This window comes from Desulfoluna sp. CYM3A, assembly GCF_056829965.1.
Genome location: NZ_CP186556.1, coordinates 2455793 through 2511978, shown reverse-complemented (window position 1 = coordinate 2511978; position 56186 = coordinate 2455793). Strand labels below are relative to the sequence as shown.

General features: G+C 58.0%; 56 protein-coding genes, 2 tRNA genes and 1 pseudogene (1 of these 59 cut by a window edge). 40 read left to right on the top strand and 19 right to left on the bottom strand.

Annotated features, from left to right (window positions below):
* The first annotated feature begins 34 nt into the window (after positions 1-34).
* The 11 genes and pseudogenes from ACOYW1_RS12855 to ACOYW1_RS12805 all read left to right on the top strand — a co-directional run bounded on the left by ACOYW1_RS12855 (position 35) and on the right by ACOYW1_RS12805 (position 8968).
* Positions 35-343, top strand: coding sequence for a molybdopterin dinucleotide binding domain-containing protein (locus ACOYW1_RS12855; protein ID WP_482423101.1), 309 nt, complete (start codon positions 35-37; stop codon positions 341-343).
* 171 nt (positions 344-514) lie between these two features.
* Positions 515-976: an NADH-quinone oxidoreductase subunit NuoE family protein gene (locus ACOYW1_RS12850; RefSeq protein ID WP_482423100.1), complete on the top strand. Its 462-nt coding sequence runs from the start codon at positions 515-517 to the stop codon at positions 974-976.
* Positions 977-1128: 152 nt separating this feature from the next.
* A pseudogene (locus tag ACOYW1_RS12845) lies at positions 1129-4311 on the top strand (FAD-dependent oxidoreductase).
* A 1-nt stretch (position 4312) separates the two neighbouring features.
* Positions 4313-4966 carry a methylenetetrahydrofolate reductase C-terminal domain-containing protein gene (locus ACOYW1_RS12840; RefSeq protein ID WP_482423099.1) on the top strand — a complete coding sequence of 218 codons (654 nt, stop codon included), beginning with the start codon at positions 4313-4315 and terminating at the stop codon, positions 4964-4966.
* Between the two features lie 394 nt (positions 4967-5360).
* Positions 5361-5729 (top strand): methylenetetrahydrofolate reductase, encoded by a 369-nt coding sequence (locus ACOYW1_RS12835; RefSeq protein ID WP_482423098.1) that lies wholly within the window; start codon positions 5361-5363, stop codon positions 5727-5729.
* A complete protein-coding gene (locus ACOYW1_RS12830) occupies positions 5722-6084 on the top strand; it encodes a methylenetetrahydrofolate reductase (protein WP_482423097.1) in 363 nt (120 codons plus the stop codon). The genes ACOYW1_RS12835 and ACOYW1_RS12830 overlap by 8 nt, the downstream gene beginning before the upstream one ends.
* 4 nt (positions 6085-6088) lie before the next feature.
* On the top strand, positions 6089-6253 hold the full coding sequence (locus ACOYW1_RS12825) for a hypothetical protein (protein WP_482423096.1): 165 nt from the start codon (positions 6089-6091) through the stop codon (positions 6251-6253).
* 122 nt (positions 6254-6375) lie between these two features.
* Positions 6376-6657 carry a PilZ domain-containing protein gene (locus ACOYW1_RS12820; protein ID WP_482423095.1) on the top strand — a complete coding sequence of 94 codons (282 nt, stop codon included), beginning with the start codon at positions 6376-6378 and terminating at the stop codon, positions 6655-6657.
* 237 nt (positions 6658-6894) lie between these two features.
* Positions 6895-7056 carry a TetR/AcrR family transcriptional regulator gene (locus tag ACOYW1_RS12815; protein ID WP_482423094.1) on the top strand — a complete coding sequence of 54 codons (162 nt, stop codon included), beginning with the start codon at positions 6895-6897 and terminating at the stop codon, positions 7054-7056.
* Positions 7057-7115: 59 nt separating this feature from the next.
* Positions 7116-7463 (top strand): TetR family transcriptional regulator C-terminal domain-containing protein, encoded by a 348-nt coding sequence (locus tag ACOYW1_RS12810; RefSeq protein WP_482423713.1) that lies wholly within the window; start codon positions 7116-7118, stop codon positions 7461-7463.
* A gap of 509 nt (positions 7464-7972) precedes the next feature.
* A complete protein-coding gene (locus ACOYW1_RS12805; RefSeq protein ID WP_482423093.1) occupies positions 7973-8968 on the top strand; it encodes a YhdH/YhfP family quinone oxidoreductase in 996 nt (331 codons plus the stop codon).
* 109 nt (positions 8969-9077) lie between these two features.
* On the opposite strand, the gene ACOYW1_RS12800 is transcribed toward ACOYW1_RS12805, so the two are convergent.
* Positions 9078-9473, bottom strand: coding sequence for a QcrA and Rieske domain-containing protein (locus tag ACOYW1_RS12800; RefSeq protein WP_482423092.1), 396 nt, complete (start codon positions 9471-9473; stop codon positions 9078-9080).
* Between the two features lie 750 nt (positions 9474-10223).
* Between ACOYW1_RS12800 and ACOYW1_RS12795 the strand changes: the two genes are divergently transcribed.
* The 3 genes from ACOYW1_RS12795 to ACOYW1_RS12785 all read left to right on the top strand — a co-directional run bounded on the left by ACOYW1_RS12795 (position 10224) and on the right by ACOYW1_RS12785 (position 12643).
* Positions 10224-10586 (top strand): hypothetical protein, encoded by a 363-nt coding sequence (locus tag ACOYW1_RS12795; protein WP_482423091.1) that lies wholly within the window; start codon positions 10224-10226, stop codon positions 10584-10586.
* A gap of 118 nt (positions 10587-10704) precedes the next feature.
* Positions 10705-11694, top strand: a complete 990-nt coding sequence (locus ACOYW1_RS12790) for an ATP-binding protein (RefSeq protein ID WP_482423090.1) — start codon at positions 10705-10707, stop codon at positions 11692-11694.
* Between the two features lie 388 nt (positions 11695-12082).
* Positions 12083-12643, top strand: coding sequence for an outer membrane beta-barrel protein (locus ACOYW1_RS12785; protein ID WP_482416161.1), 561 nt, complete (start codon positions 12083-12085; stop codon positions 12641-12643).
* A gap of 157 nt (positions 12644-12800) precedes the next feature.
* Here the strand turns inward: ACOYW1_RS12785 and ACOYW1_RS12780 are convergent, their stop codons facing one another.
* From ACOYW1_RS12780 to ACOYW1_RS12765, 4 genes are all read right to left on the bottom strand, one after another.
* Positions 12801-13460, bottom strand: a complete 660-nt coding sequence (locus tag ACOYW1_RS12780) for a LutC/YkgG family protein (RefSeq protein WP_482423089.1) — start codon at positions 13458-13460, stop codon at positions 12801-12803.
* Complete coding sequence (locus ACOYW1_RS12775) at positions 13453-14883, bottom strand: LutB/LldF family L-lactate oxidation iron-sulfur protein (protein WP_482416163.1); 1431 nt, start codon at positions 14881-14883, stop codon at positions 13453-13455. The genes ACOYW1_RS12780 and ACOYW1_RS12775 overlap by 8 nt, the downstream gene beginning before the upstream one ends.
* Entirely contained in the window at positions 14876-15628 is a 753-nt protein-coding gene (locus tag ACOYW1_RS12770) for a (Fe-S)-binding protein (protein ID WP_482423088.1), read from the bottom strand. The genes ACOYW1_RS12775 and ACOYW1_RS12770 overlap by 8 nt, the downstream gene beginning before the upstream one ends.
* Before the next feature lie 297 nt (positions 15629-15925).
* Positions 15926-16126 carry a cold-shock protein gene (locus tag ACOYW1_RS12765; RefSeq protein ID WP_180144650.1) on the bottom strand — a complete coding sequence of 67 codons (201 nt, stop codon included), beginning with the start codon at positions 16124-16126 and terminating at the stop codon, positions 15926-15928.
* A 505-nt stretch (positions 16127-16631) separates the two neighbouring features.
* On the opposite strand from ACOYW1_RS12765, the gene ACOYW1_RS12760 reads away from it, so the two are divergent.
* The 3 genes from ACOYW1_RS12760 (at position 16632) to ACOYW1_RS12750 (ending at position 18883) form a co-directional block, all read left to right on the top strand.
* On the top strand, positions 16632-17042 hold the full coding sequence (locus ACOYW1_RS12760) for a DUF2721 domain-containing protein (RefSeq protein WP_482416165.1): 411 nt from the start codon (positions 16632-16634) through the stop codon (positions 17040-17042).
* A 98-nt stretch (positions 17043-17140) separates the two neighbouring features.
* On the top strand, positions 17141-17332 hold the full coding sequence (locus ACOYW1_RS12755) for a hypothetical protein (protein WP_482416166.1): 192 nt from the start codon (positions 17141-17143) through the stop codon (positions 17330-17332).
* 120 nt (positions 17333-17452) lie between these two features.
* Positions 17453-18883 (top strand): MATE family efflux transporter, encoded by a 1431-nt coding sequence (locus ACOYW1_RS12750; protein WP_482423087.1) that lies wholly within the window; start codon positions 17453-17455, stop codon positions 18881-18883.
* Positions 18884-18898: 15 nt separating this feature from the next.
* Here ACOYW1_RS12750 and ACOYW1_RS12745 read toward each other — a convergent pair whose 3' ends face one another.
* The 4 genes from ACOYW1_RS12745 to ACOYW1_RS12730 all read right to left on the bottom strand — a co-directional run bounded on the left by ACOYW1_RS12745 (position 18899) and on the right by ACOYW1_RS12730 (position 23028).
* Positions 18899-20428: a response regulator gene (locus tag ACOYW1_RS12745; RefSeq protein WP_482423086.1), complete on the bottom strand. Its 1530-nt coding sequence runs from the start codon at positions 20426-20428 to the stop codon at positions 18899-18901.
* Complete coding sequence (locus tag ACOYW1_RS12740) at positions 20425-22359, bottom strand: HAMP domain-containing protein (protein ID WP_482423085.1); 1935 nt, start codon at positions 22357-22359, stop codon at positions 20425-20427. Before ACOYW1_RS12740 ends, ACOYW1_RS12745 begins: the two co-directional genes overlap by 4 nt.
* Positions 22360-22618: 259 nt before the next feature.
* Positions 22619-22705 (bottom strand) — tRNA-Leu (locus ACOYW1_RS12735).
* A gap of 236 nt (positions 22706-22941) precedes the next feature.
* Positions 22942-23028: transfer RNA gene (locus ACOYW1_RS12730), tRNA-Leu, on the bottom strand.
* A gap of 167 nt (positions 23029-23195) precedes the next feature.
* On the opposite strand from ACOYW1_RS12730, the gene ACOYW1_RS12725 reads away from it, so the two are divergent.
* A complete protein-coding gene (locus tag ACOYW1_RS12725; protein WP_482423084.1) occupies positions 23196-24137 on the top strand; it encodes a bifunctional riboflavin kinase/FAD synthetase in 942 nt (313 codons plus the stop codon).
* Positions 24138-24222: 85 nt separating this feature from the next.
* On the opposite strand, the gene ACOYW1_RS12720 is transcribed toward ACOYW1_RS12725, so the two are convergent.
* Positions 24223-24657 carry a 3'-5' exonuclease gene (locus tag ACOYW1_RS12720; RefSeq protein WP_482423083.1) on the bottom strand — a complete coding sequence of 145 codons (435 nt, stop codon included), beginning with the start codon at positions 24655-24657 and terminating at the stop codon, positions 24223-24225.
* Positions 24588-27575, bottom strand: a complete 2988-nt coding sequence (locus tag ACOYW1_RS12715) for a UvrD-helicase domain-containing protein (RefSeq protein ID WP_482423082.1) — start codon at positions 27573-27575, stop codon at positions 24588-24590. The genes ACOYW1_RS12720 and ACOYW1_RS12715 overlap by 70 nt, the downstream gene beginning before the upstream one ends.
* Positions 27576-27984: 409 nt before the next feature.
* On the opposite strand from ACOYW1_RS12715, the gene ACOYW1_RS12710 reads away from it, so the two are divergent.
* From ACOYW1_RS12710 to ACOYW1_RS12675, 8 genes are all read left to right on the top strand, one after another.
* Positions 27985-28188 (top strand): hypothetical protein, encoded by a 204-nt coding sequence (locus ACOYW1_RS12710; protein ID WP_482423081.1) that lies wholly within the window; start codon positions 27985-27987, stop codon positions 28186-28188.
* A 424-nt stretch (positions 28189-28612) separates the two neighbouring features.
* Positions 28613-29179, top strand: a complete 567-nt coding sequence (locus ACOYW1_RS12705; RefSeq protein WP_482423080.1) for a hypothetical protein — start codon at positions 28613-28615, stop codon at positions 29177-29179.
* The gene (locus ACOYW1_RS12700; RefSeq protein WP_482423079.1) at positions 29146-29331 is read left to right on the top strand and encodes a hypothetical protein; all 186 of its coding nucleotides are present in this window, start codon (positions 29146-29148) and stop codon (positions 29329-29331) included. The genes ACOYW1_RS12705 and ACOYW1_RS12700 overlap by 34 nt, the downstream gene beginning before the upstream one ends.
* 53 nt (positions 29332-29384) lie before the next feature.
* Positions 29385-30461, top strand: coding sequence for a conjugal transfer protein TraF (gene traF, locus ACOYW1_RS12695; RefSeq protein WP_482423078.1), 1077 nt, complete (start codon positions 29385-29387; stop codon positions 30459-30461).
* Positions 30462-30970: 509 nt separating this feature from the next.
* Positions 30971-31738: a hypothetical protein gene (locus tag ACOYW1_RS12690; protein ID WP_482423077.1), complete on the top strand. Its 768-nt coding sequence runs from the start codon at positions 30971-30973 to the stop codon at positions 31736-31738.
* Positions 31739-31770: 32 nt separating this feature from the next.
* A complete protein-coding gene (locus ACOYW1_RS12685; protein WP_482423076.1) occupies positions 31771-32283 on the top strand; it encodes a hypothetical protein in 513 nt (170 codons plus the stop codon).
* Positions 32201-32875, top strand: coding sequence for a hypothetical protein (locus tag ACOYW1_RS12680; RefSeq protein ID WP_482423075.1), 675 nt, complete (start codon positions 32201-32203; stop codon positions 32873-32875). The genes ACOYW1_RS12685 and ACOYW1_RS12680 overlap by 83 nt, the downstream gene beginning before the upstream one ends.
* Positions 32876-33179: 304 nt before the next feature.
* Positions 33180-35348, top strand: coding sequence for an acetate--CoA ligase family protein (locus ACOYW1_RS12675; RefSeq protein ID WP_482423074.1), 2169 nt, complete (start codon positions 33180-33182; stop codon positions 35346-35348).
* Positions 35349-35408: 60 nt separating this feature from the next.
* Here the strand turns inward: ACOYW1_RS12675 and ACOYW1_RS12670 are convergent, their stop codons facing one another.
* Positions 35409-36206 carry a pterin-binding domain-containing protein gene (locus tag ACOYW1_RS12670; protein ID WP_482423073.1) on the bottom strand — a complete coding sequence of 266 codons (798 nt, stop codon included), beginning with the start codon at positions 36204-36206 and terminating at the stop codon, positions 35409-35411.
* 468 nt (positions 36207-36674) lie between these two features.
* On the opposite strand from ACOYW1_RS12670, the gene ACOYW1_RS12665 reads away from it, so the two are divergent.
* A complete protein-coding gene (locus ACOYW1_RS12665) occupies positions 36675-37133 on the top strand; it encodes a hypothetical protein (RefSeq protein WP_482416177.1) in 459 nt (152 codons plus the stop codon).
* Positions 37134-37231: 98 nt separating this feature from the next.
* On the opposite strand, the gene ACOYW1_RS12660 is transcribed toward ACOYW1_RS12665, so the two are convergent.
* The 6 genes from ACOYW1_RS12660 to ACOYW1_RS12635 form a co-directional block, all read right to left on the bottom strand.
* On the bottom strand, positions 37232-37939 hold the full coding sequence (locus tag ACOYW1_RS12660) for an ABC transporter ATP-binding protein (RefSeq protein WP_482423072.1): 708 nt from the start codon (positions 37937-37939) through the stop codon (positions 37232-37234).
* Positions 37932-38729: an ABC transporter ATP-binding protein gene (locus ACOYW1_RS12655; RefSeq protein WP_482423071.1), complete on the bottom strand. Its 798-nt coding sequence runs from the start codon at positions 38727-38729 to the stop codon at positions 37932-37934. Before ACOYW1_RS12655 ends, ACOYW1_RS12660 begins: the two co-directional genes overlap by 8 nt.
* A 1-nt stretch (position 38730) precedes the next feature.
* The gene (locus tag ACOYW1_RS12650) at positions 38731-39984 is read right to left on the bottom strand and encodes an ABC transporter permease subunit (RefSeq protein ID WP_482416180.1); all 1254 of its coding nucleotides are present in this window, start codon (positions 39982-39984) and stop codon (positions 38731-38733) included.
* A gap of 65 nt (positions 39985-40049) precedes the next feature.
* Positions 40050-40958, bottom strand: coding sequence for a branched-chain amino acid ABC transporter permease (locus tag ACOYW1_RS12645; protein ID WP_482423070.1), 909 nt, complete (start codon positions 40956-40958; stop codon positions 40050-40052).
* A 104-nt stretch (positions 40959-41062) separates the two neighbouring features.
* On the bottom strand, positions 41063-41620 hold the full coding sequence (locus ACOYW1_RS12640) for a branched-chain amino acid ABC transporter substrate-binding protein (RefSeq protein ID WP_482423069.1): 558 nt from the start codon (positions 41618-41620) through the stop codon (positions 41063-41065).
* Positions 41583-42122 (bottom strand): branched-chain amino acid ABC transporter substrate-binding protein, encoded by a 540-nt coding sequence (locus ACOYW1_RS12635; protein WP_482423068.1) that lies wholly within the window; start codon positions 42120-42122, stop codon positions 41583-41585. Before ACOYW1_RS12635 ends, ACOYW1_RS12640 begins: the two co-directional genes overlap by 38 nt.
* Positions 42123-42746: 624 nt before the next feature.
* Between ACOYW1_RS12635 and ACOYW1_RS12630 the strand changes: the two genes are divergently transcribed.
* Entirely contained in the window at positions 42747-43418 is a 672-nt protein-coding gene (locus tag ACOYW1_RS12630; RefSeq protein WP_482416183.1) for a CBS and ACT domain-containing protein, read from the top strand.
* Between the two features lie 102 nt (positions 43419-43520).
* Positions 43521-43853, top strand: coding sequence for a hypothetical protein (locus ACOYW1_RS12625; RefSeq protein ID WP_482416184.1), 333 nt, complete (start codon positions 43521-43523; stop codon positions 43851-43853).
* Between the two features lie 124 nt (positions 43854-43977).
* Here ACOYW1_RS12625 and guaD read toward each other — a convergent pair whose 3' ends face one another.
* Entirely contained in the window at positions 43978-45297 is a 1320-nt protein-coding gene (gene guaD, locus ACOYW1_RS12620; protein WP_482423067.1) for a guanine deaminase, read from the bottom strand.
* A gap of 365 nt (positions 45298-45662) precedes the next feature.
* On the opposite strand from guaD, the gene ACOYW1_RS12615 reads away from it, so the two are divergent.
* The 11 genes from ACOYW1_RS12615 to dnaE form a co-directional block, all read left to right on the top strand.
* On the top strand, positions 45663-46724 hold the full coding sequence (locus ACOYW1_RS12615) for a BMP family ABC transporter substrate-binding protein (RefSeq protein ID WP_482423066.1): 1062 nt from the start codon (positions 45663-45665) through the stop codon (positions 46722-46724).
* A 124-nt stretch (positions 46725-46848) separates the two neighbouring features.
* Positions 46849-47913 carry an ABC transporter permease gene (locus tag ACOYW1_RS12610; RefSeq protein WP_482423065.1) on the top strand — a complete coding sequence of 355 codons (1065 nt, stop codon included), beginning with the start codon at positions 46849-46851 and terminating at the stop codon, positions 47911-47913.
* Entirely contained in the window at positions 47910-48830 is a 921-nt protein-coding gene (locus ACOYW1_RS12605) for an ABC transporter permease (RefSeq protein ID WP_482423064.1), read from the top strand. The genes ACOYW1_RS12610 and ACOYW1_RS12605 overlap by 4 nt, the downstream gene beginning before the upstream one ends.
* A gap of 83 nt (positions 48831-48913) precedes the next feature.
* Positions 48914-49405, top strand: coding sequence for a xanthine phosphoribosyltransferase (gpt, locus tag ACOYW1_RS12600; protein ID WP_482416189.1), 492 nt, complete (start codon positions 48914-48916; stop codon positions 49403-49405).
* Entirely contained in the window at positions 49402-50892 is a 1491-nt protein-coding gene (locus tag ACOYW1_RS12595; protein ID WP_482423063.1) for an ABC transporter ATP-binding protein, read from the top strand. The genes gpt and ACOYW1_RS12595 overlap by 4 nt, the downstream gene beginning before the upstream one ends.
* Before the next feature lie 205 nt (positions 50893-51097).
* Positions 51098-51247, top strand: coding sequence for a hypothetical protein (locus ACOYW1_RS12590; RefSeq protein ID WP_482423062.1), 150 nt, complete (start codon positions 51098-51100; stop codon positions 51245-51247).
* Complete coding sequence (locus ACOYW1_RS12585) at positions 51225-51482, top strand: GGDEF domain-containing protein (RefSeq protein WP_482423061.1); 258 nt, start codon at positions 51225-51227, stop codon at positions 51480-51482. The genes ACOYW1_RS12590 and ACOYW1_RS12585 overlap by 23 nt, the downstream gene beginning before the upstream one ends.
* A 206-nt stretch (positions 51483-51688) precedes the next feature.
* Complete coding sequence (locus ACOYW1_RS12580; protein ID WP_482423060.1) at positions 51689-52534, top strand: polysaccharide deacetylase family protein; 846 nt, start codon at positions 51689-51691, stop codon at positions 52532-52534.
* The gene (locus ACOYW1_RS12575) at positions 52501-52716 is read left to right on the top strand and encodes a hypothetical protein (RefSeq protein ID WP_482423059.1); all 216 of its coding nucleotides are present in this window, start codon (positions 52501-52503) and stop codon (positions 52714-52716) included. The genes ACOYW1_RS12580 and ACOYW1_RS12575 overlap by 34 nt, the downstream gene beginning before the upstream one ends.
* 745 nt (positions 52717-53461) lie before the next feature.
* Positions 53462-54925, top strand: a complete 1464-nt coding sequence (guaB, locus tag ACOYW1_RS12570) for an IMP dehydrogenase (protein WP_482416193.1) — start codon at positions 53462-53464, stop codon at positions 54923-54925.
* A gap of 239 nt (positions 54926-55164) precedes the next feature.
* Positions 55165-56186, top strand: the 5' portion of a protein-coding gene (gene dnaE, locus ACOYW1_RS12565; RefSeq protein WP_482423058.1) for a DNA polymerase III subunit alpha. The gene runs 2530 nt beyond the window's last position; only the first 1022 of its 3552 coding nucleotides appear in the window; its start codon is at positions 55165-55167; its stop codon lies beyond the right edge, outside the window.

Genomic DNA, 56186 nt, shown 5'->3' with positions numbered 1-56186 from the left:
TGCGGAAGGGACGGACGATCCGGCTTATCCCTTCATGATGGTTGCAGGATCCCGAAGGCTTCACGCAGGCAGCGGAACACGGACATCTCACTCGGAACGGATCAGGACGGCAGGAGAGGGCGGGGCCATGGAAATTTCCGAAGCGGATGCCGGGATGCTCGGCCTTCGGGAGGGAGACCCGGTGCGGATTGAATCCCGCCATGGGGCCATAGAAAGACGCGTTGTTATCGCGTCGGACATGGCCAAGGGCGCGGTGCTTATCCCCAGGGGCTTTTGGGGCAACGACGTCATGAATCTTTTTCCCCTTTCGCAAGCGGGAAGGGGGGGATGTCGTGCAGGGTAAAGATAGAACGGGTGAATAGGGGATAGTGAATGGTGAGTGGTAAGTAGTGAGTAGGGAGTGGTGAATAGGTCAGGGGGAGTATGGACGTGGGGGACGTTGAAGAGCATTTAGCGATTTGATCAAGAAAAGGGGGCGCGGAGGCGCCGATGGAACGAGGTAGATAGACTGGAAATGCTTTCGGCGATTATCGAGAAGCACCGGGGGGAAAGGTGGGGGCTTATCCCGCTTCTGCAGGAGGTGCAGGAAGCGCTGGGCTACATTCCGCCGGAGGCCATTGCCCCCATCGCCTCGGCGTTGAAGCTCTATCCCAGTGAGGTGCAGGGGGTGATCGAATTTTATGCCGGTCTGAGCCTGAAACCCAAGGGCAAGCATGTCTTCAAGGTCTGTCGCGGCACCGCGTGCCACGTCAAGGGGAGCCGGAGCATTCTTGCCATCATGAAAAAGGAACTCGGCCTCGATGAAGGGGAGACAAGCCCTGATTACAAATATTCCCTTGAAACCGTCGCCTGTCTCGGGGCCTGTTTTCTCGCCCCGACCATGATGGTGAACAAGGAGTACATGGGCAGGCTGTCCCCCAGGAAGATCGAATCTGTTTTAGCGCACTTTACCGAAAGCAAGGAAGAGGAATCGTGATTGTTCGGTAAAAAATAGTTGGTTACGATACCGGTGGAGAAGCCACCGATCGAGAATCGACACAGTTAGGCTGGGATAACCTGCCGTGCTGTTGAACCACGGGCGCAGCCCGTCAGCACATGTGAAGGGCCCGAGGAACGAGGGCTCAGAGCATGTGCGAGCCTGGGGTGCAGGGGCTTAGCCCCTGCCCGCCGGAGGCAACATGGAGTGGACGTCATATGAAAAAACTCCTTTCCATAGGGCAGCTTGAATGGCTCAGGAACACCCTCCGTGTGGGCAGTGGTGATGAGAAAACCACCGTGTTGGTCTGCATGACAGGGTGCAGGGCGTACGGGGCAAAGGAGGTGCTCACATCCATCGGTAGGGAGGTGGAGAGGCAGGGCCTTTCGAGGCGTGTGGAGGTCCGCTCCACAGGCTGTCACGGGTTTTGCGCAAAAGCGCCTGTGGTTGCCATCGAGCCCATGGGGATCCAGTATCAGGAGGTCGCACCTGAAGACGCCTCAGATATCGTGTCGGAGACGATCAAGGCAAACAGGCTGGTGGACAAGCTGGCCTACAGGGACATCACCACGAACCAGCCGATATTCTACAAAGACAGGATTCCTTTTTACAAAAAGCAGGTGCGGCGGGTCCTTGCAAACTGCGGGAAGATCGATCCGACAAAGGTGGAGCACTATATCGCATCCGGCGGGTATCGTGCCCTGGCCAAGGTGCTGGGCACCATGTCCCCCGATGAGGTCATCGACGAGGTGACGGCAGCCAGGCTTAAGGGGCGTGGCGGGGCCGGTTACTCCACGGGCCTGAAGTGGGCGTATACCAGAAAAGCCACAGGCTCGCCCAAGTACGTCATCTGCAACGCGGACGAGGGCGACCCCGGGGCTTTCATGGACAGGGCCATGCTTGAGGGGGATCCGCACTCCGTCATCGAGGGTCTCATGATCGGTGCCTATGCCATGGGGGCCGAGCACGGGGTGATCTATGTACGGGAAGAGTACCCCATTGCCGTGGAGCACCTCTCCATTGCCATCCGTCAGTTGGAGGCCTTGGGGCTTCTCGGAGAAAACATTCTCGGAACAGGTTTTTGTTTTCACCTCTCACTGAAGAAGGGGGCCGGAGCCTTTGTGTGCGGGGAAGAGACCGCCCTCATGGCCTCCATCGAGGGAAGGCGGGGCATGCCCAACCCCAGGCCTCCGTTCCCGGCCCAGGAGGGGCTGGACAGGAAACCGTCCAACATCAACAACGTGGAGACCCTGGCCAACGTCCCCTTGATCATCAACAACGGGGCGGCCTGGTACACCGAGGTGGGGACGGAAGAAAGCGGGGGCACCAAAATTTTCTCCCTGGCCGGGAAGGTCAACAACACCGGGCTGGTGGAGGTCCCCTTTGGTACCAGCATCCATGACATCGTCTTCGGTATCGGCGGCGGGATTCCCAAGGGGAGAGCATTCAAGGCGGTCCAGATGGGCGGCCCGGCAGGGGGATGCATCCCGGCGCAGCTTATTAACACGCCCATTGATTACGAGACGATTTCACGGCTTCAGCGCGCATGCATGGGGTCCGGCGGCATGGTGGTGATGGACGAGAACAACTGCATGGTGGAAATCGCGCGATTCTTCCTCGGGTTTACCCAGTCCGAGTCGTGCGGAAAGTGTGCTCCCTGCCGCCTGGGGACCACCCAGCTCCTCAACATTCTGACGCGGATTACCCAGAAAAAGGGACAGCTCCGGGACCTTGACACCATAAGGGAGATCGGCGCCACCGTAACGGAAACTTCTCTGTGCGGCCTGGGGCAGGCCTGCGCAAAACCGGCCCTCTCAACCCTGAAGTACTTTGAGGCGGAGTACAGGGACCACATCCTGGAGCACCGCTGCGCCGGGGCCACCTGCGACGAGATCGTGATCTCCCCGTGCCAACACGCCTGCCCGGCAGGCATCGACGTGCCGAACTACGTGGCCGCCATTGCCAAGGGAGAGTACCAAAAGGCCGTTGATATCATTCGGGAACGGAACCCCTTCCCGGCGGTGTGCGGCAGGGTGTGTATCCACCCCTGCGAGTACAAATGCAGGCGGGGAGAGCTTGACGAACCCGTGGCGATCCGTTCCCTCAAGCGGTTTGCTTCGGATTGGTATTTCAAGAACATCGGGCTTCCGGCAAGCCCCTTTCCCCTCACTCAGGCGCAAAAAGTCGCCGTGGTGGGGGCTGGCCCGTCCGGCCTCTCCTGCGCCTACTTTCTCCGAAAGGCCGGATACGGGGTCACGGTCTTTGAAGCCCAGCCAAAGGCCGGGGGGATGCTCAGCATCGCGTTGCCGGAGTTCAGGCTGCCGCCTGAAGTCATCGACGCAGAGGTCCGGTACATCGAAGCCTGCGGTGTGGAGATCCGGTACAACACTCCGGTGGACTCACGGCACACGGTGGATGATTTGATGGGCGAAGGGTACGACGCCGTGTTCATCGCCGCCGGAGCACAGACCAGCAAGCGCATGGGAATCCCGGGCGAGAAGAAAGATCTGACAGGGCTCCATTACGGCCTCGGGTATTTGTGTGATGTGCGGCAGGGAAAGGTGAGGGGCTTTGACGGCAAGACCGTGGTCATCGGCGGCGGGAATGTTGATCAAGATGTACGGACCGCCCTGAGGACCGGGGCCGCCGATGTTCACCTCTTCTGCATGGAAGACAGGGACATGATGCCTGCCTGGGAGAAGGAGGTGGCCGAAGCCCTGGAAGAGGGTGTGATGAACCCAGGAGTGGGAGCCCAAACGGATCATACACGACAACGAAAAGGTGACCGGGATCGAGTTTGTCCGTTGCGTTTCGGTCTTTGACCAAGAGGGGCACTTTGAAAAGCGATGAGTCGGCGACGTCAGGTCATCGATGCGGACCGTGTGACGTCCATCGGCCAGGCCCCGGACACCTCCTTTATCTCAGAGGACAGCCAACTTGAAAGGGAACTCTGGGGAAGCCTTGTGGTGGATGAGAACAGCCTCTCCACCAATATCCCCGGGGTGTTTGCCGGGGGGGATTTCACCTCAGGCCCCACCTTTGTGATCCGGGCCGTGGCATCGGGGCGCAGGGCCGCCATCGCCATCGAAAGATACCTTAAAGGGCTCAAAGGGCGCATCGAGATAGCAGATGAAAAAACGGACATGGCGGTGGATGCCGGGCTGGCCCTTGAAAGCGAGAAAGAGGGCGACACACCGAGGGTCTGCACCAAGCATGAGGATCCGTGCGACCGCATCAGGGATTTCCGTGAAGTGGAGATGGGGTTTACGGAAGAGGAGGCCATTCGAGAGGCCGTGAGATGCCTCCGGTGCGACCTTGAAAAGGAGAAGAAATAATATGATCCGGGCCATTACACGACAAAAAACGGAAGAGGAGATTGACCGGCTTCTGGAGGGGTGTGCCAGGGTCTTTATCATCGGCTGCGGCACCTGTACGACCCTTACCCGCACCGGCGGCGAGCCCGAGGTCCGTGCCATGAAAGAGCGGTTGTCCGGCGCAGGCAAACTGATCACCGGCCATACGGTGGTGCCCGTGGCCTGTGACCACCTGACAGGAGAAATCCTTGCCGACCACGGCAACAGCATCTCCCAGGCCGATGCCCTCCTTATCATGTCCTGTGCCTTCGGGGTCCAGACCATCGCAAGGCAGCTCAAGGCCATGGTGATTCCGGCGCTGGATACCCTCTTTGTGGGGAAAGAGACGACCCCCGGAGAATACAACGAAATCTGCACCCAGTGCGGGACCTGCATCATCGGCGAAACCGGAGGGATTTGCCCGGTGACGGCCTGCCATAAGGGGCTGGTAAACGGTCCGTGCGGCGGGACCGATAACGGGAAATGCGAGATCGACAAGGAGAAGGCATGCGCCTGGACCCTTATCTACAACCGGCTGAAAGAGCTTGGAAGGCTTGACCTGATGCGAAAGCTGCAACAACCCAGAAATTGCCTCGGGGAGCCGTCCCCCGGCAAATCCAGGCTGCCTTTTGAGTAAGGTTGAGGGCTCAGAGAAAAAACAAAAAAAGTCTTCTATCTGTAAAAAAGCATGCCTCCGGCGGCGAGGTGAGCCACCTCGAAAGCTGATTGCCGTTGCGATTTGTCCCTCGTTCCTCGGGCCAAATTGCAACGGCCTTCGCCTGAAGCATATGCTGGTGGTTTGTACGAGCGATGCGACAAGCTTTGAATGGCTATGATTCGTTATCGTAACTCATTGATTATCAAGTTTAACCGGACTGCCTCCGGCAGGCTTTATTGAACTGAGTCGTTTCGGCTGACCAACTTTTTACAGTCTGCCACGGGCGAAGCCCGTAAGCGAATGCGCAATGGGCGAGAAACGAGCCCATGGAACATTTGCGAACCCGTAACATTTCAATGGGGAAAGACGCGATATGGCATCCTTATTTAAGCAAGCACTCGATTCGGGAAAATTTGTCGTTACCTGCGAGGTGGCACCTCCCAAGGGGACAAACCTGGAGGCGATGGCTCACCATGTGGAGCTCTTGAAGGATAAGGTGGATGCCATGAACCTCACCGATCACCAGAGCTCGGTGATGCGCTTTCCGTCCCTGGGGGCAGCCCTGCTCGTCAAGGAGATGGGAGGGGAGCCGATCCTGCAGATGACGTGCCGGGACCGCAACCGCCTTGCGCTCCAGGCCGATCTGTTGTTCGCGCACAGCAGGGGCATCAACAACGTCCTCTGCCTCACCGGTGGCTCGGTAATACTATCTGGCAACCACGGAGGCCAAGGGGGTGTTTGATCTTGATTCGAGCCAGCTTGTCATGGCTGTGAGGATGCTGGAAAACGGGAAAGACTTAGGGGGGAGCGAACTGGAAGGCGGCATCTCCTTTTGCGCCGGTGCCATTGTGACGCCTGAGGCGAATCCCCTTGAGCCGCAATTGATAAAGTTTGAGAAGAAGATTGAGGCAGGGGCGGAATTCATTCAGACCCAGGCGGTGTTCGACATGGAGAAATTTACCTCGTTTATGGGCTACGCAAGGCAGTTTCCGGTGAAAGTGCTGGCAGGGATCATCCTGCTGACATCGGCCCCCATGGCCCGGTTTATGAACGCAAACATTGCTGGGGTTGTGGTTTCCCCCGCCGGAGCTGGTTGATGAAATGGCATCAGCCCCCAAGGGCGGGGCGCTTAAAAAGGGAATAGAGATTGCCGGTCGCATGATCAGGCAGATCCGTGACGAAAAGGTGTGTGACGGTGTCCACATCATGGCGATCGGTAAGGAAGAGCTTGTGCCGGAGATCATGGCTGCGGCAGAGATCCAATGATCACCGGCAGGGCTGGCCCTTTTCCGGCCCGTGACGTTTCCGGGCCCGGGGGCGGGGACATAGGGTGCCGCCCCTCAAAAGGGCATGATTGCTTTACCCTCGTTTGGGGAAAGGGGGAGACCATGAACGAATCAAAGGAGAAACGACACGAAGAACGCAATGAGTTTGATACCCAGGTTGTATTTACCGATGGGTCTGCCGATCACTACCATGATGCCATGATGTGCAACTTCAGCGAAGACGGCATGTGCTTTGAGTCCGACACGCCCATGGAGCCCGGAACCGAAGTGTTCATCAAAACGGTGAATTTTCCTTCCACCAACAAATGCACGGTGGCATGGTGTCACAAAATCGGATCCGGGGACGACGAAAAGTACGATATCGGCCTCAAGTGTGAGGTTTGATCGACATCGGGTGGCCGTGGGATCGTTCGCAGGGAAACAGGCGGTGTTTTTGTTCTGGCTGAAGGGTGAGTGGCGTCGGGCCCGGGAGCCCGGGCCGCTCATCCTGTCTCGGAACATACAAAAACCACAGCATGGGGGATGCTGTGGTTTTTTTGTTTTTGACAAGGTCTCGGAGAATGCGTAGTATTGTCGAGAGACCGACCGGTCTGTCCTATGGATTGTTGAACAGGAAACAGCATGGCACTTAAAGACAAGATTATTACCGAATCCCTGCGTTTGTTTTCCACAAAGGGCTTTATGAACACCTCCATTTCCGATGTCATGGCAGCGGCCGGGGCATCCAAGGGGGGGCTCTACAACCATTTTAAAAGCAAGGACCAGCTTTTTACGCGGCCCTGAGCATCTGGCGGGACAAGAATCTGGACGGCCTGGATGAACTTGACGACCCGTTGGGCAAGGTGGTCCGCCTCTTTGACAACTACCAGTATCGGTACTTGACGTCCGACGACCTTCCGGGCGGCTGCATCTTCGTGACCTTTGCCGTGGAGCTCAATGATCAGCGGGCCGACCTGGCGGCCGAAGTGAACAAGGGGTTTGAAAGGCTAAAGGCCATGGTGAAAGGGCTCCTGGATGAGGCCCAGGGCAAGGGGGAACTGAACGCCTCCGTCGATACCGGTGCCGTCACGGAGATGCTGGTCTCAGGGCTTTTGGGGGCTTGTGTGATGTACACTTCGGACAAGTCCAAGGCCAACCTGGAGGCCACCATCGGGTCATTGATGGGGTACCTTGCAAGCCTCAGGCCTTGAGTTTATACCGGTGGGCAAAGGATGTTTCAGCCTGCCTCCGGCGGGTCGCTTTTTTGAAAAAAGTCTGCAAAAACGTCCCTGATCCAAACAGGCAAAGACATCACCTCTTCGTCGAACGGGAGGTTTGTATGATAACCGCTCAAAGCGGTCTGTTTCTGCGCCTTAAGGCGCCAATATCAGGCTTTTTTGGCCTTTTGCATCGTTCCATTAGTTTGTTTTCATTACCATTGAGACCCTCTTGCCCCCTGGAGCGCCGCACTCCGGTGCGGCATGGGGCACAACGGACCAAAAAGCCGCACAGGAGTGCGGCGCTCCGTTTCAGTGCGTCTCGCTCAGTATGATGAACCGTTCATATTTTTGATAAGTTGTCTACTTCTACTGGTGGAAGTATCAAATTTTTTAAGTGTTTGGCCCCCGGCAGGGCCGCCGGAGGCATAAGCTGAATAGTTACCATTTTTTTTGTTAATCAAAAGGGGAGACCGGTCGGTCTCTGTTGAAAAGGAGAAAACATGATGAGAACATTCAATGCGTTGGTGGTTCGGGAGATGGCAGACGGGTCATGCAAGGGCACCATTGAGGCCAGGAGCATCGACGATCTGCCCGAAGGGGAGGTTGTGGTGCGGGTCTACTACTCCTCGTTAAACTACAAGGATGCCCTGTCCGCCACGGGGAACCGGGGGGTGACAAAGGCTTATCCCCATACCCCGGGCATTGACGCGGCAGGGGAGGTGTACCGGAGTTCGGATGCGCGTTTCAAGACCGGGGACAAGGTGATCGTGACAAGTTATGACCTCGGGATGAATACATCGGGGGGCTTTGGTGAGTACATCCGTGTGCCTGCAGGATGGGTGGTGCCGCTGCCAGAGGGGCTCTCCCTGAAGGAGAGCATGGCCTACGGCACCGCAGGCTTCACCGCGGCCATGTCCGTGGATTCCCTTGTGGCAGGCGGGGTGACCCCGGACAGGGGCGAGGTGCTTGTGACCGGAGCCTCTGGGGGCGTGGGCAGCGTTGCCGTGGCTATCTTGAGAAAGCTGGGCTACCGCATCGCCGGGGTAACGGGTAAAACGGACGAAACCCCGTATCTGAAGTCCCTGGGGGTAGAGACAGTGCTCTCCGTGGCCGAGGCCGAGGGACAATCTGGGCGCCCCATGCTGAAGGCACGATGGGCCGGTTGCATTGACACCGTGGGGGGCGATATCCTGGCATCGGCCGTTAAGGCCACAGCACCCACCGGGGTGGTCACAAGCTGTGGCAACGCTGCCGGGGCGAATCTGGACCTTACGGTGTATCCCTTTATCCTGCGCGGGGTATCCCTGGTGGGTATCGATTCCCAGAATTGCCCCATGGCGCGCCGCCAAAAGATCTGGAAAAAACTGGCCTCGGACTGGAAGCTCGACACCATGGACGAGGTGGCCAGTGAAATCCGGTTGGACCAGCTGAGCGCAAGGATAGACGACATGCTGGCCGGTCGCCACAAAGGGCGGACCGTTGTTGGGCTGGGGTAGGTCGGGGTGCCACCAAACCGATGGAGGGATGCCCGGTACGATAAGAAGCCGGGAGGTGCTGATTGCCTCCCGGCTTATTGCAGACCCCCTGTGGGGACAGAAACCCAGCTTATGAGGCCATGTCAATCACCAGGACATGGTCCCTGGTTTCGACGGCATAATGATGAACCGGGCGTTTGGCGGCCCCTGCCACCGGGGTGCCGGAGCAATCGAAGGTCGAGCCTGAAACACTGCAACACGTCACGGTTCCCGGTTTGCTCCCGGGGTCCAGCCGCCGCCCCATGTGTGTGCATTTGTTCTCCATGGCGTGGTAGGCATCCCCTTCTCCGCGGATTACAAAGATCCTTTTTTCAAGGCCCTTGCCCTCCAGTCGAATGGCCCCTCCGTGTTCCTGCAGTTCGGGAAGCTTTGACAGGTCCAGGGTCAGCAGGGAGCCGGTCCGTGTCCATGCCTCGGGGTCTGCCGGTAAGCGTGTGTCGCAAATGCCCAGTATCTTCTTGATCAAGCCCAATGTGTCCATCCTTTGTTGTGGGTGGGTTTTATGTGTCACAGGGTGGTGTTTGCCTGCGTCCGTAAAGGTCTCGTTTTTTGTTGATAGGATGTTGACGCATCAGTTTAGCCCCTGTGATACCTTACCGTCAATCCATAACAGGTGGTTACAAAGAAGGAAAAGCTGAGGGTTCCGGTGTGTCCTTTGCAAGGCTTTTTTTTCTGTAGAAGAAAATCATGGGGGAGTGCAAACGTGGCATGGAATCAGGGCATGGATGCCGCATGGGCTGATAGAACCAGGGGCGTTTTTGGGGCGATATCTCGTCGGGGTGGCCTGTCCTCTGACGTTATGTCGCCGGTTGCCCGTTTCCCAAAACTTGAGAGAGGCCTCTCCTGATCCTTAATGCTGGCTTTTCCCTTTTTGGCTCATACCTTGCTTTGCTCATTCGTCAACCCCGATCTCTTGGTCGGGCGAGGGGTCTCTCCGGTGGGGAGACGATGGTGACAGAGGCTGCTAAAAGGCTCGGTAAACACATGGCATCTCTCGATGCCAACCTTGATGATGGAAACCGTGACTTGCGGGCTTCAGTGTTGAACCTTTACCTAACCCGGCTCGCCCGAAGGGTGAGAAAATCAAACAGCAAACGCTGATTTACATTTTAAAAAGAGCTGATATTTTTATTGTAGCTGTATGAAATTATGAAAGTTTCTTTTGGAGTAGTTGTTTTCTCATGAAATATCCGGGCTAAAAAATCAGGAGAAGGACATGTTTGAAGCAAGACGATTGAAGATTGCTGTTTTTATGGGGTTTCTTTGTGGCGTTGCCTGCTTTTTCATGGGGAAATACCTTTATGGTCTTCCCTTGGGGGCATCGAATTTGGGCTTTATCCTTCTCAACAGGGCCATGATCGGGTTTGCCGTTGGCATATCGAACATCACCACACTGACCTGGAGTCGACACGGTGCCCTTATGGGGGCGGTTGTGGGAGCGATTTTTGCCTATGCCGATGCCATGCTCGGGTTCTCGTGGGTTGTCATTGTCTCCATTCTTTGTATCAATCCGATCTTCGGTATCATCATTGAGTTCGGAACCACGGTTCTGTTCGGCGCCCCCATCAAAAAAACGTGACAAAGGCCCGGATATCTCTCAGAATTTATTGTCGGATGTTCAATATGTTGCTGTTCGCTGGTATGATGAGCAACCCCCAGAAGGTGGGTGGGGAGAAACCAAATAAGGAGCATAGCACATGACCGAAACAACATCGTATCAACGCTTTGCCGCCAACATGCTTCACCCGGATTCCGTATATATCCCACACATTTTGAAGAGCATGATTACTGACGTGCAGGCCGATCTCCTGGTGGCCCTTCCGGGCACCGTGGCTGACCTTGCGATGAAAACGGATCGCCCGGAAGGGGCGATTGAAAACGACCTGAACGATATGTTTCGCAAAGGGCTTGCCTTTAAGAAAAAGAAGCCCGGCCAGCCAGTAAGCTGGCGTGCCCCCATGCACATTGCCCAGTTCCACGATGCAAGCATTGTCTGGCCCGAAGCAACGCAGGAGTTCCTCGGGTACTGGCAAGCCTATATGGAAACCGAGTGGCCCGTCCTTGCACCTCAGCTCGCAGGGTTTCTGCCCAAGCCGTATACCCGGGTGATCCCCGTCAATGAGGCCCTTTCTCCGGTTGAACACACCATACTGACCTCTGAAAATTTGATGGGGATCGTAGATAACGCCGAACAGCTTGCCGTCACCAAGTGCACCTGTCGCCTGACCATGCAGAAGTGCGATGCCCCCATTGAGGTCTGCCTCCAGATTGGCCGGAGTGCGGCGTATGCCTTGGAGAGGGGATCCGGGCGGGAAATTGATAAAGAGGAGGCCCGTCGGATCATCCGGGAGTGTGCCGAGGCAGGCCTGGTCCACGTGGCAATGAACACCTCTGATGCGGGTCATTTTATCTGCAATTGCTGTGGTTGCTGCTGTCAGTCCTTTTCCATGATGATTTCAGGAGATGTCTCCCTGTGTGACCCCAGCAGGTATCAGGCCCGGGTGGATGAGGCCGGTGGCGGAACCTGCGTGGACCGATGCTACTTCAATGCCATCAATATCCCGGAAGGGGAGCATGCCATGGTTGATCTGGATAAATGCATGGGGTGCGGGCAGTGCGCTGTGGGATGCCCGGAAGGGGCGGTCTGCATGAAAGAGGTCAAGGAGCCGTCATTTATCCCCGGTTAAATGCGGGTTCCCAGAGCATGAAGCGCGTTCATCCTGTCGGTGTGGTGGCGAATTATCTGCGAAATTAAGATAAGTGCTTTAAATGACAGGTTGATGGTGGTAATATTCTGTTCGAGTCAATTCCCGGGATTTCCTGTGGCGCATGGAGTGCCATCGCCACACGGGGTGATCTCGCCTCTCTCCATATCATTCTTACCTTACCGATTACGAACGTGAAACAGAGAGCGTGCAACGCGACGTCGAATCGTTGTGCGATATGTGGGGCCACATGGCTCTGAAAGGGCGGCAAGGTGGGTCTTTGGTTTTCAACCAAGGGAAGGGCCGATGTGCATCGTCATGCGTCACCATATCAGATTGTAAATAGAAAATTTCAAAGGAGAAACGAACGATGAAACAGCGAATCAGTGCAGTTGTGTTTGTGGTTTGTCTTGCTCTCTTTGCTCTGCCTCAGGTTGCTTCGGCCGGAGACGACGGGTTTTTTATCGGTGCCAGTCTTGCGTATGCCGAGGTAGGGGCGGATTTTGATTTTGATGATGCCACAAAGGGGGAGTTCGAGGAGAGTGACCTGGGGTATAAAATTTTTGGAGGGCTCAAGTGGGGGCTTCTCGGTGTTGAAGGGGGCTATGTGAACTTCGGCAACCCCGATGGCGATACCAACGGCAGGAACGGTGATGTCGAGCTGGACGGCTTTGATCTTTTCGGGATGCTGATTTTTGGGTTGGGGCCCGTGGATGTGTTCGGCAAGCTGGGCGGCTTTGTCTGGGATGCAGATTTTTCCGGAAGCGACCTCGTCAACGGCGGTGACGATGGCTTTGATGTGGCCTGCGGGCTGGGTGCGGCCATCAATCTGGGTAGCTTCGGTATCCGGGCCGAAGTGGAGTATTTTGACGTCAGCGGCAGGATGGACGGGGCCACCATGCTCTCAACCGGCCTTGTGTATACCTTTTAAGAAAACCCATGGAGGGGCGGTGAATGGCAGCAGGGTTGCCATGTCACCGTGCGATTTTTTAAAAAGAGGTTATGGGTAAAAAATGGGCCGCAGCATCCGTGGATGCTGCGGCCTTTTGTTTTTGCATAAACCGGGGAATATCGTGCCCTTTGAGGGGCTAATCAATGACAAAGACGATGAGGTCCGTGGGCCCGTGCACACCGAACTGGAGGATCAGCTCGATGTCCGCTGTCTTGGAGGGGCCGGAGATAAGCAGGCTGTTGGTGGGGGCTTTTTTGGACCAGTTCAGTTTTTTGATGGCCTCTGGAAAGGATGTGAAAATCTCCTTGGACCTGACCAGTGCGATATGAACCGGAGGCACCAGGGAGAGAAGGCGTGGTTCCTGGGGTGTGGGCCAGAGGATCAGGGCAGCGGCTTCGGCGATGCCCCCCATGGTGGTGGTGATCCCGGCGTTGATATCGAACAGCTCATCGCGAAATGCCTCCACGTCTTGGGTCCAGGGGATGAGGTCCGTGGGGTGGGCTTTCTCTTTCCAGCTTTTTTCAAGGATATCCCCGCACCACGTCCCCTGGCCGTAGGCCATGGTGGCAATTTCCCGGGTGCGAAGGATTTTTCGCAGGGCAGGAGCCCACTCGTCCCCCTTGACGCGGTAGACTTCCGATCGCACAGCCTCCATCAACTCCACAAAGCGGTTGATGCGTTTGGCCGGGCTCAGGGCAGGGGGGCTCCAGGGCGGGGCCTCCGGGGTGTAGCCGGCTGTTTCGGCGTTTTTGTAGAGGCGCGAGAGGATCCGGGCTCTGGCAGACGATCTACTCATGGCGTATTCCCTCCTGTCGAATCAGCTCTTTGAGGCTCTCTTTGGCAAAGACGGGTTTTGTCCGGACGCGGGACCAGGTTTTCAAGGGGCCAACCTTCGGGAGAATGCGGCCGGTGATGGCCAGGGTTTTCAGCATGGCCCAGTGGAGCAGGGGAATGGTGTGAGCATACCGCCACCCCTTCCAGATTGCCCACTCAAGGGCATTGCGTTTTGAGCCGTGCCCCGGAACCACCCCGGTGCCTTTTTTCAGGTAGCTCTCATCTCGCATGCGTCGCAGCAGCTCGGGGATGGGGATTTTTACGGGGCAGACATCGCTGCAGGCGTTGCAGAGGGAGGAGGCAAAGGCCAGCTCCCCTTTGGCCTTGAGCCCGGCCAGTTGCGGCATGAGGATGGAGCCGATGGGGCCGGGGTAGGTGGCGTCGTAGGCGTGGCCACCGATGCGTGTGTACACAGGGCAGTGGTTGAGGCAGGTACCGCATCGGATGCACTGCAGGGTCCGGCGAAGCTGGGGATCCCCAAGCATCCGGGATCGACCGTTGTCCAGGATCACCAGGTGCACCTCTGTGGGGCCGTCTTTTTCCCCTTTTTGTCGCGGGCCCTTGATCATGTTGAAGTAGGTGGTGATGCGCTGGCCGGTGGCCGACCCGCAGAGCAGGCGGTACAGGGGCGGCACATTTTCAAGTTTCTCCACCACCTTTTCAAGGCCCATGAGGGCCACATGCACGGGGGGCACCGTTGTGCACATGCGCCCGTTGCCCTCGTTTTCCACCAGGCAGAGGGTGCCTGTTTCGGCCACGGCAAAGTTCACCCCGGAAAGCCCTATATCCGCCGTGCGGTAGTGTTCCCGAAGCACCCTTCTGGCCGTTGCCAGGAGGATGTCCGTGTCTTCGGTGTAGGTGGTACCGGGGATGTTGTCGGCAAAGATTTTTCCGATCTGTTTCCTGTTTTTGTGGATGGCCGGCACAATGATGTGGGAGGGGGGCTCGTTGTTCAGCTGGATGATGAATTCCCCCAGGTCGGTCTCAAGGGCTTCTTTGCCGTGTTCTTTCATAAAGGCGTTGAAGTGCATCTCTTCGGAGACCATGGATTTGCCCTTCACCACCTTCCGGGCACCGTGCTTCTCCATGATGGACAAGACGATGCGGTTGGCCTCGTCCGTGGTCTCCGCCCAGTGCACGGTCATGCCGTTTTCCGTGCAGCGGGCCTCCAGTTGTTCCAAGAGATCGGGCAGCCGGGTGAGGGCCCCCGCCTTGAGGAGGTTTCCAGTATCCCGAAGGGCCTCGGTGGCTTCAGGGTCGTCAAAAACGGCCATGCGCTTTTGCCTCAGGCTCTGGGTGGCAAATCGCAGGTTGTCCCGAAGCTGGGTATCGGCAAGGGCACCGGCCGCTTTCTGGGCAAAGGTGGATTTTCTGGTCTTATCCATGGATTCGCTCCAGTATGAATTCTGCAACGTGATACCCGGAGACAGGTTTTTTGACGGTTCCCATGTGGCCGTTGATGTTCATCATGCAGCCGCAGTCTCCGGTAAGGTAGGCGGTGGCGCCTGTGTCCTGAATGTCGCGGACCTTGTCCTTTACCATGGCGGCAGAGATTTCCGGTCGTTTTACGGAAAACGTCCCGCCGAATCCGCAGCACTCGTGTTCATTGGTCAGCTCCACCAGGGTGACGTTGGTCAGTTGCCGGATGAGGGCTTTGCTGTCTTCGGTGCAGGCCATTTCACTTCTGGCGTGGCAGGAGCCGTGCCAGGTGAGGGTCACGGGAGGGCCCTTGTCCGTGTAGGTGACCTTGAGGCTGTGGCGTAAAAAGGAGGTGAGCTCAAAAATGCGTTCGGAAAAGCGCTTGACCTCGAAGTACTCGGGTTCGTTCTCAAAAAGAAGGGGGTAGTGGATGTGCATCATGCCCGCGCAGGATCCCGAGGGAACCACAATGGGCGCGTTGCTTCCGGAGAAGGCCTTTACCTGGGCCAGGGCCACGGCCCGTGCCTCATCCGGAAAGCCTGAATTGTAGGCAGGCTGTCCGCAGCAGGATTGTTTTTTGGGGTAGATGACTTCCACCCCTTCTCGTTGGAGAAGGCGGATGCCCGCCAGGCCTGCCTTTGGGTAGATCATGTCCGACAGGCAGGTTCCAAAGTAAAACACCGTGGAGGGGTTTTGTGGAAATTCGGTCATGGTATCGTCCTGTATCCGGGATGGATGGGGAAAGTTGGAAGGATCCTGTGAGGGTGAGATGATGGGGTGATGCGGTCAGGATCAAAGAAAAATCAATGGCTTATTATGCCGAATTGAGAGGCGGGTGTCAATGAGGTGCCGTGGGGCGGCGTTGCCAGCTGGTGGGTACGTGGCTGACGTGTGAACTAGGGAATCGACCGGGATGGGATGACGTGATGCGTCGGGGCGGACGGGAAAATTGAGCAAAAAAAAAGGGCGCCTCGGCTCGAAAGCCGGGCGCCCCTGGATAAGCTAAATCTATACGACAGTTACGTTAACTGCGGCGGGACCTTTCTGGCCCTGCTCGATGTCAAACGTAACTCGCGCACCTTCTTCAAGGGATTTGAAGCCGGTGCCGTTGATACCTGAGTGATGTACGAAAACATCGGGTCCGTCTTCCTGCTCAATGAAACCAAAACCTTTTGAGTCATTAAACCATTTTACGATTCCATTAGCCATAGTGACTTTTCCTTACTTAACTTTGATGATTTAAAGTTGGTTCGATGTTCAGGTATCGCCAAGCATTACATGGATCTTCCTAAATAACGAAACCCTTCGTCCCTTTTGAGACACTGGCGGACATTTTTATCGATCTCAAAGAAAAGGTCAATGATTTTTTTATGATTTTTCAAAATATTGGGCCCATTAGGGTGGATATCGCGGCCTGTGGTGGCCCTGGTTCGTTTCGCCGGCATGGTTCTTTCCAAGGTAACCCGTTTGATATTAAACCAAATACGTGTTGGATGGTGAAACGTCCGGCAGGCAAGGGTCTCACACCCCGAGGCGTCCGTCAGGGGGGATTCTCCTTGATTCCATTGGAGCAAAGGGGTATGGAGAGCGGATGATCCGGCCGCTTCGGGAGAGGGCTTCTGGGGCAGAACCGGTGAATCGCCCTTCGGGATGCTGTATTAACGCCGTTGTGTTTCGTCGACACAGGCATGCCCCTTCATACAACGGAGTGCCAATGAACCTGACCACGCCAGCTTTGCTGTTTCCCGCCATTTCCCTGTTGTTTCTCGCCTATACCAACAGGTTCCTTGTCCTTGCGCAGTTGATCCGCCAGCTCCATGACCGGGAAGGGGATCAGGTGAGGGAGATGGTGTATCGGCAGATCAACAATCTAAAGAAACGGATTGCCTTGATTCGCTGGATGCAGGGGCTTGGCGTGTTTGCCTTTATTCTCTGCGCCGTGGCCATGTTTTGCCTGTTTGTCAAGATGGATTTAGTGGCGGAGGTGAGCTTCGGCCTCAGCCTGTTGCTTCTTGTTTTATCTCTTGTGGTGTCTCTGTATGAGATAGCCATCAGCACACGGGCCATACAGATCGAACTCGAAGACCTGGCCATGCACCATCCCAAAGACAAGAAGGCAGATTAAAGGTAAGGGCTGCAGGTGACGGATTTTGGCGGTTTACATCTGCTTAACCGTTATGTATTCTTTGGTATACACCAACAATTTACACATAGGGAGGGGTTATGTTTTGTAGCGCATCAAAACTGGATGACAAAAAACTTGACGCCATCAAGGCGCTGGAAAGGGATCTCGGCAAAACCCTGGTGGCATACTCCTGCTCAAACCCCGAGCCAAGCACCCTCAGCGATGCCGAACTCATGAAGATCAAAAGCCTTGAGGAGAAATTGGCTGTCACGCTCGTTGCCTTCGAATAACCCGTCGGCCTTGTCCGTCGGTATCAGATGAAAAGCACCTTCCGGATTCGGAAGGTGTTTTTGTTTTTGTCCCTTTGCATGTTCATGCTGTAACGTTTATTTATCTTGATTGTGATGTTTATGACTTTCCCCGCACGTACCTCAAACTTCCATGGAGCCCCAAGAAGCTGGAAGGCGGAAGCCTTCTCCATTGCAAGGCTCGCCCTCCCCATTATCCTTTCCCAGCTTTCCGTAGCGGCAGCGGGTTTTATCGATACCATGATGGCAGGGCATTACAGCAGCAACGCCCTTGCAGGGGCTGCGGTGGGCGGCAGCCTGTGCTTTCCTTTTATTATCGCCATGAACGGGTTGATGATGGCTGTAACCCCCATCACGGCTCAGCTGACCGGCGCAGGCCGAAAAGGGGAGTCCGGCCGGGTGGTTCGCCAGGCGTTGTGGCTGGCCCTGGCATTTTCCATGCTGCTGTTTGTGGGGATTCGGCACATGGACCCTGTGCTGGACTTGATGAAGATCACGGATGAGGTGGTTCCCATCATCAAGGGGTACCTTGAAGGGATCTCTTTCGGGTTTCCGGCCATTGCCGGGTACTTTGTCCTGAAGTCCTACGCCGAAGGCATCGGAAGGACCAAGCCCCAGATGATCATCTCGTTGCTGACGGTTCCCTTTAACTATGTGGCCAACGATATATTGATATACGGGAAATTCGGGCTGCCTGCCCTGGGCGGAGCGGGGTGCGGATGGGCCAGCGGGCTCACCTTCTGGCTTTTTTTCCTGCTGATGCTCCTTTACACCTTGTCCAGCGAGACCTGCAGGGAGGGTAAGCCCTTTGCCGAGTTCAGCCTGCCGTCTCCGGCCGGTATGGGCGAGCTGCTGGCGTTGGGGCTTCCCATTGCCGGGACCATCTTTATGGAGTGCAGCATTTTTGCCTGCATTACCCTGTTTCTGGGGGTGCTGGGGCCCGTGGTGGTGGGCGGCCATCAGGTCGCCCTGAACTTTTCCGGGCTGGTGTTTTCCATTCCATTGAGCATCGGCATGGCCCTGACCATCCGGGCCGGGCACGCGGTGGGGGCCCGGGACCCTGAGGGAGCCAGGTACTCCTGTTTCACCGGGTGCATGATGGCCATGGTGGTGTCCCTTTTTACCTTGAGCTTCACCCTTGGGTTTGCCCGGGAGATCGTGGCGGTGTACACCCGGGACCCCGAGGTCACGGCCGTGGCCGTGGATCTTCTCTTTCTGGCTGCCCTCTATCAGGTCTCCGACTCCGTGATGACCACGTCCCAGGGGGCGCTTCGGGGGTACAAGGACGCCAAGGTGACCTTTTTCCTGACCTTTACGGCGTACTGGGTCATTACCCTGCCCCTGGGCTACACCCTGTCCATGACCGATGTCCTGGTTCCGGCCATGGGGGCTCGCGGGTTCTGGCTCAGCCTGATTGCGGGGCTGACCGTGTCCGGGTTGTTTCTCGGGGTGAGGCTGGTGCTGGTGAGCGGACGCGCCGTGGCGGCGTGCAGGGCGGCTGATGACGCCGGGGAGGGGCGGTTGGCGGCCTGAGGGAACGTTTCTCTTTCACGACTCCGTCGGCAGCCATTTGCTGAGGATTTCGGCCAGGTCTCTGGGGGAGAACGGCTTTGAGATGAAGTCGTTCATGCCTGCATTGAGGCACTTCTCACGATCCCCGGCCATGGTGTTGGCTGTCAGGGCGATGATGGGGATGGCGCGGTTCAGGGCCGTGGAGCCCGATTCGCGAATCTTTCTGGTGGCATCAAAGCCATCCATCTCAGGCATCTGGCAGTCCATGAGCACCAGGTCGTAGGGAATGGATGAAAGGGCCTGGATCGCCTCTTTGCCGTTGGCCACGGCATCGGCCCGAAGGCCCAGTTTTTTCAGGATTCCCATGCCCACTCTCTGGTTGATGGCGTTGTCCTCCGCCAGGAGAATGCGACCGCTTTCGGTTTTCATCTCCGGGATGATCTGACGGGTCATCACAGGCCTCCATGTGTTGTCCTTGTTGCCTGCCAGGACCGTGACCAGGCTGTCGAACAGGTCGGACTGGCGGACAGGTTTGGTCAGGTAGGCGGAGAAGCCGATCTCTTCGAGTCGCTGCCTGTCGCCCCGTTCTCCCAGGGAGGTCATCATCATCAGGCGTGTTTCGGAAAACCGGGGGTTCGATCGAATCGCCTTTCCAAGCATCTCACCGTCCATTTCAGGCATCTGCATGTCAAGGATGGCCAGCTGGTAGGGAGCCCCCTTGTCAACGGCCTCCTGCAGCCGTTCCAATGCTGTCCGTCCGTCCTCCACCTCCTCCGGTTTCATGCCCCATGTGGTCAACTGAATGCGAATGATGTCCCGGTTGGTCCTGTTGTCGTCCACCACAAGGATTTTTGTGCCCTGGATGTCGGTGGTGGGGAGCTGCTGGGGCTTCTGGTCCGTCTGTTTGATGAACCGCGTGGTAAACCAGAACTCCGTTCCCTTGTCGGGCTCCGAGTGGACCCCGATTTCTCCGCCCATGGCCTCTGTGAGCTGTTTGGAGATGGCAAGGCCCAGGCCGGTGCCTCCGTATTTGCGCGTGGTGGATGCGTCCACCTGGGTGAACTGCTCAAAGAGGGACTCCTGCTTCTCTTCGGGGATGCCGATGCCGGTATCGCGCACCGTAAAGCGGATCATGGCGGTGTTGTCGGTCTGGGAGTCAAGGTCCGCGTGCACCTCGACTTCTCCTTCGTGGGTGAACTTGATGGCGTTGCCCGTCAGGTTGATGAGTACCTGGCGCACGCGCCCGGGATCCCCCCTGAGATAGGAAGGCGTTTCAGGTGAGCTTGCGCAGATGAATTCCAGGCCTTTTTCATGGGCCTTAAGGGCCATCAGTTCTCCGAAATCTCCCAGCAGGGAGTTAAGATCAAAGTCCAGTTGCTCCATTTCCAGCTTGCCGGCCTCTATTTTGGAAAAGTCGAGGATGTCGTTGATCAGGCAGAGGAGGGACTCGCCGCTGGTTCGGACGGTTTCGGCATAACGGCGCTGTTCCTCGGTGAGCCGGGTGTCCAGCAGGAGACCGGTCATGCCGATGACGCCGTTCATAGGGGTTCGGATTTCATGGCTCATGTTGGCCAGGAATTCCGATTTGTATTTGGAGGTGACCTCCAGGTCTTTTGCTTTCTGTTCGAGCTCCTTGCGAACGGCTTCAAGTTCTTTGTTCTTCGTGTTGATGTTCTTCTTTTGTTCCTTGAGTTTTTCTGACTGGGCCCTGAGGGCGTCGTTGCTCCGGCGCAGCTTGTCCTGCCCGGCGGCGAGTTCATTTGCCTGCTCCTGGGTCTGCTCCAGGAGGTTTTGAACGGTGGTGTGGGACAGGAGGGTGTGGACGGACACGGCGATGTGGTCTGAGGCCGAGTAAGAAATTGAGGCGCTCTGGAAAACGCCCCAGGTTTCAGGACCGTCACCCCGATGACTTTTTCGTCGTGCACAAAGGGGGTGATGGCCATGGCGTGGGGCGATATGTCGCCCAGGCCGGTGTGGATTCTCATGCCGTCGTCCGGTATCCGGTCCAGCAGGATTCGCCTTTTTTCAAGGGCGGCCTGTCCCACCAGTCCCTGGCCGGACTGGAATTCACGGATGGTGCCGGTGGCCGGTGCGTAGGCATAGCTTCCGGTGAGCGTCAGGTCGTTGTTATCGTCGGCAATGTAGATGGCTCCGATGTCCATGTTCAGGTAGGTGGCCAGAAAGGTGATGATGCCCCGGCAAAGGTCGGGAAGTCCCTGGATGCCTCGTATTTCCGTGTTTAGGGATACCTGGCCTTTTTGAAACCATTCCGTCAGGCGGTTTGTCTCCCTGTTTTTTCTCAGGGAGTCCATCATGGTGTTGAAGGCGTCGGCCAACTCCCCGATTTCGTTTTTGGACGAAATGTGAATGGTCTGTGAGTAGTCCCCGCCCTCCACCTGCTTGGCAGCTGAGGAGAGATGGGCTACGGGGCCCGCAATACGCCGGACGGTGATCACCGCAAAAAGGATCACGAAAACGGCGGTTGTTCCGATGAGGAAAAGGGTCAGCCGTCGCAGTTCGTAAATGCCGGAGAACGCCTCTGTCTCCTCAATTTCTGCGATAACGCCAAAATCGATTCCCTGGATCAGGAAACTGCGATGGATGCCCAGTACCTGGTTGCCGGTATGGCTGGTGTAGATCGATGCCCCGTGATCGTGGTGCTCCATAAGCGGTGCGGTCTGGTCGGTGAGGATCTTTTCCTTGATAAGGCTTTTTTCCTGGTCCAGCACAGAGTTGGACCGCAAGGTGAGGTCCGAGCCCACCAGAAAGGTCTCGGACCGGTCTCCCAGGCCCGTTTCCCTTTGCATGATGGCGTTGATGGGGTCGATGAAGAACTGAAAGGTGAGGCAGCCGATCCGCTGTCCGTCGAGGTTCAGGACCGGGGCGGTAAAAAAGCCGCACACCCTGTTTCCCGAGGGCTCGAAGTGCTCGTAATCGGAAAAGACGATCTCTCTGGTCTGAACGCATTTTCTGAAGGAGGCCGCAAGTTTGGTGGCTTTGTATGGGCCGGTAAGCAGGTTTGTGCCGAGGTCCGGTTCCTGGGCCACCGTATAGAGGACGTCTCCATCCTGGCTGATAAGAAAAACGTCGTGGTAGCCGAAGGTGTCTTTGACATGGCGGAGGTTTTCGCCAAGGGAGGCGCTGATGGCGCCCCAGGTGTCCGATGTGACGAAATCCGTAAGCTCTTTTCCCGAACGGCGAAAAGCCGAGACCATCTCCTCGAGCAGGGCGATGTTGGCGAGGGTTTCGGCTTCGAAGGAGAGTTCAGCCAGCATGTGCTTGAAATAGGTGCTGATTTCCTGCGTCTTCATTTCAGCGGCGATTTCAAGGGTTTTCTGGGTCGAAGCCTTGAGGCTTCGGTGGGCTTTGTCGTAACCGATAATGCTCACCAGGGTCAGGGGGACCAGGGCAAAGAGCAGGAATCCGCTTGTGAGGGTTCGTCCCAGCCCGGAAAAGAGGGTGAAGGACGTGCCGGTTTTTGGGGCAGAGGGTGTCATGGGTTTTGATTCTGTCCTTGGGGTAACGGAGCGGCCGACGTATGGAAGCCGGCATGGGCGCATTTGGGCGATGCGTTGGGCGCGAGGGCGCCACATCAGACGGCAAGGATAGGATTTATTAAATATACATGACATGACGTGGAACGGCAAACGGCAAATCCGGGGCCGTGGGGCTTTCAGGCTGACGTGGGGTACGTGCAGCGAGTGCCGAAAACAAAAAAGCCCCTGCTTTTTTCAAGCAGAGGCTTTTGAATTCGTTTGGTGCCGAAGGGGAGACTCGAACTCCCACGAGATTGCTCTCACTAGTCCCTGAAACTAGCGCGTCTACCAATTCCACCACTTCGGCGATTTGTGAAAAGCGTTATAGCAGCGCTTTGTCCGCCGATCAAGCCTTTTTGCGCACGTATTGGGACTTTTTTTTGTGGCCGGAACGCGGCAACCCGTGTGGGCGCGCCGGATGCCATGTGAGACTCACGTGTTACCCGTGGCTACCTGCTGCGGTTCCTGTTTAAGGCGAGCCATCTCCCGGGGCACAAAACAAAAAAGCCCCTGCTTTTTCAAGCAGAGGCTTTTAAATTCAGTTGGTGCCGAAGGGGAGACTCGAACTCCCACGGGCTTGCGCCCACTGGTCCCTGAAACCAGCGCGTCTACCAATTCCACCACTTCGGCAATTTGTGAAAGCGTTATAGCAGCGCCTTTCGGCTTGATCAAGCCTTTTTTGCAAAAAAGGCCCAGGAAAAAGGAGATGGGAAAAACATTGATTTTACCAACAAAAAAATTTATAAATTTCTTTTTATACGCAGTCAAGTTGAAAAATGGAGATATGCTGAAATATCATGGAATTATACGAAGGATTCGAGGGAATCGAGCATCCCTTCCAAAATAGTGTGATCACCATCGGTAACTTAGACAGGGTTGGTGGGGGAGGGTTCCAGGCACTTCTTTCATTGGCCGTTGACAGGGCGGCACAGATCGGGGGCCGGAGCGTTGCGGTCACCTTTGAACCCCATCCGAAGCGGGTTCTCTGTAATGGTGATCATCCGCCGCTTATCACGATCCATGAGCAGAAGGCCGAGCTCATCGGTGCCTGCGGTGTGGATGCACTCGTGACCGTGCCTTTTACCAAAGAATTTTCTTCCATTGATGCTCGGCGCTTCGTGACGGATCTCCTGATCGGCAAGCTGGGGATGAAAGCCATCATTGTCGGAAACGACTATTATTTCGGACGCAAACGGGAAGGGGATATAGCCCTGATGAAACGGTTTGGCGAAGAGATGAATTTTGATGTGATTACCCCGGAGTGGGTGAACCTGGGGGAGAAGCGTATCAGCAGCACCCGAATTCGGGAGATCATCAGCCGGGGCGAGGTGCACCGGGCTCCGGAGCTTCTGGGCCGGTTTTACCAGGTCCGGGGGAAAGTGGTCTCCGGTCGGGACCGGGGCGGCAAGCTCCTGGGGTTTCCCACGGCCAATATCAACCTGAACGACGAACTCTGCCCGGCCTCCGGTGTGTATGCCGTCACTGTGGATTGCAGCCTGGGGCAGTTCCAGGGCGTGGCCAACATCGGCTACAGCCCCACCTTCGACGACCATATCTTTACGGTGGAGGTCCATATCCTGGACTTTTCCGGTGACATCTACGGGGAGACCATCAAGGTCAACATGATCCAGAAACTGCGCGACGAGCAGAAATTTTCGGGCATCGACGAGCTCTCCCGTCAGATCGAAGCGGACATCGACAACGCACGGGTGCTTTTCAAGGACCTCGCCGCCGTCTGATCGCGGCCGGACATACTGATTTGACTTGGCTGAAGCCGGGCACCCCAGAAGCGGGTGCCCGGCTTTTTGCGTTTTTGGGGGCTGTTTAGAACAGGGACATCTGCACCGGTCCCTGGGCCTTTTTTTGGGGGAGGGTGCGTTGTTGGCTCTGTTTCAGGTGTTCTTCGATGTCGGCCAGGTAGGGGGAAGGGGCGCACTCCACGGGTTCGCCGAAGCGGAGGCGCCTGGCAGCGTGGGTCAGGAAGAGGCGGTCTTTGGCACGGGTCATGCCCACGTAAAAGAGGCGGCGCTCTTCCTCGGGGTCACCGGGCTCTCCGTACGCAGGTTCAAAGGGAATGTTCCCAGCTTCACATCCTGCGATGAAGACCACAGGAAACTCAAGGCCCTTGGATGCGTGAAGGGTGAGGATGCTCACTTTTTCAGCCTTGACGGCAAGGGTGTCCTGCTCCTTTACCAGGGCGGCCTGGGCGAGAAACCGGGCCGTGGAACCCCGGGATTCAAAGGCCTCGGCCCGGTCCAAGAGGGCTGTGAGGGCGTCAGCCAGCCCCTCGTCTTTTTGGCACTCCGCAGCAACAGCAAAAAAATCGGAAGCAGGCAGCGGATCTGCACGGCGGGTGCCTGGCTTTCGCAGGCCATCCGAAGCTTCAGGATCGCTCCCAGGGCGTCCACCATCGCCTCCCGGTCGCTGCACCAGGTGTCGGTGAGCAGGTAAGGGTTGGCGATGAGATCTGCCATGCTCAGCTGCGTTCCGTCCTTGGAGACAGGGGGGTAGAGGGGGAAGGTCACAGCCTTGTCGGTGAACAGGGGAAGAGCGGTCTCCAGGTCCATGAGGCTTCCGCAGTCCGTGGCAAGCTTCACGGCGGCGATGAAGCGGTGCATGACGGGGTGGTCGAAGGCGCCTCCTTTGGCTGTGACGGCACAGGGAATCCCGGCTGCCGTAAGTTTTGCGGCGATTTCCACTCCGTGGGCATGGGTGCGGGTGAGGATCGCCATGTCTCCGAAGCTCAGGTCTGTGTCGTTACAGGTGGCCCCACCGAAATCCATGGAGTGGAATCCCATGCCCCCGATGAGCTGTTCGACCTGTTTTCCGATGGCAACGGCCTCCTCCTCGCCGCTGCGGCAGGGGAGGATGGTGATGTGCCTGGCGCCGTCGATGTAGACGACTTGTTGTCCCAGGATGCTTCCCGACGCCGCCAGGATGGTTTTGCTGGATCGGTAGTTCTGGGTCAGGGTGATCCGGGTTGCGTCGGGCTGATCCGAGAGGAACCGGTGGAAGTAGTGGGCCGAAGAGCCCCGGAACCCGTAAATGGCCTGGTCCGGGTCACCGATGACGCAGATGGCGTGGCCTTGGGGGGCCAGCAGCTGGGTGAGGCGATACTGGGCATGGTTCAGGTCCTGGTATTCGTCGATGAAGATATGCGCAAACCGCCGGGTGAGCTCGCATCGGAAGTCGGTGTCTTCTTCCAGTGTCCGGACAAGTCGGAAAATCAGGCCTTCGAAATCCATGAGGCCGTTTCGCTTCAGGAGCTGTTCGTAGGCGCTGTAGCAGCGCCGGAAAAGATCTGCATGGATCTCCGTGATTCTGGAGAGGTCGTCGTCCGGTGAGATGAGCTGCTGGCGCGCCCGTTCGATGAGTCGACTCAGGTGGCCGGGACGCATGGCCTTGCGCTCTTCCGCAGACAGAGAGACTAGGAGCGCCTCCTTCAGCAGCCGGTTTCTGGCGGTGTCGTCGGCGATGGCCACGGGTGTTTTTTCCCGTTGGTTCAACAGATCCAGGGCCAGGGCGTGGAAGGTACAGGCCAGGGGGATGCTGTGGCCAATGAGTCCCCGGAGGCGCTCGGCCATCTCCTCGGCGGCGCGGTTGGTGAAGGTGATGGCAAGGACGGAGTCCGGGTCGATGCCGTTTTCAACCAGGCGTGCGATGCGCCGGGTGATGGTGTGGGTTTTGCCTGTCCCCGGCCCTGCCACGATGAGAAGGGGGCCCGGGGGATGGTTGACGGCTTCATCCTGCAAGGCGTTTAGCCCTTTGGCGGGAGGTGCTGAAGGCTCAGGAACGGTGTCGTTTTTTTTTACGGCCGGTGGCGCCGGTTTGGTAGATGGCCCTGCTTCACGGATGCGATCCGCAGGGGGCGCATTGGGGACCTGAAAGAGAAGGGTCTGGCCGGGAAGCTCGGCCTTGTCGTCTTCTGAAAAGACTTTGACCACCCCGTACTCCCCGTCGAATCCTCCTTCGAGCACTACCCGGCGCTGCCGGACACGCATGATGGCCTCGCCGAGGAGGGGGATCCCTGATTCGGAAAGCTCGTCGCGGGAGCGATCCCGCAGGATGGCAAGCTCAGGGCCCAGCTTGGTGATGAGGCCCGAGAGCTGTGTCTGGACCTTTTTGGATTTTGGTCCCACGGAGAAGATCTCCGAGAGAATTTCCTCCAAAGGAATGAGGCTCTCAAACCCAGGGTAGCGGGGGGAGACGGTCTCCGCCTCCTCTTCGGACCGGTCAGCCAGCGCGAGGACCCGGTGCAGCACGCCCAGGGTCAGGGGTTTGCCGCATACCGGGCACAGGTCTCCCAGGGCCACCGACTCCTGGGGATCCAGGCTTACCCCGCATTTGCGGTGGCCGTCCATGTGGTATTTTCCCTCTTCGGGAAAAAACTCCAGGGTCCCCTCAAAGCCGGGGTTTCCTTCGGTCTTCAGGGCATGGAAGATGGCGTCGTAGGAGAGCTCCGTGTCAAAAAGGTTGGCCTCCCGGGCAAGCTTGGCCGGTGAATGGGCATCGGAGTTGGAGATGAGGGTGATGCCGTCCAGCATGGAGACCCGGCGGTTCATGGGTGGGTCTGAGGAGAGGCCGGTTTCACCGGCAAAGATGTGATCGCTCAGGTCTCCGAAACAGGCCGACACCGAGTCAAAGCCGGATTTGGACCCCAGCATGGAGAACCAGGGGGTCCAGATGTGGGCAGGGATGAGGACGCCGGAATCGTCGGTTTCAAGGACGATTTCCAGGAGGTCTCGGGCGTCGAGGCCCAGGATCGGTCTGCCGTCCGAGGTGATGTTTCCGATGGCGTCGAGTTTTTTGTTGAAGGCTTTGGCCGAGTCGATGCTCGGGAAAAAAACGAGGTTGTGGTTTTTTCGGGTGGCCCCGTCTTTTTTGTAGATGCAGCTGATCTCAGCGGAGAGCATGTAGTGGAGCTCCCCGGAAACAGAAGGGGACAGGCCCTCGGCGGATACCTCGGCCAGGTCGGGCCTTAAGGTAAAAAGGCCGCCGCCGGTGGGGACAAGTTTCTCCTCGATGTCGGCCATCCAGGCCGGGTGCGTGAAATCACCGGTGCCGAGAAGGTCGATGCCCTTGAGACGGGCGTGGCGGTATAGGGTTTCAAGGTCAAGGTCCCGTGATGTGGCCCGTGAATACTTAGAATGAATATGAAGATCGGCGATAAACGGCATAATTCTCCCCGCAGGTGGTTCATTTGTTGGGCACATCATAGTGCAGGCGCAGGGCAAAGGTCCACAGGAATATCCGGGTGGGCGCCGGGGGAGCGTTGTCTAAGCATCGATGACGTTTTACATTTCTATGGATGCAGAAGGATATGACTCTATATGCTTCTGTGTCGGTACGTTGTCTGGCAGGCTGTTTTACCACAAGAGTCAAGCTGAGGGAACGATGGGTGATTGTCAAGATATGTCTGCAATTCTTTGGTGTTGCCGTTCCCGGGGAGACGTGGGGAATTCTCCCGGATTTTTAATGGTATTAACTTATATACGGGACGTTCAATATCTCATATGATGCGGGGTGAGTGGTAATTTGCAGTCGGCAGAGGTTTAATCGTTTTAAAAGGTAAGGGGGGAGGAAGAGATGCCCGGTTTGGACCAAAGAGAACGAAAGGCGATGGAGGATCGGATGAATCGTCTGGCTTCCAAGGAAGAAGAATATCGCATATCACGCAAGCTTGCAGAGTATATCGATATGCTTGAGACCTACCTCATTGAGATGGACGAACGGGTGGCATCCCTGGAGACGATGCTTGGGCTGAGAGGCCTTGAGCCTCCGCAATACTGAGCCCCATACCTGACCATAGCTTATCCGGGCCCCGCATGGAAACATGCGGGGCCTTTTTTTTGTGCTGAGCCGCCATTTTCCTTTCCATGATTTGCCCACCTTGTTGTCTGTCCCTAGTTTAAAATCTGGTTTTAAGTCATCCTATATCTAAAGAATGCTCCTTGGTGTGACGAATAGGAAATATATCGTCAGCAAACAGGTCTGTTCCCCGGTGGGTAGCGCCGCTGGGCGGGCTGAACAGCGTCTTCGGGTCGCTGTTGTGTGACGATGCAGCGGGTGTCGCCTGCTTTGGGCCACCCAGGTGTTGAACCGTTTTGAGTCGTTATTGAGGGGAACTATGAATTCTGTGAACATCGGTAAATCGGCGGCACCGTTGCGAGTGGCAATGGTGCTTTTCTGTCTATTGTTTTTTTGTGCCTTCACCGTGGGGTGTGATGATGAGTCGAGCCATGAATCGAAGCTGGAAGAGGCGCGGATGGCCATTGACGACGGCAATTACAGCAAAGCGATCTCTCTGCTGGACGGAATGGTGGGGACCGATGTTCTCCAGGTCCTTGCATCCGCCCATGCAGGGCTCGCAGGCATCGACACCTTTGAGATCCTGAAGCAGGTGGACGACGGGGGCTCGGGGGACGGGAGCATCGATCTCATCGGCAAAATGCTGGGGACCGGAGAGGACGACATCCTCACGGCTGCGGACATATCAACCAAGCTTTCTGAAATCGACCTTGCCAAGTCCATCCTCCTGGACTCCGTGGGAGGTGTGGCGGCCAACCTCGATGACGACGGCAAGGTCAAGCTTGCCATCTACGGATTCACCGACATTGTGCTGGTGATGGGTAAAATGATCTCGTCAAAGGGTGGCGACAAAGATGTGACCCTCACCGAAGAGGCCATCCGGGCCCTGGGGGGGGATTTGTCGAAGCGGACATCACAGGCCTGGCCCTGGGGGACGGTGTGGACCCCATGGTTCTCATCAACGGGGACTTAGATGCCGTTGAAGCAGGGATTACGGCCCTGGGGACCGGCATTGAGAACAACGACCTGGGCGAAGAGTTTGATGCGTTTTTGAAAGAGATCGACACCAGCAGCGACGGTTATGTCAGCGCAACGGAATTTGTGACGTACCTCAACACGATTTAATAAGGGCCCCAGGCACAACGGAGATGATGATGGTTTTAAAGATGTATGGAAAAATGTCTATTTTGGTGGCAGCTGTTATTCTTCTGGCCTCCTCGGGCTGGACCGAACCCTACCGCTCCATGAACATGGGCGCGCGCCCCCTGGGCATGGGCGGTGCTTTTACCGCCGTGGCCGATGATCAAAACGCCATCGACTACAACCCGGCAGGGCTGAGCCGGGCACGGAATTTCGGCATGGGCATCCTCAACCCCCTGGTGGAGGCTTCCGAGGACAGCTATGACCTCTACAATGATTTTGACGACATCGATGAGAACGACACGGCTGAAGTGACCGAGCTGCTGAGGAAATACGTGGGCGAGAACCACCACGTGAAACTGGCTGCCGACCTGTATGCGGGGTTTCGCATGGGCAACGCCGGGGTGATGGTGGCGGGCGTGGGCCGGGGTTATGCGGACATGGCCATTCGAAACCCCACTTACCCGGAACTACACCTTACCTCGGACATCGACTACGGCGGTCAGGTGGGGATTGGCTATGAACTGGCCATGATACCGGGGCTGAGCATCGGCGTGGGGGTGAAGGCCCTGAGCCGGAAAAGCATCGACGAGGTGTACACGGCCGTGGACATTGCAGACGATGATTTTGAAGATACCCTGGAAGACGACCAGAAGGACGGCAACGATGCCTCCTTTGACCTGGGCATGATCTGGAGCAGCGAAATTGAAGGGTTGACCCGTGTGAGCCTTGGCCTTGCGGGAATCAACATCAAGGAGATGGACTTTGGGGAGGCACGGGACCAGAAAACCCAGTACAACGCCGGGGTGGCTTTTACCCAGAGTTTTTTCGGGTGCACCCTGACCGAGGCCTTTGACTATCATGACATCACAGACAACCTCGCCGAAGACGACTCCACGGAGAAGAAACTTCATATGGGGGCTGAGTTGAAGTTTCCCATGCTCCTGGCCTTAAGGGGCGGTCTCTCCCAGGGGTACTACACGGCCGGTGCCACCCTGGATTTCAAGGTGCTGCGTGTTGATGTGGCCACCTACGGAGAAGAGATGGGGGCCTACGCCGGGCAGAAAGAGGACCGACGGTATGTGGCCCAGATCTCCATGGGCTGGAGCTGGTAAGAACGCATACCGAGCAAGGTGGTCCACCATTATAAGAATACGGTAATATACATCCGCGCGTTTTTCGGAGAACAGGAAAGCGCGCGGATGGAACCAAGGGCGTTTCTGCGGTCTCCCTCCCATGGGGTTGTGAGGGGCAGGCGTCATCGTCATGGAGAAAGCCTTGCCTTTACGGCCCTTCTCCCCGATAATGAAAAACACGGACATGCGATACAGCATGCGGCACCTCCCCTGAGAATCAACCGATTCGACCTCCCCTTTATCATGAGCGTCCTGAGTTCCCATCCGGGCCTGTTTCCCCGGCCCGTGGCAGCCCGCGTCCTGAGCAGGGATCCCCAATACCTGCGGACTGGGTTTCATGCCCCTTTACCTTATAAGACTTACATACACAGACATTTCGGCGCATGACCGGCGGTGGGTTCTGGAATTCGCCCCGTGATGCGTTGCAACCCGGCAGGATTTGAGTCACGGGAGGGACGATGCAATCAACCCGTTTCGGTTCATGCGTTGTGGGGTCTCTCGCGGCCGTTCTGGCCTGTGCCCTGTTTTTGGCATTCCTTGGCACGGGCTGTGATGACGGCGACAGCTACGAGGCCCGTCTCGAAGATGCCAGGATTGCCGTTGACGACGGCGACTATGACACGGCCATCGCCATTCTTACCGGTCTGGAGCAGACCGGGGAGGTGCTGGAGACTCTCTCCACGGCCTACGCGGGAAAGGCAGGCGTCGACAGTATAGCCATATACAGCGGTGCGGCTGATGGCGGCGGCACCATCGATCAGTTCGGCAGGATGCTGGGCCAAGGAGACGTGGGGCTTCTGGCCTGTTCCGAGATCGGTGCGAAGCTCTCGATTATGGATCAGGCCATCATCGCGCTCATTGGGTCTGCTGGGGGCACATCCGGTTTGAGCGATTACAGCAAGGCCAAGCTGGGGATCTACGGGCTCACTGATGCGGTGCTGATCCTCGGCCAGATTTTTTGCCGCAACTTCGGGGACCGCTTTACGCCCCCAGATTTCGTGGGGCTCACCGAGGCCTGGATAAAAGAGGCCCGAGGTCTGGTTGCCGGGGACTTTGTCACCTTGCGTATCACGCCGGAGGAGCTCGCGCAGATTAACCGGGATGTCGGTTTTGTCTCACTGGCCGCAGCGGCCCTTGGGCCGGGAAACGTTCTGGGAAGGGAGTTCGAGGCGTTCCTTGGAGAGATCGATACAGGCGGAGACGGGGATGTCTCCTTTATCGAGTTGATCGACTATGTCAACACCCTGGGGGAGTAGAGCCCGAAACCGGCATGCACACGGAGAGACCCATGGGAAACCCTGTGTACACAGTACGATACCTTCTTGTTGCTGTCCTGCTTTTTCTTCCGGCGGCCACCGGAAGGTGCGAGCCGTATCGGTCGGTTCTCATGGGCGTGCGGCCCCTGGGCATGGGCGGGGCCTTTACCGCCGTGGCCGACGACCGGAACGCTTTGGACTACAACCCCGCCGGCCTGAGCAGGCTCCGGGGAGGGAGCCTGGGGATCCTCAACCCCATGGTGGTCGCCTCCGAGGATACCTTTGACCTGTACAGCGATTACGACGACATCGATCAAGACGATGTCATCGAGGTCACCGAATTGTTGCGAAAGTACGTGGGGGAGAACCATCACATCACCCTGGGGGCGGATATTCATGCGGGGTTTCGCCTGGGCAACGTGGGCGTGATGGTGGCAGGGGTTCAGCGAGGCCACGGCGGATTTGACCATTCGCAACCCGGTCTATCCGGAACTCCGAATCGTCTCCGATATCGATTACGGTGGCAAGGCCGGTGCGGGCTATGAGCTTCCCCATGTGCCGGGCCTGAGCCTCGGGGTGGGCGTGACGGCCTTGAACCGCAGCAGCATCATGGAGACCTATACGGCCCTGGATATCGCCGACGGAGATTTTGAGGACACCCTTGACGACGACCAGGTGGACGGGAGTGATGCCTCCTTTGACCTGGGTATGATCTGGCGCAGGGAGATTGAAGGGGTGACCGACGTCAGTCTGGGCGTTGCGGGCATCAACATCCGGGAGATGGATTTCGGGGAGGCCCGGGACCAGGAGTCCCAGTTCAATGCAGGGGTTGCCTTTACCCAGCGGTTTTTCGGGTTTTCCCTCACCGAGGCCTTTGATTACCACGACATCACGGACAACCTCACCGGAGACGGTTCCACGGAGAAGAAGCTTCACATGGGGGCCGAACTCGTGTTCCCCGTGCTGCTGACCCTCCGGGCCGGGCTTTCCCAGGGGTATTACACGGCCGGGGTGACTGTGGATGTTTCCTTTTTGCGGCTTGATGCGGCCACCTACGGAGAGGAGATCGGTGTCACCGGAGGCCAGAAAGAGGACCGTCGGTATGCGGCCCAGCTCTCCGTGGGGTGGAGCTGGTAGTTTTTTTATATGTTGACGGGATGTTGACGAAAAAAGGGAACGGAGCCGCTTCAGGGCAGCTCCGTTTTTGTTTTTTTCGTGAGTTCGGAGTCCCTTGAAGGGGAACTGTTTGACATGATCCTTCAAAATGGGGTTTACTGCAAACGAAGATTTTGCGTTTCCTTGTTTTCTCGCCACCTGCAAGGTGTTTTTTTGTCCTGCGCCGGAAGGGAAAGGGGCCGGAATGCCTAGGTGGCTGTCGTTGCTTTGATGCTCAAAGGTTTCTGCCGATTTGACATCAACCCACAGCCAAGGAGGTCGACCCATGGGACACAGTCTGGACGCCATCTTTTCACCTCAATCCATTGCCGTTCTCGGCACGTCTACCACCAAGGGAAAGGTGGGCCACGACATCTTCAGCAATATCCTGCACGGGGGGTTCCAGGGCACCCTCTACCCGGTGAACCCCAAAGCGAAATCCATCCTGAGCGTTCGCTGCTACGAGTCGATCCTCTCCATCCCCGACCCCATCGACCTGGCCCTGATCATCCTGCCCCCTCCGGCTGCCCTGAAGGCCATTGAGCAGTGCGTGATCAAAAAGGTCAAAGGGGTGGTGATCATCTCGGCGGGCTTTAAGGAAGTGGGGGGAGAAGGCCTGGAGATCGAGGAGAAGATCAAGGTCATCTGCAAGGAGGCGGGGATCCGCATCGTGGGGCCCAACTGCCTGGGGGTGATCAACCCGTCGCCCACCGTGTCTCTGAACGCCAGCTTCTCTGCGCGCATGCCCTCCAAAGGCAACATCTCCTTTATCTCCCAGAGCGGGGCCCTCTGCACGGCGGTCCTTGACTTTGCGGCGGATCGCGGCTTCGGCTTCTCCAAGTTTGTCTCCATCGGAAACAAGGCCGACGTGGATGAGCTGGACCTGCTTCGGTATTACCACGCGGATCCGGAGACCCACGTGATCATGATTTATATGGAGGAACTCGGGCGCAAGGGCAAGGAGTTCATCGACGTGGCCAAGGAGATCACCTCCGGGGACAACCCCACCCCTGTGCTGGTGATCAAGTCGGGTCGCTCGGTGGCCGGTGCAGCCGCCGCGGCGTCCCATACCGGCTCTTTGGCCGGAACGGACGCGGTATACGACGCGCTGTTTGCAGAAGCCGGTATCATCCGCTGCGAGTCGGTGAACGAGCTGTTTGACCTGGCCCAGGGCTTCTCTCCGAGGAAGTACCCCACCGGGCGGAACATCGCCATCGTCACCAACGCGGGGGGGCCGGGGATCATCGCCACGGACATGACGGAAAACGCGGGCATGAACCTTGCCGTGTTCAGCGAAGAGACCGTGGAAGAACTCAAGCGCCACCTGCCCCCCACGGCCAACTTCAACAACCCGGTGGACGTCATCGGGGACGCCGCCCGGGACCGTTACGAAAACGCCTTGACCACGGTGATCAGCGACGAAGGGGTGGACGGCGCCCTCATCATCCTGACCCCCCAGTCCATGACCGATGCCATCGGCACGGCCACGGCCATCTCCGAGATATCCCGTCGGACCTTGAAACCCATCACCTGTGCCTTTATGGGGGTTGTGGACGTCTCCCCCGGGGTGAAGATCCTCCAGAAGGCCGGCGTGCCGGTGTACGATTTCCCCGAAAACGCGGCCAAGGTGCTGGGAAAGCTTTATCTTGCCCATTGCTGGCTGAGCCGGCGGGTCCTTCCCCAGTACAAGCTGGAGGTCGATGAGGAGCGGGCCCGGGCCCTTATCCGGGGGCACCTGGACAACGGAGATACCCTCCTGGGCGAGTACGAGGGGAGCAGCATCCTTCAATGCTACGGACTCAGGACCCTGGACATGGAGATCGCCACCTCGTCGTCGGAGGCCGTGGACATCGCGCGGCGCATCGGGTACCCCGTGGTGATGAAGATTGTCTCGCCCGATATCATCCACAAATCCGACGCCAAAGGGGTCCGGGTGGGGATCCGCGAGCCCGCCGAGGTGGAGGCTGCTTACGCCGATATCCTTGCGTGTGCCGAAGCCTACAAGGAAGACGCCCGCATTCGGGGGGTCCTGGTTCAGCAGATGGCCATGGCAGGGGAAGAGGTGATCATCGGCACCAAGCAGGATGAGCAGTTCGGCCCCATGGTGATGTTTGGTTTCGGCGGGATCTTTGTGGAGCTCTTTAAGGACGTGGTCTTTCGTGTGGCCCCCTTTGGTCGCAACACGGCGCGTCGCATGATCAAGAGCATTCGGGCCTATCCCCTGCTCACCGGGTTCAGGGGCAAGCCCGTTGCCGATATCGAGGAGATCGAAAAATGCCTGGCCCGGGTGGCGCGGATGGTGACCGATCACCCGGAGATCCGGGAGCTGGATATCAACCCCATGCTGGTGCACCCCAAGGGCAAAGGGGCCACCGTGGCCGACATTGTCCTGCGCCTGAAGGATCTCTCCGAGCCTGGCTGCGACGATGGGGGTGACGAGCCCACCGAGCCGTAAAGGGAAAGACTGTTTGACACACATAAAAAACGCCGTGGAGAAAGGCTCCACGGCGTTTTTTTATTTCAGGGCTTCCCAGGAGAAGGGGAGACCGCCGGTGAGGAGGTTGGCGGCGTGGACCGCGCGGACGCTCTCCTTCCGGTTGGTGTTCATGAGGATGTAATCCAGCCCGGCTTCGGCCAGCAGGGGGATGTAGGTGTGCTCCATGGTTTTGCGCTTGTCCTCGGGGACCTTGCCGCTGGTGAGGTTGGAGAGCCCGGCCATGCTTTGGACGGGCCGTCCGGCAAGTTCCTCCAGGGCTCGCAGGGTGCGGATCACCTCCAGGGCCTGGAACGCGCCTTCGTCCCAGAGCAGGGGCACCACCACCGGGTCCACGATGAGCCGGTCCAGGAGGTCTGTGCCTGCCTCGGCAACGGCCGTGAAGAGGTGGGCTGCCACATGGAGCCGTCCGTCGGGTTCTGTGGGGACCGCCCCGGTTTCCGTGAGCAGGTATCCCACAAAACGGGCCTGTTCATACTGAGCCATCAGGGGGAGAAACGCGGCCAGGCGGTGGGGCTGGAGGGAAAACCCGTTGATGTGGATGTCCGAGTGGCCCGTTTCCAGGGCCTGGCGCGCGGGCTCCGCATGGGGAGAATCAATGAACAGGGGCAGAGGCGTGATGCCCCGCACCACATCGATGAGGTAGGGGACCACCGCAGGGTTGCGCCCGGCCAGGGGGCCGATGTTCAGGTCGATGGCGTGGGCCCCGGCGGACAGGAGCCCATGGATGACGGCTTCCATGGCCGAGGTGTCTTTTCGGGCCACAGCATCCTGAAGAATCGGGTTGATAAGTTGAAAGTTGTCGGAAACGATACGCATGGCAGAGGCCCTTTCATGGGTTGGCGTCAGGGGTGCTCGGGGCCTGAATCCGGGCAATGGAGTCAGGTTGCGGCCCATATCGCTTTTTCCGGGGCTTTTTCCTGATTGTTCCCACATGAAAACAGAAACCCTGGGGGTTTCTCCTGGATAAAAAAGGGGCAGGTACGTGGGATTGTCCCGGGAATTTGTATGAAGCAACGTTCCTTCGGGGGGAATGCCCATGAAAATGATAAGGTGTATCTATAGACAAAGCATCACCTCCAAAATATTATGGACCCCACGTCGAAGTAAACACACGTTACGGCAAAGAACGCAGTCTGTTCGGAAAATCCCATCCTCTGATACCCGAAGACTCCTGTCAACAGTGATTTTTGCAACCTCCTCAGCGGATCGGCCGGGTTTGACACTTCAGCGATCTTCGCCTCATCTCACCTGAAATCAGTAATGTACAGATCATGGAGGTCTATTATGTTGGAGCAAAAGGAACGTCGTCTGGATGTCACCATGTGCCATCGATGCCTCATGCGTCAGAAAGCTGAAAAAGCACTTCAGGGTGAGCTGTGTGACAAAAGAGCGCCCCGCGGGTTGGCGTGGCTTTCCGACGGCGTGTATGCGGTGATTCCTGAAAAGGCACCTCAGATTTGTCAGGTGCTCTCCATCAGTCATGAATCCATGAGCTTTTTTTATTTCGGCGAACCGCCCCTGGAGCAGGGGCTTCTCTCAAGCGCGGAAATCGTGGTGACGGGTCGGGGGTTCCTGGCGGACAACCTTCCTTTTAAAGTGATTTCGGATACCCCTTTGGATGAGCGGGGGCCTGGAAAATCAAGCAAGCGTCTGTGCAAGGTGCGGTTCCTGGCCCTCAATGAGGCCTCCAGGGCCCAGATCGATCATGTCATCGCAGTGAAAGAGGTGGTGTCCATCCAGTAGCGGAGGAGAGGTATGGAAGAACAAACCAAAGGGGCGTTTCCACCGGCAAGCACGGTGGAGATGCCCCTTCGTATTTTTTAAAGGTGGGTGACGGCGTATCAGATGCCGAGGTACGCCTTTTTTACCTCTTCATTGGCCAGGAGGTTCTCGGCGGTGTCCGAGAGGGTCACGGCGCCGTTTTCCATGACATAGCCGCGGTGGGCAGATTTCAGGGCCAGGTTGGCGTTCTGTTCCACAAGGAAGATGGTGGTGCCGCTCTCTTTGTTGATACGGGTGATGATGTCAAAGATCTGGCGGATGATCAGGGGAGCCAGGCCCAGGGAAGGCTCGTCCAGCAGCAGGAGGCGCGGCCGGGCCATGAGGGCCCGTGAGATGGCCAGCATCTGCTGTTCGCCCCCCGAAAGGGTGCCGCCTGCCTGGTGGCGCCGCTCCTTGAGGATGGGGAAGAGGTCCATGACGTACTCAAGGTCCTGCCGGACCCCGGTTTTGTCCTCCCGGAGATAAGCGCCCATGTCGAGGTTTTCCAGGATGCTCAGCTGGGGGAAGATGCGTCGCCCTTCGGGCACCTGGCAGAGGCCCATCTTGACGATTTTTTCCGGGCTCATGGCGTGGATGGGGACCCCGTCAAAGGTAATCTCCCCGGATCGGGGGGGCACCACACCGGAGATGGACATGAGGGTGGTGGTCTTGCCGGCCCCGTTGGCACCGATGAGGGTGATGATTTCTCCCTCGTTGATCTCGATGGAGAGGTCCTTCAAGGCCTGGATGTTTCCGTAAAACGTGTTGATGTTGCTGAGCTTAAGCATCGACCACCTCTTCTCCGAGATATGCCTTGATAACGGCGGGGTTGTTCTTGATCTCCATGGGGGTGCCGGTGGCGATCCTGCTTCCGTAGTCCATGACGTAGATGCGTTCGGAGAGGTTCATGACCAGCTTCATGTCGTGCTCGATGAGGAGGATGGTGATCTCCTCTTCATCCCGGATTTTTCGGATCAGGGTGTCGAGCTCCTGGGTCTCCTGGGGGTTCATGCCGGCGGCAGGCTCGTCCAGGAGCAGAAGGACGGGGTCCGTGGCCATGGCCCGGGCAATCTCCAGGCGCCGCTGGGCTCCGTAGGGCAGGTTTTTGGCAAACTCATCGGCCCAATCCGCCAGGTCCACCTTTTCAAGGAGCCCGTAGGCGTCGTCGGTGATCTGTTTTTCTTCCCGGCGGGCCGAAGGTGTCCGGGTCAGGGCACTGAAGATGCCGGACCGGGTTCGGATATGCCGTCCGATCATGACGTTTTCCAGCACCGTCATGTTCTGGAAGAGACGGATGTTCTGGAAGGTCCGGGTCATGCCGAGGGCAGCGATGCGGTTGGGCTTGATGCCGTTGATGCGGGTGGGGTGACGGGTGCCGTCCCCCAGGAATACGTCTCCGCCGGTGGGTGTGTAGATGCCCGTCACGCAGTTGAAGAAGGTTGTTTTTCCTGCTCCGTTGGGGCCGATGAGGGCGACGATTTCGCCTTTTTCGATGGTCAGGTCCACATGGTTCAGGGCGCGGAGGCCTCCGAAGTCCATGGTGAGCTGTTTGACGTCCAGTATTTTTTCGGTGGCCATGCTAGTTCCGTCCTCCCCTGTCGATCTTGTAAATCTTGCGTACGTTGGCGATGATTCCCTGGGGGCGGAAGATCATCATCACCACCATGCTGGCGCCGAAGAGCAGCATGCGGTAGTTGCCCACCTCCCGCAGGTACTCGGGCAGGAGGATGAGGATCAGGGCGCCGATGATGACCCCCAGAATGGACCCCATGCCCCCCAGGACCACGATGGACAGGATGATGGCAGACTCCATGAAGGTGAAGCTCTGGGGGTTGATGAAGCCTGTCTTGGCGGCAAACAGAACCCCGGCCATTCCCGCGAAAAAGGCGCTTAAGGCAAAGGCGGTGAGCTTGGTGCGGGTGATGTTGATGCCCATGGCCTGGGAGGCGATCTCGTCTTCGCGCATGGCCATGAGCGCCCTGCCGATGCGGGAGTTCTGGAGCCTGTAGGTGGCAAAGACCGTCAGGGCGGCTAGGCCCACGGCCAGGTAGTAGACATACATGATGCCCTGCTGGGTGGTGAGTTCCATGCCCAAAAGGCCGGGTTTGGGGATCTGGGCGATGCCGCTGGGGCCGTGGGTGAGGGCGTCCCAGTTTTCCAGGGTGATGCGGGTCATCTCCCCGAAGCCCAGGGTGACGATGGCCAGGTAGTCTCCCCGCAGGCGCAGCACCGGGATGCCCAGGGCGATGCCGAAGACGGTGGCCAGGATCCCGCCCAGGGGAAGGGCGGCCCAGAAGCCGATGCCGAAGTGCATGTTCAAAAGGGCGTAGGTGTAGGCTCCCACCGCGTAAAAGGCCACGTACCCCAGGTGAAGGAGCCCTGCCAGGCCCACGGCGATGTTGAGGCCGAGGCCCAGGATCACGTACATGAGGGCCGTGGTGAGGATGGTGGTCTGGTACTGGTTCACAAAGGGAAAGAGGAGGGCCGCCACCACCAGGAGTCCGTAGAAGGTGCGCTGGATCATGGGGTTGGACTCCCGGATGACTCCGTCCTTCGTGGGGCGGTCCGAGAGGGGGGCCTTTGCCATGCGCTTTGCAAGGCGGTTGCCGGTGAGCAGGGAGAGGGGGCTCTTGCCGGCGGCCTGGCTCTCCTGGAGGTAGCGCCAGATCAGGGAGACCACAAAGCTCCCGATGCCGATCATGAACATGTTGCGCCATCGCCAGGTGATGGCGTTTTCAATGGTGTTTACCTTGATCACCATGATGGGAAAGGTGAGAAAGATAAACCAGAGGGCGACGACAAACGATTTTTTTATTTCAGATAACTTGAACATCCTGGGTCCTGTATCCATGGTTGCGGTTCCGAAGGACGGCCCGACCGGGGGCGAGCCGCACCCGATCAAACCTTCTGGGTGGTGTTGCGCCCGAGGAGACCGGCAGGCCTGAAGATGAGAATCAGGACCAGCAGGGCAAAGGCGAAGACATCTTCATAATCGCTGGAGATGTAGCCGGTGGCCAGGCTCTCGGTCATGCCGAGGACAAGCCCCCCGAGCACGGCTCCGGGAATGCTGCCGATGCCTCCGAGGACGGCTGCGGTGAAGGCTTTGATGCCCGCCATGAAACCGATGTAAAAGTTGATCTGTCCCATCTGGGAGGCCACCAGCACACCGCCGATGGCGGCCAGGCTGGAGCCGATAACAAAGGTAAAGGAGATTACCTTGTTCACGGAGATGCCCACCAGCATCGCCATGGTGCGGTCCTGGGCCGTGGCGCGCATGGCCTTGCCCATGGTGGTGTATTTGATGATGTAGGTCAGAAGCATCATGATCACGACGGTGGAGATGAGGATCACAAGGGAGGGGGATCCGATGATATGGGAGTAGGGTTCCCAGAAGTCGAATTCAGGAATCAGTTCGGGAAAGGGGAGAAACTTGTCGGTCTGGGCCAGAAGCACGTAGTTCTGGAGAAAGATGGACATACCGATGGCGCTGATGAGGGGGGAGAGCCTCGGGGCTTTCCTCAGGGGCTTGTAGGCCACCTTTTCCACGGTGAAGCCGTAGGCCGAGGCCCAGATGATGGCCGCCAGCCCCGCCATGATAACGATGGCCAGGTGCGGAAAGCCCAGGACCGTCAGGACGCTGGCGACGATAAGGGCGGTGTAGGCCCCCAGCATGTAGATTTCGCCGTGGGCAAAGTTGATCAATTCGATGATGCCGTACACCATGGTGTACCCCAGGGCGATGAGGGCGTAGATACTGCCCTTCACCAGGCCTCCCAGAAAGAGTTCCAGAAAATACTCCAGATCCATATGTCCGTCTCCAACGGCCCTAACGTGGCCGGTCCTGCTTTCGGGGCGGTCCCTTTACGGGCCCGCCCCTGTTTGATGTTGCGGTCAGGCATTAGGGGCCGGTCTTAGTTCAGCTCGACAAATTTGCCGCCCTGAACCCGGTACATGGTGAAGCCCACGCCGATGGGGTCGCCCTTTTCGTCGAAACGGATCTTGCCCAGGGGGGTGTCCACATCTTCGGTTCTCAGGGCCTTGACGATGGCGTCGTAGTCCGTGGAACCGGCTTTTTCAACGGCATTGAGGATGGCCAGGGTGGCAGCGTACGCTTCCAGGTAGAAGGCACCGGGGTCTTCGCCGAAGGCCTTCAGGTGCTGCTCCTTGGCTTTGATGGCAAGGGGGTTCTTGGAGTAGTCCATGGGGCCGGAAACGTAGACGCCTTCGGCATCTTTACCGGCCACCTTGATGAAGGTCTCGTCCTTGAGGCCGTCGGCGCCCACGAACAGGGATTTTACCTTCTTTTTGTTCATCTGGCGGATGATCTTGGAGGCGTCGGAGTGGTAGCCGCCCCAGATGACAACATCGGCGCGGGAGCGCTTCACCTTCTGGACAATGGGGCCGAAGCTGACGGACCCGGAGGTGACGCCTTCAAAGAGAACCACCTCGGCCTTGGGGCTGGCCTCCACAAATTCTTTGGCCAGCAGGGCCGCGCCTTTGCCGTAGTCGCCCTTGTCGTGGAGGATGGCACCGGGCGATTTTGGCGCCCAGGGTTTCGATGACGAATTTGACCTGGAGTTCGGCCTGGACCTTGTCGTGGGCGATGGTGCGGAAGAAGTTGGGGTAGTCGCCGCTTACGGTGAGGTCCGGAGCGGTGGCGGACGGGGAGATGCAGACAAGACCGGCACCGTTGTAGATGCCCAGGGCTGCCTTGGTGGCGCCGCTGCAGATGTGGCCGAGGACGATATCCACGTTGCTGGTGACAAGTTTGGTGGCGGTACTTGCGGCCACTTCGGGCTTGCAGACGTCGTCTTCGGTGATCAGCTCAACCTGCTTTCCGAGGACGCCGCCGGCGGCGTTGATATCGGCGACAACAAAGCGGGCGGCGTTGACTGTGGGAAGACCGTAGGAGGCGAGGTCCCCACTGTGAGCGCCTGCGACTCCGAGCTTGATGGTGTCAGCCGCAAACACCTGGCCAGCTGTGAGACACAGCGCGAACAATACCGACAATACCGTAGCGGTTAAAGAAATACGAAACCGTTTCATGAGTCTCCCTTTTGATTGGAATTGAGTGAAAAACCGAATTAAATTTGCAAAACAACACCAAATCGTGCACCCTTGTATTTTCTTAATGAGAGATATTGTGGGGACGAGTCAGTAATCTTTTTTCATAATATAACCTTTGCGTAAAAGTCAATTGCAATTACGTGAAACATCGGGGTTCCTGGTGGGAATATCCTTAAGTATTTCAGGTGGTTTCTTTTGTATTTACAGAGTTTTACTTGACAGGTCCATGGGCATGGCATAGGCTTGAAAAAACGGGAATTATGATTCCCTATCATCCGTGAAACGGATGGCCTCGGGAACCTGTTGTCAATGCTCTCGGGGGATGCAGGCGACGTTGTCCGTATTTTTCCATGATGACGGCCTGTTGACTCGATTTGTTTGGTTTTAGTAGATTATAAATAAGATTTGTATTACTTGTATTGATGTGTAGATCAGCAATGGCAGGCTTGGAGAGGATGCGCGCCTTTTAGGAATGGCGCGGGCGTGTTTCCTTGAAAATCCATTCTTTATCACGAGGGAGCAGTTATTATGTACGTTGGCAGAATCATGCACACCAACCTGATTACGGTTAAGCCTGAAACCACCATCAAACAGGCGATGGACCTGCTTAAGGAACATCATATCGAGCACCTGGTCGTTCTTGATGATGCGGGCAATCTCAAAGGGATCCTGTCGGACAGGGACGTCAAGGCCAACCTGGCCTCGCCGGCAACCACCTTCAGCACCCATGAACTCAATTACCTCCTGGACCAGGTAACGGTGGGGATGATCATGGTGAAGAACGTGATCACCGTGACACCGGGGACCCCGGTGGAAGACGCCGCCCTTGTGATTCGCGAAAACGAGATCAGCTCGCTGCCCGTGATGAAGGAGGGGCGTCCCGTGGGAATCGTCACCAAGACGGATGTCATGGGGGTGCTCATGGACGCCATCGGGCTGGGGGAAGAGAACGAGCGGCTCATCGTGCTGGTGAGGAACCGCCTGGGCATGATCGCCGACATCACCAGTCGGCTGCGTGACGAGAACATCAATATTGCGAGCCTGATCACCTGGCCGGAGAAAGGGCTCGAGGGGGTCTATCAGCTGGTGATCCGTGTGCACGGGCGGGACAAGGCCAAGGCGGTCCAGGTCCTGGAGTCCATGGATCTTAAAGTGATCACCGGGTATGTCGAGGATCACTCTTCGTACGTATCCGATTGATGGGCGGGCCAAGCCGGATACTTCACGGTCAACGGCCAATAAGGCCATGACGGCCGGTTACTGTGGCGTGTCCGGGGGAAGTGCCCGACAAGGAGGCACACCATGATTGAAAGCACCATGAAGCGTATTGAGGCTCTCCTTGAGTCTGCGGATCAGATGGATCCGGTCAGGCGAGAGGAACTCCAGAAGCTCTTGGAGACACTCAAGGGCGAGGTGAAGATCCTTGCGGAGAGCAACCGGGAAGAGGCGGAGAGTATCGCCGGATTCACCGGGCTCACCACCCATGAGGTGGTGCGGAAGAGTCCCGATCCCAAGCTGGTCTCCATTTCATCCGAGGGGCTCATGGCCTCGGTGGAGGGGCTGGAGGCCTCGCACCCCAGGCTGGTGTCGGCGGTCAACGCCCTGTGTACCTTTTTTTCGAATATGGGGATTTAGACGGTGGTTTGACGGCGGACCGGATGTGTCCGGTTTGCCGATGCTTCGGGCATGCTCAAAGCGGGCGCCGCACCATGGGTGCGGCGCCCGCTTTTTTGTCGCGTTTCGGGCTTAGAAACAGAGTTCAGGGACGGGTGTAGGCCGGTTCCCCCAGGATGTGGGTGGCGGCCACAAAGCGGTCGTCCCCCAGGATCATCAGCACGAAGAGGAGCTCTTCCAGGCTCTCCGCCCGCTGGGTACGACGCGCCGAAAGGGGTGTGGCCTCGGGGTCGATGATTACAAAGTCGGCCTCGGCCCCTTGCCGGAAGGTGCCGACGGCGTTTTCCAGGCCCAGGGTACGGGCCCCACCCAGGGTGGCAAGGTAAAAGGCGGTGGTGGCCGATAAGGGGGTGCGGCAGAGCTGGCATACCTTGAACCCTTCCGCCATGGTGTGGAACGGAGAAAAGGAGGTGCCGCCGCCCACGTCGCTTCCCAGTCCCACGGGGATGCGGTGCCTCTCGGCGTTGTCCATGCGGAAGAGGCCGCTGCCCAGGAACAGGTTGGAGGAAGGGCAGAAGGACACCGAGGCGCCGCTCTGGGTCAGGTGTTCATACTCCTCTTCACCCAGGTGGATGGCGTGGGCGAACACCGACCCCTTGCCCACGAGCCGGAACCGGTCGTAGACGTCCAGGTAGTTTGCAGCTTCCGGAAAGAGCTCCCGCACCGTGCGGATCTCCTCGTGGTTTTCCGAAAGATGGGTGTGCATGATCAGGCCGTCGGCCTGGCTCATGAGCTCTCCGGCGGCTTCCAGCTGCTCGCGGGTAGAGGTGACGGCAAAGCGCGGGGTTACGGCATAGCCCAGGCGCCCGTTGCCGTGCCAGTGGTCGATGAGGTCGCGGCTTTCGTCGTAGGCCGACTCCGGGGTGTCGGTAAGGGCATCCGGGGCGTTGCGGTCCATGAGGGTCTTGCCGGTGATGAACCGAAGCCTGCGCTTTTGTGCCTCCTGAAAAAGGGCCTCGGCGGACCCGGCGTGGACCGTGGCCATGGCAAGGGCCGTGGTGGTGCCGTTTTTCAGGGTCTCGTCAAAGAACCGGGTCGCTCCTTTTTGGCAGACTTTTTCATCGGCGAAGCGCTGCTCCTCGGGAAAGGTATAGGTGTCGAGCCAGTCCAGGAGCTCAATGCTGTTGGAGGCGATGACCGAGAGCTGCGGGGGGTGGATGTGGGTGTCGACAAAGCCCGGCATGATCAGTTTGCCTGAGTAATCGTACCAGGTGGGCTCGGCGTCGTTGGGCATGGGAGCGCCGCTTCGGTCCCCGGCGTAAAGCACGGTACCGTCTTTGATAAGGAGGAGGCCGTCCGGGTGATGGTGCCAGGCCTTTTTTCCTATGCTCCTGGGGTCTTCCGTAAAGTGAAGGATATTTCCTTTTACAGCAATGTATTGCCTGTTTTTTTCTTGAGTGGACATTTTTATTTTATTTCACATGTTTTTGTAATACATATCGTGGTTCCGGTACCTTGGGTGACGCATGCGTCACGGGCAATGTCTGGGCCGAAAGCTGCAAGGCCCGGAAAAAAGGATATCTCGTGTGCCTGTCATGGCATGGGTACAGCAGGTGCGCAGGTGTCTTTGCTGCCCCGGGAAGAATGCCCGGGGGCTTGGGATTTTGACGCGTCGGACAGAATAACCATTTTCATACGGGAAATGCAAGGATTCTCTCTTTTCTACGGATTCAGGCGGCTTTGGTCTTGCTGAATGCAGGACTTTCATATATTTCGAGTGCGTCACAGTTCATTTATGATTGCACCAAACTACACACGTGGAGGATGTACATGCGTAAAGGTCTGGTTCTGCTGGTGCTCGCATTGCTTATGGCAGTGGGGACGACACAGGCGGCAGAAAAGAAAATGAAGGTTGGTTTTGTCTACGTATCACCCGTGGGAGATGCAGGATGGTCCTATGCCCATGATGTGGCCCGACAGGCCATTGAAGCCCTGCCCGATGTAGAGGTCAAGTACCTGGAAGCGGTCAATGAAGGGGCCGACTCCGAGCGCGTCTTTCTCAACATGGCCCGCAAAAAATACGATCTGATTTTCGGCACCAGCTTCGGCTACATGGATCCCATGCTCAAGGTCTCCAAGCGCTTTCCCAAGACAGTGTTCATGCACTGCTCCGGTTACAAGACCTCCGAGAACATGGGCAACTACTTCGGCCGTATGTACCAGGCCCGATACCTTTCCGGCATGGTGGCCGGTTCCATGACCAAGAGCAATGTGCTCGGGTATGTGGCTGCCTTCCCCATCCCCGAGGTGATCCGCGGCATCAACGCCTTTACCCTGGGTGTCCAGGCCGTGAACCCCGATGCCGAGGTGCGTGTGGTCTGGACCAAGACCTGGTATGACCCCGCCAAAGAAAAAGAGGGTGCCAAGAGCCTCCTGGACGTGGGGGCCGATGTCATCGCCCAGCACCAGGACTCCCCCGGTCCCCAGGAAGCTGCCCAGGAGCGCGGTGTCTACTCCATCGGGTACAACACCGACATGAGCTCCTTTGCCCCCAAGTCTCACCTTGTGGCCCCCATCTGGAACTGGACGCCTTTTTATATGGAGGTGCTCAAGAGCGTCAAGGACGGCTCCTGGAAGAGCGGCTCCACCTGGAACGGCCTGGCCGAGGGCGTGGTGGACCTGAGCCCCATGAGCGATCTTGTGCCCGCCGACGTGCAGGCCAGGGTCCTTGCCCGTCGTGATGAGATCAAGAAGGGCGATTACGTGGTCTTCTCCGGTCCTGTGAAGGATCAGGCCGGTACGGTCCGCATCGCAGAGGGCGCCGTGCCCGCCGATGGTGAGCTCCTCGGCATGGATTGGTTTGTGAAGGGCGTGGTGGGTACCACCAAGTAACACCCTAATAAGCGGCTCATCCCCGGATCGGGGCAGCCGCCGGCCCGTGCTTGACGCTGTGGGGGGAACGGATGTTCCCCCCATTCTTTTATTGATCCACCACAAAGACGAATCCCATACCACGATGTTTGACTTAACCATCAGAAAACGCCCGGAAACCCTGGGATGGACAGCGGCCCTTATTTATTGCGGGGCGGTGGTCATGTCCCTTGTTATCAGCGCGGGCATGCTGCTTTTTCAGGGCAATTCACCGCTGGAAGGGCTCGGGCTTCTGCTCCAGGGCGCCTTCGGGTCCTCCTACGCCATTGAGGATTGCCTGATTAAGGCCATCCCCATTTACCTCTGTTCCCTGGGCGTGGCCATTGCCTTTCGGCTCCAGATCTGGAACATCGGCGCCGAGGGCCAGTTTGCCTTCGGTGCCATCGGCGCCACCTGGGTGGCCATCAGCTTTCCCGGTCACTCCGCCTGGGTGATGATCCCTGCCATGATGGCGGCCGCTTTTCTCTTCGGCGGGCTCTGGGGGGTGATCCCTGCGGTGCTGAAGCTCAAGGCAAAGGCCAACGAGATCATTGTGACCCTGATGCTCAACTACATCGCCATCCTCTTTCTCGACTACCTGGTCTATGGACCCTGGAAGTCCCCGGACAGCTTCGGCTTTCCCATGACCCAGGAGTTTTCCGCAGGCGCCATTATCGGCAAGATCGGTGAGACCAACCTCAACTGGGGACTTCTGATCTGCGTGCTGTCGGGGCTGGTGATCTACGTTTTTTTCCGATTTACCCTTATGGGCTTTGAACTCAAGGCCAGTGGGGAGAACGTGCGTGCCGCCCGGTATGCCCGGCTGCCCTACGAACGGCTGGTGATCATCTCCATGCTCCTCAGCGGCGCCTTTGCCGGCTGGGCCGGGTTTGTGGAGGCATCGGCCACCCTCAACAGGCTCCAGCCCACCATCATGGTGGGGTACGGGTACACCGCCATTGTGGTGGCCTGGCTGGCGCGCCTCAATCCTTTTTATATAGGTATCTCTTCGTTTCTCCTGGCCGGGCTGCGGGTGGGGGTGGAGAACCTTCAGCTGGAACTTCAGGTTCCGGCCGCCTTTGGTGAGATCATGGAGGGGCTTATCCTGTTGACCATCCTGGCAGGGACTTTTTTCGTCAATTACCGATTCGCACGGAGGCAGCGCCCATGACCCCGGATATCCTCATACCGCTGCTGGCGGCCACGGTGCAGTCCGGCACCCCCATCCTGTTTGCCACCCTGGGGGCTATTTTCTGTGAAAAGTCAGGGGTCCTGAACCTCGGCGTGGAGGGCATCATGGCCGTGGGCGCCCTGGCGGGTTTCTCCATCTCCCTTGCCACGGGGAGTCCCTGGCTCGGGTTCCTTGCCGGCGGACTCTCCGGCGTTCTGGCGGGATCGATCCACGGGCTGGTCTGCCTCGGTTTTCTCGGCAATCAGGTGGTCTCCGGCCTTGCCCTGACCATCCTCGGGGTGGGCATGGCCAACTACCTCGGCACGCCCCTCATCGGGATGAACGCCCCGGGGTTCGGACCGGTGGATTTGCCGGCTCTTTCCAAGTTGCCCATCATCGGCCCCGTTTTTTTCCGGCACGATCCCCTGGTGTACGTCTCCTACCTGATTCCCGCGGGCATGTGGTACTTTTTCCGATACACCCGGGCTGGGCTCCGGCTCCGGTCGGCGGGTGAAAACCCGGACGCTGCCCAGGCGGCGGGGATCAGCTCCGTCAATTATCGGTGGATGGGCGTCATGGCCGGCGGTTTTTTCATGGGGCTCGGCGGGGCGTATCTCTCCCTTGCCTACACCCACATGTGGGCCAACCACCTCACCGCCGGCAGGGGCTGGATTGCCGTGGCCCTTGTGATTTTTGCCTTCTGGAACCCGCTGCGTGCCGTTGCCGGGGCGTACTTGTTCGGGGGTGTCATGGCCTTTCAGTTCCGGCTCCAGGCCTCGGGGACCCACATCCCTTCGTCTTTTCTGTTGATGCTGCCCTACGCCCTGACCCTGAGTGTTCTGGTCTTTTCATCCTGGAGGGGCGGCAGCTCTGCCACGCCCCAGGCCCTGGGCGTCAACATAGAACCCGCAGATTGATTTTCGGGGTAACCATCACCCCCGAAGTTGTATATACTTTGCATAGTGTTAACCATTACCGATGCGTAAATGTGGAGTGAAGCATGAGCGATTCGACCCAATACCAGAGAAGCTATCCCATCTCCTGGGAGCAGCTGCACCGTGACGCCAAGGCCCTTGCCTGGCGCCTTCTCGACATGGACATCAAGTGGAAAGGCATTGCCGCCGTCACCCGCGGCGGCCTGGTGCCTGCGGCGGTCATCGCCCGGGAGCTGGATATCCACTACGTGGAGACCATCTGCATCTCCAGTTACACCTGGAAAGACCAGGGGCAGGCCACCATCATCAAGCCCCTGCGGGACAGCGGAGAGGGCTGGCTCATCATCGACGACCTCGTGGACACCGGCAAGACCGCCCAGGTGGTGAGGAACATGCTGCCCGGCGCCCACTTTGCCACCCTCTATGCCAAGCCCGAGGGCAAGCCCCATGTGGACACCTTCATCACCGAAGTGGGCCAGGACACCTGGATTCTTTTCCCCTGGGACTCCGAGTCCCGTTTCGTGGAACCCATAGCCGGGATGAATAAGAAAAAATGACACAGCCTGCCAAGACTGTCATCGCTTTGGAGGGGATCAGCAAATCCTTCGGGACCGTCCACGCCAACCGGGATATCTGCCTGTCCATCCGCCAGGGCACGGTCAAAGCGCTCCTTGGTGAGAACGGGGCGGGCAAGAGTACCCTTATGAGTATCCTGGCCGGGCGCCTTCAGCCGGATACCGGGCGCATTGTCGTGGACGGTGTGCCCCGCAGGTTCGCCTCGGCAAAAGACGCCATCGACGCCGGTATCGGTATGGTCTACCAGCATTTCAAACTGGTGGAGTCCATGACCGTTTCCGAGAACGTCTTTCTTGGCCAGGAAGGCGGCCGCCTGCTCAAGCCGCGGGAGATGGAGGCCACGGTGAAGGAGCTGGCCGTCTCCCACAGCCTGGACATCGATCCGGCGGCCAGGGTGTCGGATCTCTCCATGGGTGAGAAGCAGCGGGTGGAGATCCTCAAGCTCCTCTTGAGAAAAAGCCGGATCCTCATTTTTGACGAACCCACGGCCGTGCTCACCCCCCAGGAAGGGGACCAGCTCTTCAAGGCCCTGGCCCTCATGGCGGAGCAGGGAAAATCCATCGTCTTTATCAGCCACAAGCTCGGAGAGGTGATGCGTGTGGCCGACGAAGTGGCCATCCTCAGGAAAGGGGAGGTCATCGAGGAGAAAGAGATCGCCGAGGTGGCGTCCCAGGACGAGCTGGCCCGCATGATGGTGGGCAAGGAGACCATTCTTTCGGTGGTGAAAGACGAGGTGGAAGAAGGGGACGTGGTCCTCGACGTGAACAACCTGGCCGGAAACGGGCTCAAGGGTGTTTCCCTTTCCCTTCGGCGCGGGGAGATCCTCGGTATTGTGGGCGTGGCCGGAAACGGGCAGAAGCCCCTGGTGGAGACCATCTGCGGCCTGCAGGTGCCGGAGCGGGGTGAGATCTCCATCCTCGGCCACACCTGGAAGTCTTTTTTCTCCAAACGGAAAAACCGGGAGACCCTCAGCTATATTCCCGAGGACCGTATCGGCCTGGCTACCTGTCCTTCCCTGAATCTCTCCGACAACTTTCTGCTCACCACCCGGAAAGGCTTCAGGCGGGGCCCCTGGTTGAGACGGAAACGGGTGGAGAACGAGTCCAAAAATGTGGTGGACCGCTACAGTGTCCTGCCCGGGCTCCTTTCGTCCCAGGCCCGTCATCTTTCCGGCGGAAACCTCCAGAAACTGGTCTTGGGCCGTGAGTTTTTCAGGAACCCGGGCCTCATCGTGGCGGAACAGCCCACCCAGGGCCTGGACATCGCCACGGCTAAGGCCATCTGGGCCCACCTGGTGAGCGCCAGGGAAAGCGCCGGTATCCTCCTGGTTACAGGGGACCTGAACGAAGCGTTTTCCCTTTCGGATCGGGTGGCGGTGATGTTTGAAGGCCGGATTGTGGATGTCTTCGACGTCTCGGACAACGACAAACGGGATCGTGTCGGCCTGATGATGGCCGGAGCGGCCTGAGGTTCTTCAAAAAACGTTTCCAACGGGGGGCGCCAGTCGCCCCCTCTCGCATCTGTACCCGGGCTGGACGCCTTGTCCCGGTTATGAGATCATAAACCATCTTTCATCTCGCCCCGGAGTCATCTTTTTTCCCGTTCAACACCTTCCATCGTTTTTACTCCGTTCACCATCTTTGGACAGCAGGACCAACCCCAAGGGGGTCTTTATGAAGACAACAAGCCTGACACTGCTTAAGCAGCTCAAGTTTTCGCCCCATGAAATTGTGCGTCTCAGGGAGTCTCTGGATATTGATGAAGAGTACAGGGAGGCCCTGGTTTCCATTCGGGGAGGTGATGGCAAGGTACGGCGGCGATGAATTCTGCGTCGTTCTGTCCGATATTACCCTGGAAGACACCCAAAAGGTCTGCGGGAGGCTGTGCGATGTGATTGGTAAACGCACAAAGGGATCGGGGGTGACCTGCAGCATGGGGGTTGCCATTTCGACGCCCGAGAAGAGCGTGGACGTAAATTCCCTTGTGAAGGCTGCGGACAAGAAGATGTACGAAGCAAAAAAGGAACCGGGGTTTTCAATCAAGATGCCGGAAGAGTGACCGATTAAAAGATTGGCCCCCGGCACGTCCGTCGGGGTCCTTTTTCAACTGGCAGTTGCAAGGGGATGATCATGCCGTTTGTCGGGCTTTGCTCATACTCGGCGGTGGATACCGCTCTGGGAAAGCGCTGGGGGGCATGGATGGAATCAATGGGGTTTCATGGAAATGGAGTTGTCTGATTAATGAGGTTGATTGGTTTAAGGTGTATGATGAAGGCCCTCATGGGCCTGTTGGTTGTTGGGATGTTCTGCGGATGGGCGCCACCGGCGCATGCCGGATCCGACTCTGCCGTGATTTTTATGTACCACCGGTTCGGTGATGGGCGGTTTCCGTCCACCAACATTCGGATGGAGCAGTTCAAGGAACACGTGGCGTATCTGGAGGAAAACGGCTACCGGGTGGCCCCGCTGGATGAGGTGGTGGACTCCCTGCGGCGTGGCGACACCTTTGCGGAAAAGACCGTGGCCCTGACCATGGACGATGCCTATGCCAGCGTGTATGAGAACGCCTGGCCTATTTTGAGGGAGAAGGGGTGGCCCTTTACCGTGTTTGTTGCCACCGACGGCGTGGACAGGCGGTTTTCGGACTACATGACCTGGGACCAGATGCGTGAACTCAAGGCGGCAGGGGTGCAGTTCGCCAACCATTCGGCGTCCCACCCCCACATGATCGACAGGGCCGAAGGTGAGACCGAGGCCCAGTGGCTTGCCCGGATCAGGGCCGATGTGCTCAAGGCCCAGGCGAGGCTGGACAAGGAGCTGGGGCCGTGCCCGAAGATGCTGGCCTATCCGTACGGGGAGTACAATGGCAAGGTGGCAGACCTGATGGCCGAGCTGGGGTGTTCCGCCCATGGCCGGCGGCCCGGGTGGCGGCCGCCACCAACTGGGCATGCAGGTCCATGTAGGAGGCATCGGGCCGTCGAACTCGTATCCACCACAAGCCAACAAATTACTTGCCATTGTCCTGTCTGCCGTAGAAACCCGGAAACTCACGATGGCAACCGGAGCTGGAGGTGTCTGTGGGGGAGGGCGATATCATCTGGAACGAGTTGAGCTGTTTTGTTTCCGGTCAGGGCCGGGTGGAGGTCCGGTGGGTGGTGCCGGGCAAGACCTTCAAGGTACGTGCTGAAAAGCCGTTGCCCGCTGGCCGTCACAAATACAACCTGACGGCCCCGGCAGGGGATCGCAGGGCGTATCACTGGTTCTCCAGGCAGTGGATCGTTCGAGAAGAGTAGGTCCCGGTGAGTGCCCGTCCCCTCGTTTTCCAGGGGGGCGGGCACCGGTGAAGGCCTCCGCCGGAGTGAGGAAGGGGTTTTGCGCCAATATCGTGTAGTCCAACGAAAGCGAGTGGATACATCTTGTATGCCGGTGCCGCCTGAAGAGTTTTTTCAAGACCCGCAAAAAGAGTTTGCCAGAGGGGACCATCTCATGTATTATTCCGCCCAAAAAAAGCGGGGTAACATGAGTTCTTGTCATAATTGCCCCGAACCCAATCCGGTTTTCCCGGATTTTTTTGTACCCCTGATGCATTTTCGGCCCATGGGGCGGGCCTTTTTTTTCGAAATGAGTAAAATCTCGGAAAGAGGAAAAAGGGCTCACGTTCAGCATGATCCCGAGAATGCCGCTACAACCTGAACAAGGCTTCAAGGACCGGGGGGGAACCCGGCCCGCACGACCTGCCTTCTGCATCCCCACACCCCGGAAATGATCCCAGCGGTACTGGGCATTTTTGTATTCGGACGTCGTTACCGAAAGGGTGTCGTGTATTCAGGAGTTGATGAAGGCGAGGTAAACCGAATTTCGGTGCCGGAACCACGGGCTCGCACTGCGGTGATGTGACTTTATTCCAAGGGGATAAGCGCGCCGTGGTAACGGCCGGGTTCGGCTGCCCGTCTTTGCCCTTCCGGGGTGGGTTCGTGTTTTTTTCCCCTGTGGGCTTCGGTCTTTTTTTTACACATCCGCTTTTTGGAGGTAACTTCCATGAAAACCATTCCGCCGGAACAAGCTTTTTCCTTTGATGATGTCCTTTTGATCCCCAACTACTCCGACGTTCTTCCCAACAATTGCGACTGCTCTACGCGACTGACCCGGAATATCACCCTGAATATTCCCCTGCTCAGCGCAGCCATGGACACCGTCACCGAATCCCGTGCGGCCATCAGCATGGCACGTGCAGGCGGTATCGGCATCATTCACCGCAACATGCCCATTGAGCGGCAGGTGATCGAAGTCAACCGGGTCAAGAAGTCCGAAAGCGGCATGATCATCGACCCTGTGACTGTCCGGCCCGATGCCACCATCTACGAAGTGAACAAGCTCATGCGGCACTACCGCATCTCAGGGGTTCCCGTCACCGAGGGTGAGCAGCTGGTGGGCATCGTCACCAACCGAGACCTTCGGTTCGAGACCAACCTTGAGCGCAAGGTCTCCGAGGTCATGACCGCCGAGAACCTGATCACCGTCCCCGAAGGCACCACCCTGGAAGACTCCAAAGCCCTCCTGCACAAGCACCGCATCGAAAAACTCCTCGTCGTCAACCCCGAAGGCAAGCTCTCCGGCATCATCACCACCAAAGACATCGAAAAGGTCAAGAAGTACCCCAACGCATGCAAGGACAGCATCGGCCGTCTCCGCGTGGGTGCTGCCATCGGTGTGGGCGAGGACATGATGGAGCGCGCCGAGGCCCTGCTCAAGGCCGGTGCCGACGTTCTCTGCATCGACACCTCCCACGGACACTCCAAAAACGTCATCGACGCCATCATCAAGCTCAAAGCCACCTTTGACTCCGTGGAGATCATCGCAGGCAACGTGGCCACCGCCAAAGGGGCCCAGGCCCTGGTGGACGCAGGGGTTGACGCCATCAAGGTGGGGATCGGTCCCGGCTCCATCTGCACCACCCGTATCGTCTCCGGTTGCGGGGTTCCCCAGCTCACCGCCATCTCCAACTGCAAGGCTGTCTCCGACCGTACCGGCGTGCCCCTCATCGCAGACGGCGGCATCAAGTTCTCCGGCGACATTGCCAAGGCCATCGGCGCAGGCGCCCACAGCGTTATGCTCGGCGGTGTCCTGGCAGGTACCGAAGAGAGCCCCGGGGACACCATTATTTACCAGGGGCGTAGCTACAAGGTCTACCGCGGCATGGGCTCCCTCGAAGCCATGCAGTCCGGCAGCAAGGACCGCTACTATCTGGGTGAGGACGAAGAGAACGAAAAACTCGTTCCCGAAGGGATTGTCGGCCGCGTGCCCTACAAGGGCTCCCTGGTGGACAACCTCTTCCAGCTCATCGGCGGCCTCAAGGCCGGCATGGGCTACGTAGGCTCCCGCACCATCGAAGAGCTCCGCGAGATGGCACGCTTTGTTCGCATCTCCAACGCAGGGCTCCGTGAAAGCCACGCCCACGACGTCATCATCACCGAAGAGGCGCCCAACTACCGCCTCGAGTAAGGTGTTTTCCGGTTTCGGGCGGCTCATTTTTCCATGGGCCGCCAGCCGATTCAAGGCCCCCTCCCGTCCAGGGAGGGGGCCTTTTCTGTTCCCGGAGAGAGCCGCGGATAAAAAGGGTTGCAACGGGGTCCCAATGGCGATATTCCTGACCCTGCCGTTGCCTTCCCCGTCTGGCGGCCTGGCCTCCGGCAAAACGTGAGCACTTCCTACAACCTCCATACACCCCGATTATAGAGATCATGACCCAATCAACCGATATCCCGGATTTTGTTCATCTGCACGTACATTCCCAGTACAGCCTTCTGGACGGAGCCATCCGACTGGACCCATTGCTCGACCGCACCAAGGAGTTCGGCATGAGCTCCGTTGCCGTCACCGACCACGGCAGCATGTTTTCCGCCGTGGAGTTTTACGACAAGGCCAACAAAGCCGGGGTGAAACCGATCATCGGGTTTGAGGCGTACATGGCGCCCCGGGGGTTGAAGCGCAAGGAGGGGGCCGAAGACGGCACCGGCCTGTTTCACCTGGTGCTCCTGGCCGAGAACAACGCCGGGTACACCAACCTCTGCAAGCTGGCCTCCATTGCCCAGTTGCAGGGATTCTACTACAAGCCCCGTATCGACCGGGAGGTGCTGGCCCAGCACAGCGAGGGTGTCATCGCCCTGTCCGCCTGCCTGGCAGGGGAGATCCCCAAGCTGATCATGAAGGGAAAGCTCCAGGAGGCCGACGACCTGGCCCTTCATTACCAGAAACTCTTCGGGGAGCAGAATTTTTTCCTGGAGGTCCAGGAGAACGGCCTCACCGAGCAGTACCAGGTCAACGAGGTCCTCTTCGACATGGGCAAACGCCTGGGGATTCCCATGGTGGCCACCAACGACTGCCACTACCTCAACTACGAGGACCACAAGGCCCACGAAATTCTCCTGTGCATCCAGACCGGCACCACCATGGACGACCCCAGGCGGTTCAAGTTCGGCACGGATCAGCTCCACTTCAAGTCCCCCGCCGAGATGGCCCGGGCCTTCGGCGACACCCCGGAGGTGCTTGCTAACACCGTGGCCATTGCGGACCGCTGCAACATCGAGTTTGATTTCAACACCTACCATTTCCCCCAGTTCGACGCCACCAACGACCTCTCCACGGACGACCTGTTCCGGAAAACGGCCCGGGACGGTTTTGACCGGCGCATGAAGGCCATTCTGGAGCGAAACCCGGACACGGATGTGGCGGTGTATGAGGAGCGCCTCAAGTACGAGGTGGA

Excerpts from the sequence above, each read along its gene's own strand:
- ACOYW1_RS12855 (WP_482423101.1), top strand. The coding sequence starts at position 35 with ATGATGGTTGCAGGATCCCGAAGGCTTCACGCAGGCAGCGGAACACGG.
- ACOYW1_RS12850 (WP_482423100.1), top strand. The coding sequence starts at position 515 with ATGCTTTCGGCGATTATCGAGAAGCACCGGGGGGAAAGGTGGGGGCTT.
- ACOYW1_RS12840 (WP_482423099.1), top strand. The coding sequence starts at position 4,313 with ATGATCCGGGCCATTACACGACAAAAAACGGAAGAGGAGATTGACCGG.
- ACOYW1_RS12835 (WP_482423098.1), top strand. The coding sequence starts at position 5,361 with ATGGCATCCTTATTTAAGCAAGCACTCGATTCGGGAAAATTTGTCGTT.
- ACOYW1_RS12825 (WP_482423096.1), top strand. The coding sequence starts at position 6,089 with ATGGCATCAGCCCCCAAGGGCGGGGCGCTTAAAAAGGGAATAGAGATT.
- ACOYW1_RS12820 (WP_482423095.1), top strand. The coding sequence starts at position 6,376 with ATGAACGAATCAAAGGAGAAACGACACGAAGAACGCAATGAGTTTGAT.
- ACOYW1_RS12815 (WP_482423094.1), top strand. The coding sequence starts at position 6,895 with ATGGCACTTAAAGACAAGATTATTACCGAATCCCTGCGTTTGTTTTCC.
- ACOYW1_RS12805 (WP_482423093.1), top strand. The coding sequence starts at position 7,973 with ATGATGAGAACATTCAATGCGTTGGTGGTTCGGGAGATGGCAGACGGG.
- ACOYW1_RS12795 (WP_482423091.1), top strand. The coding sequence starts at position 10,224 with ATGTTTGAAGCAAGACGATTGAAGATTGCTGTTTTTATGGGGTTTCTT.
- ACOYW1_RS12790 (WP_482423090.1), top strand. The coding sequence starts at position 10,705 with ATGACCGAAACAACATCGTATCAACGCTTTGCCGCCAACATGCTTCAC.
- ACOYW1_RS12785 (WP_482416161.1), top strand. The coding sequence starts at position 12,083 with ATGAAACAGCGAATCAGTGCAGTTGTGTTTGTGGTTTGTCTTGCTCTC.
- ACOYW1_RS12780 (WP_482423089.1), bottom strand. The coding sequence starts at position 13,460 with ATGAGTAGATCGTCTGCCAGAGCCCGGATCCTCTCGCGCCTCTACAAA.
- ACOYW1_RS12775 (WP_482416163.1), bottom strand. The coding sequence starts at position 14,883 with ATGGATAAGACCAGAAAATCCACCTTTGCCCAGAAAGCGGCCGGTGCC.
- ACOYW1_RS12770 (WP_482423088.1), bottom strand. The coding sequence starts at position 15,628 with ATGACCGAATTTCCACAAAACCCCTCCACGGTGTTTTACTTTGGAACC.
- ACOYW1_RS12765 (WP_180144650.1), bottom strand. The coding sequence starts at position 16,126 with ATGGCTAATGGAATCGTAAAATGGTTTAATGACTCAAAAGGTTTTGGT.
- ACOYW1_RS12760 (WP_482416165.1), top strand. The coding sequence starts at position 16,632 with ATGAACCTGACCACGCCAGCTTTGCTGTTTCCCGCCATTTCCCTGTTG.
- ACOYW1_RS12755 (WP_482416166.1), top strand. The coding sequence starts at position 17,141 with ATGTTTTGTAGCGCATCAAAACTGGATGACAAAAAACTTGACGCCATC.
- ACOYW1_RS12750 (WP_482423087.1), top strand. The coding sequence starts at position 17,453 with ATGACTTTCCCCGCACGTACCTCAAACTTCCATGGAGCCCCAAGAAGC.
- ACOYW1_RS12745 (WP_482423086.1), bottom strand. The coding sequence starts at position 20,428 with ATGAGCCATGAAATCCGAACCCCTATGAACGGCGTCATCGGCATGACC.
- ACOYW1_RS12740 (WP_482423085.1), bottom strand. The coding sequence starts at position 22,359 with ATGACACCCTCTGCCCCAAAAACCGGCACGTCCTTCACCCTCTTTTCC.
- ACOYW1_RS12725 (WP_482423084.1), top strand. The coding sequence starts at position 23,196 with ATGGAATTATACGAAGGATTCGAGGGAATCGAGCATCCCTTCCAAAAT.
- ACOYW1_RS12715 (WP_482423082.1), bottom strand. The coding sequence starts at position 27,575 with ATGCCGTTTATCGCCGATCTTCATATTCATTCTAAGTATTCACGGGCC.
- ACOYW1_RS12710 (WP_482423081.1), top strand. The coding sequence starts at position 27,985 with ATGCCCGGTTTGGACCAAAGAGAACGAAAGGCGATGGAGGATCGGATG.
- traF (WP_482423078.1), top strand. The coding sequence starts at position 29,385 with ATGTCTATTTTGGTGGCAGCTGTTATTCTTCTGGCCTCCTCGGGCTGG.
- ACOYW1_RS12685 (WP_482423076.1), top strand. The coding sequence starts at position 31,771 with ATGGGAAACCCTGTGTACACAGTACGATACCTTCTTGTTGCTGTCCTG.
- ACOYW1_RS12675 (WP_482423074.1), top strand. The coding sequence starts at position 33,180 with ATGGGACACAGTCTGGACGCCATCTTTTCACCTCAATCCATTGCCGTT.
- ACOYW1_RS12670 (WP_482423073.1), bottom strand. The coding sequence starts at position 36,206 with ATGCGTATCGTTTCCGACAACTTTCAACTTATCAACCCGATTCTTCAG.
- ACOYW1_RS12665 (WP_482416177.1), top strand. The coding sequence starts at position 36,675 with ATGTTGGAGCAAAAGGAACGTCGTCTGGATGTCACCATGTGCCATCGA.
- ACOYW1_RS12660 (WP_482423072.1), bottom strand. The coding sequence starts at position 37,939 with ATGCTTAAGCTCAGCAACATCAACACGTTTTACGGAAACATCCAGGCC.
- ACOYW1_RS12655 (WP_482423071.1), bottom strand. The coding sequence starts at position 38,729 with ATGGCCACCGAAAAAATACTGGACGTCAAACAGCTCACCATGGACTTC.
- ACOYW1_RS12650 (WP_482416180.1), bottom strand. The coding sequence starts at position 39,984 with ATGTTCAAGTTATCTGAAATAAAAAAATCGTTTGTCGTCGCCCTCTGG.
- ACOYW1_RS12645 (WP_482423070.1), bottom strand. The coding sequence starts at position 40,958 with ATGGATCTGGAGTATTTTCTGGAACTCTTTCTGGGAGGCCTGGTGAAG.
- ACOYW1_RS12630 (WP_482416183.1), top strand. The coding sequence starts at position 42,747 with ATGTACGTTGGCAGAATCATGCACACCAACCTGATTACGGTTAAGCCT.
- ACOYW1_RS12625 (WP_482416184.1), top strand. The coding sequence starts at position 43,521 with ATGATTGAAAGCACCATGAAGCGTATTGAGGCTCTCCTTGAGTCTGCG.
- guaD (WP_482423067.1), bottom strand. The coding sequence starts at position 45,297 with ATGTCCACTCAAGAAAAAAACAGGCAATACATTGCTGTAAAAGGAAAT.
- ACOYW1_RS12615 (WP_482423066.1), top strand. The coding sequence starts at position 45,663 with ATGCGTAAAGGTCTGGTTCTGCTGGTGCTCGCATTGCTTATGGCAGTG.
- ACOYW1_RS12610 (WP_482423065.1), top strand. The coding sequence starts at position 46,849 with ATGTTTGACTTAACCATCAGAAAACGCCCGGAAACCCTGGGATGGACA.
- ACOYW1_RS12605 (WP_482423064.1), top strand. The coding sequence starts at position 47,910 with ATGACCCCGGATATCCTCATACCGCTGCTGGCGGCCACGGTGCAGTCC.
- gpt (WP_482416189.1), top strand. The coding sequence starts at position 48,914 with ATGAGCGATTCGACCCAATACCAGAGAAGCTATCCCATCTCCTGGGAG.
- ACOYW1_RS12595 (WP_482423063.1), top strand. The coding sequence starts at position 49,402 with ATGACACAGCCTGCCAAGACTGTCATCGCTTTGGAGGGGATCAGCAAA.
- ACOYW1_RS12590 (WP_482423062.1), top strand. The coding sequence starts at position 51,098 with ATGAAGACAACAAGCCTGACACTGCTTAAGCAGCTCAAGTTTTCGCCC.
- ACOYW1_RS12585 (WP_482423061.1), top strand. The coding sequence starts at position 51,225 with ATGGCAAGGTACGGCGGCGATGAATTCTGCGTCGTTCTGTCCGATATT.
- ACOYW1_RS12580 (WP_482423060.1), top strand. The coding sequence starts at position 51,689 with ATGATGAAGGCCCTCATGGGCCTGTTGGTTGTTGGGATGTTCTGCGGA.
- guaB (WP_482416193.1), top strand. The coding sequence starts at position 53,462 with ATGAAAACCATTCCGCCGGAACAAGCTTTTTCCTTTGATGATGTCCTT.